Raw genomic sequence first — 57,671 nt, forward strand, 5'->3', positions numbered from 1 at the left:
CACCCAGAGCAGCGTCGCGCTGTCCGTGGAGCCCGGATTGACCGGCAGCGCGAGCAGCTTGCCTCCAAACGTCGCGGAGTCCAGGCCGACCCCGCCGTCCTTCGCGAGCAGCTCCTTCGTCCGATCGGAGCCGTACTGCTCGAGCGGCTGCGTCAGATCTTCGAGCTGGCCGGCGTCGACCAGCTGCTGCAGCTGAATGCCGCTAACCGGCATAATGTCGGGCAGCTTGCCGGACGCCATCGTGACGTTGAACTTTTGCGCGTACTGGGAAGGGTCGGTCACCCACATGTACTTGAGCTTAATGCCGAATTCCTGCTCGTAAAGCTTCGTCCAGGCATTCTGCTCGATCGTGTCGCCGTTCTCGTACTTGACCGTCGGATCGATCGACCGGACGGCCGTCAGTTCGACGGGCGGGTCGATTTTGCCGAACGGATCCGCTTTTTCCGCGCCGCTTGCCGAGCTGGTTGACGTACCCGAAGCCGAAGCCGTACTCTCCGCCGTCGACCCCGCCGTCTGACCGCTCTCTTCCTTGTTCGTTCCGCTGCACGCCGATACGAGCACCATGGCGCCTGCCAGAACGGACATGAGTCCGACCTTTGCCGTCCGTCTTTTCATTGCCGATTCCTCCCGTTTCTATGTTTCTGTCGTCTTCTGCTTCAGTATAGAAGCAAGCCCGGCAGGCGGCTATTTGCCGATGTTGACTTCCTTGACATCTGTTGCGGTGTTCGGATCGCAGGCGTAAGGCCTGCGTTATTCGCCGTACAGCAGGCGGTCCCTGTACTCCTGCGGCGTCATTTTGTATCGTTTCTTGAACGACCGGTTGAACTGCGGCGCCGCCTCGTATCCGATCCGCGATGCGACGTCCTGGATACGAAGCGCAGGCTCGGCCAGCAGCGACCGGGCCCGCTCCATCCGCTCGTCCGTAATATAGTCCGAGAGCATCCGGCCGGTCATTCGCTTGTAGAGGCGGGACAGATAGGTCGGACTATGATGCACGACCTCGGACAGCCGGGTCAGCGACAGATCGCCGTGCAGATGGTCCTGAATATAGCCGTTCAGCCGGACGACCAGCCGATGCTGCTGCGCCTCCTCGGACTGATCCTGGCAAATTGTTGTCCCCGTACCCTGTTCCTGCCCTAGCCTCGCATCGGACGCCAATTTAGCCGTACCTTGTTGTCCCGGCACTTCCCTGGTCGCGGTCGAGTCCGACGGCGCAGCCTGCGGCCGTATGGTGTCGCTGTCCTGAATGAGCAGCGACCGTGCGCCTTCGGTGTCCTCGCCGAGCAGCGCGTTCAGATGGCGGAACGGCGCGGACATTCCGTTCCAGGGGACGGGCGCGCGTCCGATCGCGAAGGAGACGGACAGACGCAGCATGCGGCGGCACGTATCCTGCACGACCTCCATGACGCCGTACAGTCTGGACCTGAGATTGGCCCAAACTTCCTCCTCGGGGCGATCCGCCGCGGACCAGGGCGTCTCGCCGCCCTCGCCGCCCGGCTGGATGAACCATAGCAGCCGGTTCGCGTCGAACACAAGCGACACAAAATCGGCCGACGGCCGCAGATATTCCTCCGCGACGTTCTGGCAGGCATAGAGCAGCAGCGAACGGTCGGCCTCGTCCGTCCCATCCTTCCATTCGTCGATGCGGGCGACGACGAGCAGCGCCGGCTTGTCCGCCGTGAGCGCGATGCCGGCTCCCGTAAAAAGGTCCGACCTGTCCCCGCCTGCGACCAGCGGATCGAGCATCTGGTTGAGCAGGACGGCCGACCGCAGGGAGGATTGCTGAACGTACAGCTCGCTTTTTAATTCAGCCATGTATTTTTCGCGGCTCTCTACCTGCTCCAGCTGCTCGAGCGCCTTGCGGACGGCATCGATCAGCACCTGATCGTCCTCGTTTTTTAACACGTAGTCGACGATGCCGCCGGACCGAATCGCTTGCCGGGCATAATCAAAGTCGTTGTATCCGGTCAGGAAGATCACTTTGCAGCGCGGCCAGGACCGCACGATACGATCCTGCAGCTCGATGCCCGTCACGCCCGGCATGCGGATGTCCGAGATGACGATATCGATGCGCATCCGCTGCAGGCAATCGAGCGCCTCGTATACGTTGTAGGCGCGATGCAGGGTGAGATCCATCCGCTCCGTCTCCGAGAGCAGCTGATGGATGCTGTTGACGATGATCGGTTCGTCGTCGACGATCAGGACTTGCGTCATGGCTTTGCGCCTCCTTCGCAGGGGATATAGATCCGGATCCGGGCGCCGCCGCTGTCGCCGTTGGAAGCTTCGATGCCGCCGGCGCTGCCGAACTTGAGCTTGAGCCGTCTCTGAATATTGACCAGGCCCGTCGTCTCGCCCTCTTCCTTGTCTTTGAAAAGCTTGCGATGCAGCTCGGCCTCCGCTTCGGCCGTAAAGCCCTTGCCGTTGTCCTCGACGGTGAAGTACAAGCGGTCTTCCTCGGTTTCGAACGAAATCCGGAGCCGTCCCTCGGTCACGACATCGCCCAAGCCATGCTCGTAAGCGTTCTCGATCAGCGGCTGCAGGATCAGGCGCGGCACTTTAATTCGTTCATACGGCTCGGGGAGCGGGTCGATATCGACGCGGATGCGGTTCGAGAAACGAATATTCTGAATCTCAATGTATGAGCTGATGTGACGGACCTCGCTGATCAGATCGACCTCCTCGAGGCCGTTGCGGGTGATGTACTGGAAGTACTCGCCCAGATTTTTGGACATCAGCTCGGCCGTGTCGTTATCCCCGTTGCGGATGAGCCGGTGAAGAATGTAGAAGCTGTTGTAGAGGAAATGAGGCGCGATCTGCATCTGCAGCTGCTTGAGCTCGGACTGCTGCAGCCGGATCTTCTGCACGTACAGCTGGTCGATCAACGTCCTCAGCCGGTCCATCGTACGGTCGAATCGCTGGTACAAATAGCCGAACTCGTCCTTGCGAAGCGACTTGAAGGCGGCCTCGAAATTGCCCCGTTCAAGGTTGACGAACCGCCCGATCAGCTGCTTGAACGGCCGGTGGACGAGCAGATAGATGCTGTAGGACATGAGAATGATGACGATCAGCGAGGCGCAGATGAGCAGCCAGGACCACGTGCCGTACGTTTTCAGCTGGCCGACGATGACATCCTTGGGGAAGTAAACGATCAAGGACGTGTCCAACACCATCGACTTTTCGTACATGGCCATGTAGGTATCGCCGCCGATGCGCAAGGTCCGGGCGAACGCCGTCTCGCGCTCCCTGTCCGCGGCCGTCTGCCGCATTACTTCGGGCAGCAGCTCGCGAAGCGGATCGCGTGCGGCTTGCCAGCTGTCGCCGAACAGCACTGCGCCTCCCTGGATCGGCAGGGCGTCCAATGCGCGGCGCAGCGCAGGCATCGAGAGCTCGATATTTTGCACGAACTGCGGAGGCTTGACGGATGCGTCCGGTTTGACGGGAAAATAGGGATATGTCAGGTTGAGATAAAGCCCCTCGTTCCAGTAGGTCAACGGAATCCCCCCGTCATAGATCGCCTGGGAGATCTTCATCATGTCGGATGCCACGCTCTCCGAATAGTCCACCCCCTCCTTGGTCGAGAAGGTCACGCGGTTGGAAGGCACATAGACGCTGATATTGGCGATGTACGCGCTCGAATCCTTGAACGCCTTCAGCCTGGCCAGCAGCGCGTTCGTCGTGGACGTACGGTCGTAGTCGGTCAATATCGCGTATTGGTTGCTCAGCTCGAGCAGACTTTCGTCGTTGATGAATTCCTGCTGAGTGCGGATGACGCGGCCCAGCTCCTGCTCGAGCGTCATGAAGTAGTAATGCATGGCGGTCGTGATCGAGTCCGCGATCTGACGCTGGACCTCCCGTTTGCCTTTTTCGTTCAAGGTGACGCTGAGCGCGAAAAGGGGGATCATGATGGCCAGCAGCGTGAGGAGAAGCTTGGGAAAAAGGGGGAATCTGCTGTTCTTGATCGCTCTCCAGATAGGGCATCCCTCCTCGGTGTGACCTCATCGTAACATGAAAAGGAACAGCGCGAATACGACATCATTCGACTGTTCCTATCTATTATGGAAAGCATGGTTTTAGTAGAAATCGGCCTCGATCGCGACCATGCCGCGGCCCGGCACGGACAATCGCACTTGATGTCCCTCAGGCAGCACCGGCACGCCCGGAAAGTCGGTCAGCGTCTCGATCCGCCGGATCGGCCGCCGCAGATCAAGCTGCGCGATCTTGTAGTTCATGGCGAGATTGCGGATTAGAATGCGCCAGCGGGAATCGGACATCCGAAGCGCGATCAGACGGATGTCCGACGCGTTCTTCGTCGGCCTTGGCGCGCCGGTCGCGTCCAGCAGCGCCTGCGCGGCGCGATCGAGGAAGCGCTCTTCGACCGGTGCGTAATATAGCGGCACGAGCCAGTTATGGCGATCGTTGATCGCTTCGTCCCGCTCTGGCTCAGCGCTATGCGCGGGCTCCTCAAGTATGGTCTCGAGCCAGCTGCCATCGGCCGACCGGACTGCGCAGAAGCGCGCTTGCCGGTTTTCCGGCAGCGTCAGTCCCGTCGCTCCCAGCCCTTCAGCCAATGCATCCGTCCGGCGTCCGGCGAGCAGGACGGCGCCGCCGCGGTAGCCGAGCACGGCGGACAGCTCCGCCTCCGGCAGCAGATGCGCATGCGTCGCGACGATTACGCCCTCGTGCGCGCCCAGATCCCGGACGTTCACGACGCTGTGCAGCGGCGCTCCGCGCTCCAGCCACTCGTGGACGAACTTGTGCGCCGGCCATTCGCGTCTGTCCGCGTAGTCGGCAAGCGAACGATGAAGCGCCGCATCGGACCAGACGAAGCTGGCGCCCAGCGTCCGCTCCGGCAGGCCGTCGTAGCCCGCCGCCCACAGCTTCGCGATCCGGGCCCAGCCGTGGGCGGCGACATCGTCGCCGAGACAGGCGACGAAGCCCTCCGTGCAGCGCCGAATGCCGTTTTGATCATACAAGTACAAATTGGAAAAACACAGGATGTCCCTGTCCAGCAGCGTCGGCGCGTGGTTCAGCACGTCCCACTGCTCGTACGTATCGTGAACGGCGTTCAGGCAGACGAGCCGCACGTCCGGCATGTAGGCCTTGAGCGACAGAATCGTCGCCATGAACTCCGTGCACGGCTCGTAGTCCCAATCCTCGCCGCCCGAGGAGAGCGCGGCGGCGCCCGCCTCCACGACAAAGCCGTCGATGCCGCAGGCGGCCAGCCGCTTGTAGTCTACGCCGTAGCGGTACATCGCCTCGAAGGGGTCGCGCGTCCAGGCGGTGTTGAGCACCGCCTTTTTGCCGTCCGCCTTCAGCGCCGTCATGATCTTGCTCCACAGCTCCTTCCAACGGCCCGCGTGAAAGTCGATCCAAGCCAGCCTGTGCCCCGACCAGATTTGCGCCGCTCGCGCCTCCATCGCCTCGGGATTGCCTTCGCATGCCGTCTCGAAGTCGAGAGCCAGTCCCCTTTTTTGCATATAAGCGGCGAACTGGCCCGTCATGTCGTCCGAATAGTCCGCCTCGGCCAGACAGAGCCTCGGACTCGTATAGCCGTCCGCGCCGTGATAACCGTCGAAGCCGTAATCGCGCATGACCGCCGTCAAGTCGCGGACGAACAGATCCTCGTAATACGTGCCGTCTGAGAGCCGGCGGAGCGGGTTGATCACCCTGAACGCTTCGCCCGATCTGCGCATCTCGTACAGCTCCGGATGGGCGGCGCACCATTCCGTCGGCCGGAGCCGCTCCGGGTTATGCGTCTGGAACATATCGAAAAAGCTGCAATACACCTGCGTTCCGGCCCGCTGCAGCTCGCGCACGAGCCCCCGCAACTGTAGATTCGTCCACGATTGCAGCATCCGCGATTTGCCGTAGGGTCTGGCCCCGTAGGAACAAACCTCCGGAGGAAGCGGCTTCTCTACCCCCATGCCTTCATGCGTATGGATGAAGTCGGACGTAAACAGCAGCAAGGACATGGCGTCCGGGACGAAGCCCGCGTTTTCCATGTAGGCGCCGACCCCATAGTCGGACAACGTATTGTCGAAGCCGATCAGCTCGATCCAGATCCATTTTTCGTAATAAGCGTGCATCTTCTTCGCTTCCCTTCTTGTCGGATCAAGCCTTGACGCTGCCGAGCACGATGCCTTTGACGAAAAACCGCTGCAGCATCGGATAGACGATCAGGATCGGCAGCGCCCCCAGCAGAATCTGGGCGGCTCGCGTCGTCCGCTCCGAGATCTCGAGCGCGGCGCTCAGGTTGGTCGGATCGAGCTTCATCGGATTGCTGTTGATGACCATTAGCTGCAAATAAGTGGACAGCGGATATTTCTCCGGAAAATTCATATAGATCAGCCCGTCGAACCAGCTGTTCCAGTGCCCGACAAGCGTCAGCAGCGAGACGGTCGCGATGACGGGCAGCGACATCGGCACGATCATGGACCAGAGCGTGCGCCAGTGTCCGGCGCCGTCGATGAATGCGGACTCCTCCACCTCGCGGGGCAAGCCACGGAAAAAGTTGAGCATCAGGATGATATTGAACACGGGAACCGCGACCGGCAGCACCAGCGCCCAGACGGAGTCTAGCAGATACGTTTTGCTGACGGCGATATAAGTCGGAATGAGGCCCCCGCTGAACAGAATCGTCACGATAAAAAACCAGGCGTAGCGGGTACGCGACCGAAAATCCTTCGTTTCCTTGGAGAGCGGATACGCGCAAAGAATCGACATCAGCATGTTGACGGTAAAGCCGAGCGCGACCCGCTCCAGCGTGACGATAAAGGAAGCGATAAACTCCTTTTTCTGAAGAATATACTTGTAAGAATCGAAGGTCGCGTCGACCGGCCAGAACCGGACGAGGCCGCCGGAGGCCGCCGCGCTGGAGCTGAGCGAAACGGCCAACACATGCAGCAGCGGGAATAGGCACAGGAGAGACAAAGCGATCAGGAATACATAGTTAAGCGTTAAAAAGATTCTTCTGCCGACGGTGGCTGTAGCGTACATTTTCCGCCCCCCTTTACTAGAAAATCCTGTAGTTGGCATAGCGGTAGGCCATCGCGTAAGAGACGGAGATCAGCACAAGCGATACGACGGATTTGAACAGGCCGATCGCCGTCGCGACGCCGAACTGCGCATCGACGAGACCGATCCGGTAGATCAGCGTATCGAGAATGTCGCCGCTCTCGTAAACGATCGGGCTATACAGGTTGAACACCTGGTCGAAGCCTGCATTGAGCACGTTGCCCAAGCTAAGCGTAGCCATCAGCACGATGATCGGCAGCATGCCGGGGATCGTTACGTACCACATCTGCTTCCAGTGGCCCGCGCCGTCCACCGTCGCCGCCTCGTACAAGGCCGGATTGATTCCGGTAATCGCGGCGAGATACACGATGGTCGAGAAACCGAATTCCTTCCAGACGTCGGAGAACACCAGCACGAACCGGAACCAGCCGTTGCTCCCCAGGAAGTAGATCGGCTTGAAGCCCAGCCATACGAGCAGCTCGTTCACGAGGCCGGTGGACGGCGAGAGAATCTCGACCAGAATGCCGCCAAGGATAACCCACGAGAGGAAGTGCGGGAGGTAAATGAGCGTCTGCACGCCTCTTTTGACCAGGACCGAACGGATCTCGTTAAGCAATATCGCGATGGCGAGCGGCACGATCAGGCCGGCTGCCATCTTCATCAGCGCGATGCTCACCGTGTTGCGCATCACCTGCCAGATATCGGGCATATCGAGCACGTACCGGAAGTTGTCCAGGCCGACCCACTTGGAGTTAAATAAACCGTTGATGGGGACGAACTTCTGAAAGGCGATGACCGCGCCGGCCATCGGAAAATAGCTGTAGACCAGCAGGAGAATGACCCCGGGCAAGAGCATCAGATGCAGCGGCAGCTCCCGTTTGCGATAGTTTGTTTTCATGTTCTCCTACCTTCCTGACGGTGTGGCGTATCTAGTTCAAATTATAAGAGAGCGCCCGCGCCCCTTCTATTTGCCGTTGTTGCCTTCCTTGACATCTGTTGCTGCATTGCCAAGACAGACGGCAAACGCCCCTCCTGCAGCCGGTTGGCAGCGGGAAGGGCGTTAAAGATTCGATGCTATTTAGAGTAATGGATCGGGGCTTTCAGATCATGGTCATGCAGGTCATGAGGGTCATGCGAATCATGTGTCATGCTGGGCCGTGCGGCCGTTCAGCGGCGAGCCTGCACCGTACGCGCGTATTCCGACGGAGACATCCCCGTCTCGTGACGGAAGTGGCGCGAGAAGTTGTGCACGGTCTGGTAGTGCAGCATGGCGGCGATCTCCGTAAACGTATGCAGCTGCTCGCGAATGAGCGCCTTGGCGCGTTCGATCTTGAGCTGCCGGTAGTACCTCATGATGCTGAGCCCCTTGCACTTCTTGAATAACGCGAGCGCATGCGTCTTGCTCATATGAAACTGACGGCAGATCAGCTCGAGCCGCACCTGGCCTTCGACGTTCGCTTCCAGATAGGCGACCATCCGCGACGCGAGATCCGCCTCGCTGCGAATCGTGACGGCGCTGGACAACCGCTGTTCGCGCGCCGGCTCGCAGCCGGCTTGGTACAGGTCGATCAGCAGCAGCTCCAGATAGAGCTTGATCGACTGCTCCGCTCCGAAGGGCGCATCGGGTCTGCGCAGCAGCGTATGGTCGAGCGGATCGTCGTACGGCGGCAGAAAGGCCGCGAACCCGCTGCGGATCAGTTGTGCGAGCAGCTCCTTCTGCCGGTCGTTCAGCGATAAAATCCGATTATTAAAATGAGCGATAGAGGGAGACGGACACTCGAACGAAACGATGATCACGTTGGGAGACCGGATGCCGTTCGCCCAAACGCCGTGGAACTCGCCCGGCTTGTGAAAGATGACATCGCCCTGTCTTAGCAAAAAGCCTTCCGTATCCGCGAATACTTCAAGCTCCCCTTTGTCCACGTAAACGAATTCCCAGAAATCGTGCTTCTCGCCCTCGAACTTGAAGTCCGGCGCGAATTCGAAGTAATGGAAGGACACGAGTCTGCGGACGGAAAATCCGATCTGCAGCTTGGTCCGCGGATAGGCGATGCTGAGCGCATGCTTCTCTGCCGCGTCGCTATCGTTAGACCCGCCGGTTCCGTGCAGGGAGTCCTGGGCATCGGCCGCGGACGCGATCCGTCCGGCTGCCGGCTTGGCTCGGCCCTTCCGCTTTGCTGCAAACGGTGCGCCTTCCATCTTTTTCACCTCGCGCTCTGTAATCCCTTTCATCTGTCCCCCATTATAGCATCCCGCCAAAGAGGATGACGCGAAGATCCGGCACAATTGCTACAAGCCGCGCTCTTTTTGATAAATCGCCTGGCGTAACACGCCGCTACAATAAAAGCAGATGGGATTGCGATCTCCCCATAAGCCGACAGGAGCTGATATCACATGAACGTACTGGCCGTAGGCTGCCACCCCGACGATCTGGAGATCGGATGCGGCGGGACGCTTGCCAAGCTTGCCAAACAAGGGCACAACGTGACGATGGCGCATGTCGCCAACGGGAACAAAGGCCACCGTACGATACCGCCGGAAACGCTTCGCGATATTCGCAAAGAGGAAGCGCGTCAAGCCGGCGCGTTGATCGGAGCGGAGGTCGTAAGCCTCGACATCCCCGACTTGTCGGTGAAGGCGGACCAGGACGAATTGATCGAGGCGCTCGTGAGCCTCATCCGCCGCGTGCGCCCGGATTATATCATCACGCATCCGCCCGAGGATTATATGAAGGATCATATGGAGGTTTCGCGCGCCGTATTCGATGCCAGCTTCGCCGCTTCCATCTCGCACTATGCGCCCGACTCCGCGTTTCCTTTTCACGACAAAGTGCCGCCGATCTACTACATGGACACGCTCGCGGGCGTCGGCTTCCTGCCCACGGAGTACGTTGACGTCACCGACGAGATCGAGGTCAAGATCGCCATGAACGACAGCCATCAGAGCCAGATCAAATGGCTGTATGAGCATGACGGGATCGATTTTCTCGACTTCGTGAGGACCGTCTCCAAGTTCCGCGGCCTGCAGTGCGGCGCCGGTTATGCGGAGGGCTTCAAAGCTTGCCAGGCATGGCCGCGCATTCCGACGCAGCGATTGCTGCCTTGAAGAAGTCAAGAAGATGTCAAAAACGATGACTTATAACCTAACACTTATGGCCACTTAAAAGGAGCTGCTCGAATGGATCTTATGACGACTATAAAAGGCTCGCTGCTGGAAAATTTCTATCCCGAAGGCTGGGATCTGGCCCGGATCGACGCCTGCTGCGCCCAAGCCCCCGAGACGATCGGCGAGCGCCAGCCGTTCTGGCACCCGGCCTTCGCGCCGGTAGGCTGCGCCGATGTCGGGGAGCTCGACGTCAAGCTGGGACATGCCATCGCGCTGGAGATTCGCACGGCCAAGGAGCGAGGACGGCAGCTGGCGATGATTTTGCCGGCCGGTCCGATGGGCATGTACAAGTGGACCGCCTACTTCCTGCGGCAATGGGGCACGGACTGCGGGCACCTCCATACGTTTAACATGGACGAATGGAGCGACGCGGAAGGCCGGACGCTGCCGTCCGACAACCCCGGCTCGTTCCAGTACGCGATGGAGCAGGCGCTCTTCCTCCCGCTCGGCGAGCTCGCCGTGCCGGAGAGCCAGCGGAACTTTGCCACGGCCGACAACCTGCCGACCTATGCCGGCAAGATCGCGGCGCTCAAGGCGGGAGGCGCGGAGCTCATTACGGTCTTCGGCATCGGCCGCGCGATGCACATCGCCTTTTGGGAGCCGCACTTCGGCGGCGAATTCGCGGACGACGCGGCCTGGTCGGCGGCGACGCACCGCATCGCCGCCCAGCTGCACCCGCTGACGATCGAGCAGAACGCCATCACCAGCTTCAAAAGCCGCACGACGCTCGTTCCGTGCCGCGCCAACACGATCGGTCCCGGCCTGTTCCTGCAGTCCGACCGCATCCTCGGCGGCTGCGACGGCGCCCTCGGCCGCGGCATGCAGTGGCAGGGCCTCTCGCTGTGGACCACGCTCCGCCACGGCCCCGACCGCTGGCTGCCGTCCACCTTTATGCCGACGCTGCCGGGCACGCTGTTCTATCTGGAGGAGCTGGCGGGACCGCTAGGCGCGGAGATTAACTGAATCGGCCTCGTTAAAAAAAAGGGAGGAAGCAGCGCTTTGCGCTGTCTCCTCCCTTTTTTTTGCCGGGCTCGTGCTGGGGCTCGTGCTGGTTTCGTGCTGGGTTTCGTGCTGCGGCTCGGTGCGCCGGTTAAAATTCATGCCAACATTTGCCTGACATATTCGCCTCTTATATTGAATGCAGCACCCCACTACAGCTCAATATTGAGAGGAGATCGATCCCATGAACAAGAAAACGAAAAAAATCGCCGTTACGCTCGTCGCCCTGGCCGCATTCGGCTTCGGCTCCATCCAGCTTGCCCTAGCCGCTGTGGACAGCGGCACAAGCAACCAGACGAAAGTTTCCGCAGCAACGGCGACGCCGACGCCGACGAATGCTGCAGGATCGAGTTCGGCCAAGTCTTCCGCATCCGGACAGAAAAACTCGGCTCAAGCAGATCAAGGACAAGCGGATGCGGGTCAGAAAAAACCGCGGCCGGCTCCGCGCGAACGCGGTCCGGGTCAAGGCGACGGTAAACAAGGCGGCGGTCGGCAAGGCTCGAATTGCGACCGGCAAGCCGGCGCAGCGCCGGCAGGAGCAACCGCAACGAAAGCAACGAGCGTTGTCGATGCCAATGGTTATACGATCACGATCACGGGCGGTTACGAGACCGACCAGGTCGATCATGGCCGCCCTGTCGCGCTCATCGCGGCCGCGCTCGGCGTGCCGACCGAGACGTTCCGCGAAGCGTTCAGCGGCGTAACGCCTGCAGGTGCCGACAGCGGCGGACCGACCGAAGCGGAAGCCAAGGCAAACAAGGCAGCTCTCCTGAAGGTGCTCGCTCCATACGGCATCACGAACGACAAGCTCGATGAAGTGTCCAACTACTACCGCTACAGCGGCAGCAAAGGCGAGGTATGGAAGCGGACGCCCGCCGTCCTCGAAACGATCGTCGAAAACGGCGTCGTTAAAGGCGTTAAAATCGTAAAGGCAGGCGCGGGCTATTCGTCGACGCCGACCGTGACGATTGAAGGCAAGAGCGGCAAACTGACGGCCAAGGTCGAAATCGCCTACACGACAGACTTCTCGACAAACGGCAGCATCAAAGCCGTCACGCTGAAGTAACGATTATTTCCCGCAGTAAAAAAACCGCACCGGCGCGCATCGGCTGGCTTTCCTATGCCGCTGCTGCGCCGATGCGGTTTGCTCGCTCCATCATACCCGTCCAGTAAATCGATCCGGTCTCTCTTGGCTCGCAACCCGCCGGATCGTGCCAAAGCAGCTCTATCCAGAGCTTCTTCGCCCGCAGCGCGCTCGTTTCCTCGCCAAGCAGCTCTATCCAGCGTTTCTTCGCCCCCATCACGCTCGTTTCTCGCCGAAGAAGCTCTAACCGGAATCTCTTCGCCTTGAGCCTACTCGTTTTCACGACTATTACGGCCGCATCGCCGCTAAGGAAGGCGCCGGCTTTTATACGTCGCTGCGATGGGTTGCGAACCACGACAGCGCATCCTGAAGCATTGTCTCCGTGAACGCATGGCCGACCCCTTCGTACTCGGTTATGACAAAGCGCTCCGGGCAAGACGCGTATGCATCCGCCAGTGCCGCCTGGAATCGTCGGGCGCCGTCTGGCGGCACGTGGCCGTCCTCCGCGCCATTGAGGAAACGGATCGCCGGCGCATGAGCGTACAGTGCCGCGTTCGTCAGCGGATTGTACCTTCGATAGCAATTCCAGGCATACGTATCGGGTTCGCTTGGCGCCTCGTCCGTGCCCGGACGCAGCCAGTCCGGCGTAGATATGCAGGCCGCCACCGCCCGGATGCGGCGGTCAAGGCCCGCCGCCGCCACCGCGATGTCGCCGCCCATCGAGATCCCGCCCGCCAGGACGGCGCCGTCCAGGCCGAACCGACCGAAAGCCCAGTCGATGACGCGCGGGTATTCTTCGGCCGTGTGAGCGATCATCGGCCAAAAGTATCGCCGTTTGTTCGCGCTAAGCTTTTGCCGGAACGCCTCCGGCGTCTCGCGCATACGGTCTCCGTGCTCGTAAGGGTCGTAGGATACGGCCGTGAAGCCCGCGTTCGCGAACAGACGCAGATGTTCGCGCAGCTTGTCCTTGCTCCCCGACAGTCCAGGCAGCCAAACGACCAGATCCTGGCTTGCGCCGGACTTCGGACGCTCCCAGATCAACGGAATGTGATCCACTGTCTCAATGCCGCTTGCGGTGCCCCGCTCCTCTGGCTTATCACTGTTCATGCAGCCTGCTCCCCCGACTCACATTTGATTTAACCATTCATGCGGCATTCATGCGGCTACGCCCGTTTTGCGGCGAATCGCCTGCCCGCGTAATTCTCTTTGCCGACAATAAACAGTTCCATCTTCAAACAGTTCCATCTTCGCCGCGTATATCCTCCTTTACGTCTCGTCAACCTGCTCCTTCATATTAAAAGCATTTACGGGGAGCGACGGCCTGCGGCCTGCCGACTCTCCCGCGCGGCGGCCGGCTCGACATAAACCTGTGTCACGGCGCCGTCCACGATCTCCAGCGCGTTCAGCTGATAGCCGTACGAGCATCCGCCGTCGATGCCGATCTTGTCGCCGCCGAACCATACGTCCGGCTTGTTATGCAGCTCGATCGCCTTGGTGTGGCCGAAGACGACCGTCTTGCCGGCCCTTACCGGATGCTTGTAGAACGCCTCGCGGATAAACAGATAATCCATCACGCTCTGCTGCCTCCAATTCCGGATATCCGGATTCAGGCCTGCATGCACATAAATGAATCGGTCGTCCTCGTAGTAATACTGCAAATGCTCCAGGAACCGGATATGCTCCTCGCAACAGGACAGGATACGCGCGCGATACTCAGCGACTCTCTCGGGCACGATCTTCGACTTATAGCCAGGGCCCAGATAACTGCCGATCGCCTCGGCGCCTCCCTTTTCAAAAAACTTGCGAAGCTCCTCCGGATGCGCCCGGCCCTGTATCACCCGGACGAACCGCCGGTCGTGATTGCCCTGGAGCGCGATCGCGCCGGACTCTCTGACCAGACGCCGGACGAGGGCGACGGCCTGCCTGCTCCGTGGGCCGCGGTCCACGTAATCGCCGAGCAGGACGAGCTGGTCGCGGTGCGGGTCGAAGCCGCACCTTGCCAGCAGCCGCTTCAGCTGCTCCGCACAGCCGTGGATATCGCTGATCGCCAGTGTACGCGTCTTGTTCATGACGCCTGCACCTCCTATGGCTGAATCCGCCCTCGTCTTCGCAGGCTGCGCGCCGGCGGGGCGAATCGCCCGATTGTAGTTCCGCTTGTCCTTCTTTACCCGGTACGGCGCGATCCGCACGCATGGCCGCCTACAGCATCATTCGCCGTTCGTCAAAGGACGCCAGGAACCGAGGCAGGCAGACATAACATGACATAACAAAGCGGCCGCACGCGCACATGCGCGGCGGCCGCCTTGGCTGTCGATGGACCCTGTGTCTAATACGCTCCTATTTCAAATAAGGACCGTCCGTTCCGATCTTGCCCGGCGCCGGATTGCCCGGCAGATCCAGTACGTACACCCGCAGGTTGCCCTTGCCGGACAGCGATACGGACAGCGTGCCGTTCGTTACGGTCTTGACGTCGCCCGTAATCGCATCCTTGTAGGTGCCGTTCGGGATGCCCGAATAGCTCGCGGAGCCGCTGATGGTCACGAGCGCGAAGCTGTCGACGCCCTTCGCGCTATCCGTGAACCGGCGCTTGAACGCCATGCCGCCCGAGATGCCGTCGGTCGAGTACTGTCCCTTCTGCAGCGCCGGAATCTGGCGGCGGATCATGTTGAGCCGCTGCAGATGCTTGACGAGCGGCTGCTGCAGCGTCGTCGCGACTTGCCCGGTCGCGGAAGCGACCTGGCCGAAGCCGGACGCGACGACCGTACCCGCGAGATGATCGCCGAAGTAGGCGCGGCGCGTCGTCGCGAGCGGGCAGGAAGAGCCGCAATCGATCGTCTTGCCGGCCTGGAACTCGATCTCGTCGCCGTACATGATCGTCGGGATGCCGCGGAACGTCCACATCAGGCTCATATTTTCCGCCCATGCGTCCGTGCCGCCGTTGTACGCCGTGCTCGACTTGTTCGGCCCGTAGTCGTGACTGCTCACGTAAACGACGTTGTAGGTCGCGTCGTTGTACGAATCGTCTGAATCCTTGCCGTTGGTAAACGCATTGTACGCGTCGCTGAAGTTCATGTGCATGCGCATGTCGATGACATTCATGCCCGATGCCTGGCTGTGGTCCGGCGTATGATAGTTGTTGCCCTGCAGGAACGCGTTGTTCGAGGTCGGCTGGTTCGCCGTGCCCTGCTGCTGCTCGTAGTTGTACATCTCGAGCGACGCTGCCGCGTCGTCCGCGCTGTACGTCTGGCGCTCCTTCCACGTATAGAACTGTGCTGAATGGTTCACCGAGCCGCGGTTCCATTTGTCGTTGACGAACGCGGCTACCTCGCCGAACATGAAGAAGTTCTGGCCGTTCGCGCCGAACTTCGTCGCCGAATGGCTTTGCGCCGCCGGCAGGAAGCGACGATTCCACGTCGTGCGCGGGATGTGCACCGCCGTATCGAGCCGGAAGCCGTCGACGCCCATGTCGATAAAGTTGTTGTAGGCGCCGATCAGGTAATTCTGCACCTGCGCGTTCTCGGTATTGAAGTCCGCCAGGTCCTCGTGCAGCCAGCAGCTGCGCGCGTCTTCGCCCTCCCAGTTGCCGATCCAGCACTGGTGATAGAGCGTGGACGGGAACATGCCGGACGTCGGACTCGGCCATTGGCAATTGTAGATGCGGTAGCCTTCCGAGCTGTAATTGTTCGTAGGCGTGCCCCAGTTGCGGCACGTATTGCCCGCCGGCTCGGCCGTCGACCACAGGTCGCCGTTGTAGGTCTTGGCGGAAACGCCCGTCGGATACAAGCCGTCATATTCCTGTCCCGGAATTTTCTCGTCGTAATACCAGCTCCATTGCGTGTCGCGGATGCCGAAGACGGTCGGGGTGAACAAGCCCTTGGCGCCCCAGCGGCTGGAGTGGTTATAGACGACGTCCTGGAAAATCTTGATGCCCTTGTTATGCGCGGCGTTGATCAAATCCTGGTAGCTCGCGCCCGACGATTCCAGACGCGGATCGACGCGGTAGAAGTCGTAGCCGTGATAGCCGTGGAAATCGTAGTCCGAACGGTTAAGCACGACCGGCGTAATCCAGATCGCGGAGAAGCCGAGCGCCTTGATGTACTCGAGCTTCTCCATCAGGCCCTTGAAGTCGCCGCGGAACATCGGATCGTTGTTGGCCGCGTTGCCCGACTTGACGTTGAGCTGGCCGCCGCGATTGTTCGACGTGTCGCCGTCGTTGAAACGGGCGGTCACCACGAAGTAGATCGAGTCCTCGCGGGCATCTCCTCCGAGCGGCGTGCCTCCGGCGGGCGGCAACGGCGCGTCGCCCGTCTTGGCCGTAGCGGCCGCGCTGGCAGCCGACTTATTGGCAGGCACGGCCTTATCGTAAGCTTTGACCGTATAGGTGTACGTCGTCTGCGCTTCCAGATTGGACTCCGAGAAGCTCGTCTGCGTCGTCGTATACGTCTTCTGTCCCAGCGTGCCGCCGGTGCGCGTGATCTCGTATCCGTCCACGCCCCTGCCGCCCGCATTGTCCGTCGAGGCGGTCCAGCTAAGCGAGATCGTCAGGTTGGTCGCCGAGGCGGTCACGCCGGCCGGCACCGAAGGCGGCGTCGTGTCCGGCGGGAGCGGCTGGCAAGGCGCGGCCGCATTCGCGGTCACGACGCCGTCTCTCACGGTCGTGATGCCGGTCCCGATCGTATAGTTGTTGCCGTTGTTGTTGTCCCAGGCCGTGCCGTTGTTGAACGCAGCCTTCATGGAAGTGGCACTGCCAAGGTTGACCGTGAGCTTGGTCCAGTCCGTGCACGCTTCCTCGCTCATCGCGACGCCAGGCGACGTCGTCCAGGTACTGCCCGTCGGCATGTAATGAAGGTTGACCTGCGACCAGCCGCGGGTCGTCTTGTAATAATAGACCGTGGCCTGATTGCCCGTGCCCGCCGCCGAAGTCGTCACGGACAGCGCCGCCGACTGCGCCGACTTGTTGCCTGCAACGTCCTTGGCCAGCACGGTGAGCGAATAGGCCGTGGATGCGGTCAATCCGGTGAACGTGTAGGCTGTCGCCGTCACGTTGGCATCGACGAGCACACCGCCTTTGTACACTTCGTATCCCGCTATCCCGCTGCCTCCCGCGTTGTCCGCGCTCGCCGTCCAGGAGACGGATACCGTCGTATCCGTCTTCGTCGTCATGGCGAGCCCGGCAGGGACCGAGGGCGCCGTGGTGTCGGGCGCCGTACCCGCTGGCGCGCCTGCCGTGATGACGCCCGCATTGTACGTCCACGTACCGACGCCGAACAAATAGTTGCTGCCGTTGTTGCTGTCCCATTGGCCGAGGCCGTTGTTGAAGCAGGCCTCAAGCTGCGTCGCCGAGCCGATGTCGATCGTCTTCTTCGCGTAACCCGTCACCTCGGCCGCGTCCATCACGACGCCGGGCGTCGTCGTCCACGTCCCGCCGGCCGGGCGATAATGGATGTAAGGCGTCGTATAGCCTTTTTTGTAGTAAACCGTTACCTTGTTCGTCGTGCCGGGCGCGTTGGTCGTCACCGCAATCGCGGCGCTGTCGGCCGACCAGTTGCCGGCGTTGTCCTTGGCCCGCACCGTGTAGGAATAAGCCGTCGAGGCGGTCAGTCCGGTGTCGGTGAAGGACGTCCCCGTAACAGCAGTGCTTACGGCCGTGCCGTTGCGGTATACCCCGTAACCTGCCAGGCCGCTGCCCCCGGCGTTGTCCGCGCTGGCCGACCACGAGAGGGATACCGTCGTGTCCGTCTTGGCCGTGCTGGCCAGGTTGGCGGGTACGGACGGCGCCGTCGTATCGGGCGCGTCGGGATTCGTATCCGTCCACGTCGAGCCGGTATACCAGCCTTCCTTGTCGCGCAGCAGTCCCGCCTGCCCGGAAGCCGGCGTCTGATGATTGCTGCTATCCTTGAAAATAACCCGCGCGCTCGTCGCGCCCGTAATCGTGTAACCATACCAGCCGCCCGTCTCCGCCGTCATCGCGGGCGAAGATGCCCAGACAGGCTCGGAGACCGCCGGACTCGTCTGGTAATAATACAGCTGCGGCGCGCTCCATCCGCTCGGCGGCTTGAAGTGTACCTTCAGATCGGTGCCCGCCGCCTCCGCCGGCCGGTCCGACGCGACCGGACTCAGGATCGACAGCACGAGCATGACCGCCGCCACGAGCCCCAGCCATTTTTGCCTGCTACCTCTTCTCATTCCTTCATTCCCCTCTCTATGATCATGCCGCTCAAAATAATGCGCTTACATTTGTTGTGAAGCCGGTTATTGTCTGCGCACCTCCATCTCTCATTTTCGTTTGCGAAAACGTTTGCACAAATAACAAAACGTCGACTTTGAAACGGTTAAGCTGGGCCCAATCGAATCGTAGCATCCCGCTTGCAAGCGCGTCAACAACTTTTTGAAACCGGTTTCCCTAAGGGGCGCGACAAGAACGAAAAAACGGGATAATGCGGCATCCAGCGCCGCTTCATCCCGCCTGACTCATCGTTCCCTTGCTTTTGAAAGCATCGGACGCATGCGCTCGGCCAGCCGCTCGCCGATGCGGATCATGCCGTGCGTACCCGGATGCAGCAGGTCGTGCGAAAGTCCGCGCCAGTCGTCCAGCAGCTCGCTGCCGTCCGCATAACCCAGATTCGCGAAGCCCCTGTCCTCTACGATCGACCGCAGCGCCTGCCTGTACGCCTCGCTCGTCGCGCGGACTTCGCGGCCCGGCCAGGTCCAGCCCAAGTCCGGAAATCCGGTAAACAATCCGATGCACAGCACCGGCTTGTCCGGATTCGCGGACACGATCGTCGAGACCATGGCCCCTGCGCGCGCGGCGAATTCATCCGCGGTCGCGCCTTGGTTGAGCATGTTTACGGACAGGCACAGCGTCGCGATATCCCAATCGCGGCGGCCCGCGATATGCGCGGCGATGGCCGGCTCGCAATGCGCGGCTCCGGGGACGCCGAGGTTCAGCGGATCGAGGCCGAGCCGCCAGGCGGCCTGCGCGACATAGGTGGCGTCCGGCGATGACACCGAGCCGCCGTAGGTAATCGAGGTGCCGTATGCGAGATAGCGCAGCGCCGGCTTTTCGTCCGCGCGCGGCGGCCGGAGCGACGCCCCCCTCAGCTCGAGGAGATGGACCTCGCCGCCGTGGACGAGGATTCGCCATACCGGGCCAAACGACGATCGCGGCACGCCTTCCCGCCAAGGCGAATCGAACTGGAAGCGCGGGTCGCGCGCCCCCAGCGTCAACGTCTCCGGCTGCTCGCCGATTCTTCGGTCCTCCACCCAGTAGTCGCCGTAATAGATTTGTACGGCGCTCGGCTCGCCGTAGCTGGCGAGCGTCACCTGCGCCTCGCCCCCTTCCGCGACGAACCGGATTTCGGTCAGCGCGGCCCTGCGGATTTGCTGCCGCCCCCCCTCGGTTAATCCCTCGCGCACGGCCTCCGGCACGCGCTGCAGCAGATAACCCGGCCTGCCCTGAATTTCGACCATCGCTTCCACGTTATGCAATTCTGCCTGCCATGCGATCATGCGCTTTCCTCCTCTTAGTTCGCTTTAAACCGCCTGCGCCGCTTAAGCTCCACCAGCGCACCCATTCGCCGAACAGGCAAAAGGACTGCCGTCTGGGACGGCAATCCTGGCTTCGCGCTTACTTGGACTTCTTCAAAAATTCATTGTGCCGGCTCACCATGGCGGCGATCGTCGCATCGAGGTTCTGCGAGCCGAGGAAATACTTCTCGTATTCCTGCGAGCGCAGGTCCATGACCTCCTGCGGCACGGAGCGGACGAAGGTCGGCGTCTTGTTGTCGAAAATGACGTACATGAGCGATTCCTTGTCGTACGTGTCGGCCTTGTCGCCAAGCATGCTGGTCAATGCGGCGTCCTGATCGGCGTCCTTGGAAGCCGGCAGACGTCCGCCTGCGGCCATCGGCGCCATGCCGCCGTCCGCGTACCACTTCAGGAACTCCCAGGCGGCCGCCTGGTTTTTGGACCTGGCGTTGATCGAGATGTAATCGCCGAGACCGCCGCGCGTCATGAAGCCTTCGGCCTCGTCCTGGAGACGGGGCACCGGCGCGAACGCGATCTTGAAGTCGCGCGGATAGTCGGTGAAATTGTTGGAGCTGCGGAGCAGCCATGCCCCGATGTTCAGCATCGGCACCTCGCCGCTCAGGAACATCTGCTCGACCGGCATCTTGCTCGTCAGCTGCTCGCCGAGCGGCGGCGTCGTCTTGTCGTCCTTCATCATGCCGTTGAGCGATTCAAGCCACTTGCGGACGAGCGGATGATCCAGGTTCGAGGTGCCGTCCGCCTTCGTGTAGCCGTCCTTGGACAGCACCGCGTCGAGCGGATCGACGTACGGCTCGGTATTTTGGATAAAGCCGTAGCCGTCGCCCTTCTTGAGCTTTTTGGCATACTCGCGCATCTCGTCCCAGGTCCAGTCCTTCGGGACGGGAAGGCCCGCCGCGTCCAGCGCGTCCTTGTTCAGCGCCACGAAGTACGAGCTCTTCGTCGTCGGCATGCCGTAATACTTGCCGTCGATCTTCCAGCCCGCTGCGGCGGCCCCCATCTTTTCGTCGATGTTGTAGTCCGAAAAGGGGCTCAGGTCCGCCGCGAATCCGGATTCGACCCGCTTGGCCGTCTGCGAGAGCGTGTAGTTAACGTAAAGATCGACGTCCTGCCCGGTCATCATCGCCGTGTCGAGCTTGAGGTTGCCTTCGTCGTCGTTGACGTAGCGCACGTATTCGACCTGGATGTCCGGATGCGTCTTGTTCCAGCTGTCCATGACCTCCTGCGGTCCCGACTCCGGCGGCACCCCGCCCCACATCTTCAGCTTCACCGTGCCCCCGCTTGCCTTCGATCCGGCCGCTGCCGATGAAGACGCTTCCGATTTGCCGCTTGCCGAGGGATTCGCATTCCCTCCGTTATTGTTGCCGCAGCCTGCCAATGCGCCCGTTACGAGCGCCAGCGAAGCGATGCCTGCCAGCCAGCCTTTTTTTCTCACCAGAGACGCCCTCCCCGAATGTACCGATGTTGTTGTGTGCAAATCAAGGATAACAGGACGGCAAGGCGGTCCATAAGTAACAGAATCATGATCTCGATGGAACAGATATACACAATGCGCCGGCCGCGCGGAGCGATCGATACGATCAAATCGTTCTATGGTTCCGGTACTGGCTCGGCGTCATTCCCGTCATGCGCTTGAAGATCTTGATGAAGTAGTTGTCGTTCATAAAGCCGACGCGCTGGCCGATCCGGTTGACCGGCTGGTCGGTGTTGAGCAGCAGCTCGATCGCCTTGTCCACGCGCGTGCGGTGCAGATAGTGGATCAGCGTCTCGCCCGTCTTCTTTTTGAAAAGCGCGCTGACATAGTTCTCCCCCATCATGACATACCGGGACAGCGTTCCGAGCGTGATGTCCTGATCGTAATGCTGCTCGATGTACTGAATGATCTTGTTCACTTCCGGATGCGTGATCCGCTCTTTGACCGCGACCGGCGGACGGGAAACGGAAGGCTGATGCGCAGCGCCGGGCCGGGCCGCGGCGGCAGCCGCAGATCCGCCGGACAGCTCCCGCCCCACCTTGGCCAGCGTTTCCCGCAGATCCTTTACGCTCATCGAGAGCTTGAGTATATAATTGGACGCGCCGTATTCCATCGCCTGGCGCATCGCCTCGAAATCGCCGATACAGGTCAGCATGACGAACTTGGAGCCGATGCCGGCGTTTCTCGTCTCTTTGAGCAGCGCCAGGCCGTCCATCTGCGGCATGACGATGTCGCACAGGACGAGATCGGGCGGATCGCGCTTGATGAGCGCCAGCGCTTCGACGCCGTTGCTCGCTTCGCCGGCCAGCGTGAAGCCCATCTCCTCCCAGCGGATGATCTCCTTGACCGACTCCCTGACGAACGTCTCGTCCTCGACCAGCAGCACCTTGTACATCGCTTACGCCTCTATTTCGTCTTGGCGAGTCAATTCGTGAAGTCCGCTCTCGTACGGCTGGGACAGCAGCAGCGGCAGACGCATCCGGCATAACGTGCCGCGCGGCAGCGGAACGATGTCGAGCGTTCCCTTGTCCTTGAAAAGCAGCCGCAGCCGCTCCCGCACGTTGTCCAGCCCGATGCCCGGCCGCTTGCGCCCTTCCTCGCGGATGCGTCTGGACTGCTCGAGCCCGACGCCGTTGTCCTCGACCTCCAGCGCCAGCCTGTCCGGGTATTGGGCGTCCCTGTCCATGCGAATGAGGATGCGCCCGCCCTCCTGCATGTCGGCGATGCCGTGCCGGATCGCATTGTCGACGAGCGGCTGAAGGCTCAGCTTGGGGACGAGCGCGTATACGAGCTCCTCGTCGTAGCTGAATTCGATCTCGAAGCGGTTGCCGTACCGTATCTGCTGAATGTACAGAAAGGCGCGCGTCAGCTCGATCTCGTCCTTTAAGTAGATGAGATCCACGTCGGAATTGAGGCTCGTCTCCAGCAGCTTGCCGAGGGACAGGCAGATCTCGACCGTCTCTTCGCTGCCGCCGCGCAGTCCGATCCACTTGAGCGTATTAAGCGTATTGAGCAGAAAATGCGGGTTCATCTGGGCGAGCAGCATCTGGAAATGCACGGCGTCCTTCTGCCGCTCCTCCGCCCGCAAGCGCTGAATCAGCCCGTTCATGTCGACCATCATCGTATTGAAGGTGCGGGTCAGCTCGAGAATTTCGCCCTTGTAGTTTTTTTCGGGCAGCCGGATCCGCAGATCCTTGCGCACGGCTTCTCTCATTTTCATCTGCATGCGGGAGAGGGGCCGCGTGAACGTGTAGGCAAGCATAAAGGCGACGGCGACGAAAACCGCGGTGATAATATAAAAAGTGACAAAGTATTGCTGCTTCAGGCTCTCGATCTCGTTAAACAGCACCCGCAGCGGAATCCGGTCCACCAGGTACCAGTCCAGCGAAGACAGATAGCTGTAGTTGACCAGCGCGTCCCCGCTTTTGTCGGTCCAAAATCCATTGTCCGGCGCGCGCGCGACGGCTTCGGCCGCCGCAGGCGACAGCTCCGAGCCCGGGATGGACCTCGCGATCGTATCTCCTTTTCTTGTCATGATGAAGTAGGCCTGGTCGCTTTCCGATTTTTGGAGCATGGACTGGAACCAGAAGGAGAAATCGATGCTGATTCTTGCAAGTCCGTACGTCCGGTTGCTGCGGTCCCGCAGTTCGGCGTAAAGCGACAGCAGCATCGGGCTCTTGGAAATGTCGCGCGACACATAGTTCTCGTCGTCGGGCACCCACAGATAAGACGCCTTCGTCTCCTTCATGGCGGCGAACGAAGCGTTCGAGGCGATCGCGTCGTAATCGAGCGGCCTTCTTGGCTGGTAGGACGTATACACATGGCCGTGATCGTCGAGCAGCGTGAAGTACACGGACGGATTGTACAGGAAAAAGCTGTTGTTCAAGCCTTTGAATTTGTCCTCCATCAGGTCCTTGTTGTCCAGGACGGAGTGCCGGCCCGGCTCCTGAAGAATCTGGCGCACCTCGGAGTCCTGCTCGAGGAAAATGAGCGTCTTGAACGCGATGCTCAGCTGATCCTCGAGGGAACGATGCAGATTGTCGAGCTGCTCATGGCTCTGTTCGCTCACTTTTTTCTGAACGAGCGACTCGATTTTCTGGTAATTGTATATGTTCAAAATGCTGAACGGGAGCAAGATGACGAGCACGAACGCCGCGAACAGCCGGTATTTGAGCTTGTGGGGAACGAGATGGGACAATATGCCACGCATGTTAAGCGACTCCTTTGCGCGAGTGGTGAACTCATTATAGCATTGGAGGTATGATCGCTTCGGCTCGCGCGCGCATAATCACCAAATCGTAGGATCGTTGCGCCAAAATCATCAAATCGTTCTATCCGGACATGCGAAAAACGCGAAAAAGCCCGCCTCGTCGAGGGAGGCGGACTTCGGGCGCGAAAAGCGGACTTCGGGCGTAGAGGCGAACTTCGGGCGTAGAGGCGAACTTCGGGCGTAGAGGCGGACTTCGGGCGTAGAGGCGGACTTCGGGCGTAGAGGCGAACTTCGGGCTTAGAGACAGGTTTCAGACGCTTAAGACGGACTTTAGGCGCGAAGGGCGGATTTAAAGCGCAGCAAGGCGGGCGCTTATTTGACCTTCACGCGAAGCTGCGGCGAAGATGACGTTCCGGCAGCGATCCGCGGCGGCGCCGTAGAGATGCCAGCGGCCTTTTTCACCGAGTCGGTCACCGTCTGGATGACTTCCCCGACGTCGTGCGCGGATTCGAACAGCGGATCGATCGTCTGCATCTTCCCTTTGACGTCGCGGGTCACCTGATTGGCGTTCCGGATGAGCTGGGAAGCTTCCTGCGTCAAGCCATGGACGGCGTTCCGCACCTCGGCGAGCGTCTTGTTCGTCTCCCCGAGCGTCGTCATACTCTTGCGGAGCGTTAAGATCAGATACACGGCTAGTCCGGCAAAAGCGATCGCGGCGACCGCGACGCTGATTTGAATGACCATATGCAGCACCCCCTCTCCTCCTTCACTGTATGTCCGAAGGGGGCGGGACATTCCTTCGACCTCGACTGGCGGCGCAGTCCCGGTCCCGCCATGTTGCGCCATATGGAGCTTCTTCGCCTCAGCTTATTAACCTGCGAGCAGAGTTACACGGAAAAACCGTGTAACTCCGCCGAAACCGCCGCCTGCGAGCAGAGTTACACGGAAAAACCGTGCAACTCTGCCGAAACCGCCGCCTGCGAGCAGAGTTACACGGAAAAACCGTGCAACTCCGCCGAAACCGCCGCCTGCGAGCAGAGTTACACGGAAAAACCGCGTAACTCCGCCGAAACCGCCACCGACGGAGCAGAGTTACACGGAAAAACCGTGTAACTCCGCCGAAACCGCCGCCTACGGAGCAGAGTTACACGGAAAAACCGTGCAACTCCGCCGAAACCGCCGCCTGCGAGCAGAGTTACACGGAAAAACCGCGTAACTCCGCCGAAACCGCCGCCTGCGAGCAGAGTTACACGGAAAAACCGCGTAACTTTATGCCGATAAGCGTCCGGAAGGGTTGCTCGTTTCCGCAGCCGATTCGCGCTCGATCGCGACCCTAATCCTGCCCCTGCGCCAAATACATCCGCGCCTCGTACGGACGCAGCGTTCCGCGCTGCGGTTCGTCCGCATAGTTGGCGATCAGCAGACGCATGTCGCGAGGCAAAGTCTCGGGCAGCTCGAACGTGACGTCCGCGCCGTAAAAGTTGCACAGCACGAGCAGCGTCTCGCCGTCCAGCTTGCGCGTATACGCGAATACGTCGCGATGCTCGGGCAGCAGCAGCTCGTAATCGCCGTAGACGAACACCTTGTGCGTCTTCCGAAGCGAGATCAGCTGCCGATAATGGTGGAAGATCGAGTCCGGATCGTCCCGCTGCGCGTCCGCGTTAATGTCCGCATAGTTCGGATTCACTCTGATCCAAGGTTCCCCCGCAGTAAAGCCCGCCTGCGGCGTCGCATCCCACTGCATCGGCGTTCGCGCGTTGTCCCGCCCTTTCGCGTGGATCGAAGCCATGACCTCGTCACGAGGGTAGCCTCGCTCGGTACGCTCCTTGTAAAGATTGAGCAGCTCGATGTCTCTGTAGTCTTCGATCGGATACCGCACGTTGGTCATGCCGAGCTCCTCGCCCTGGTACACGTACGGCGTCCCTTGCATGCCATGAAGCAGCGTGGCCAGCATCTTTGCAGACTGCACCCGATATGCCCCGTCGTTGCCCCATCGGGAGACGATGCGCGGCAGGTCGTGGTTGTTCCAGAACAGGCTGTTCCAGGCTTCGCCCTTCAGCTCCGTCTGCCACTTGGACAGCACCGCCTTGAGCCGCAGAAAATCGAGCGGCGCGAGGTCCCACTTGCTCCAGCCTTCCTTTTCGTCGAGACTAATATGCTCGAACTGGAACACCATCGACAGCTCGCTGCCGTCCGGATTGCTGTACAGCTTCGCGATGTCCGGCGTCGCTCCCCACGTCTCGCCGACGGTGAGCAGGTCCGCGCGCCTGAACGTCCGCTCGCTCAGCTCGCGGATGTAATCGTGCAGCTTGGGCCCGTTGCCGGTGATCATGCGATCCGGCTCCTTGGCGATGAGGTCGATGACGTCCAGGCGGAAGCCGCCGACGCCTTTGTCGATCCACCAATTGATCATGTCGTAGATTTCTTCTCGAACGCGGGGATTTTCCCAGTTCAGATCCGGCTGCTTGACGGAAAACAAGTGCAGGTAATATTGGCCGAGCTCCGGCACCCATTGCCAGGCCGAGCCCCCGAAGATGCTGCCCAGGCCGTTCGGCGGCGCCCCAGGCTCGCCGTCGCGCCATACGTAGTAGTCGTGATAGGGGTTGTCCCTGCCCTTCTTCGCTTCGACGAACCAGGGATGCTCGTCGGAGGAATGGTTGAGCACGAGGTCCATGACGATCTTGATCCCGCGCCGGCCGGCCTCCTCGATCAGCCGCTCCATGTCGTCGAGCGTACCGAACATCGGATCGATGTCCCGGTAGTCCGAGATGTCGTACCCGTTGTCGTCCTGCGGGGACTTGCACACCGGGGACAGCCAGATCGCGCCGATGCCGAGCTCCGCCAGATAATCGAGCCGCGAGATGATCCCCGGGAGATCTCCGATGCCGTCGCCGTCGCTGTCCTGGAAGCTTCTCGGATAAATCTGGTACACGACGGTTTCCTTCCACCACTTGTGCTGCTGCACGCCGAATCCCCTCGATTCCTATAAGCTGCATCGCTTCTCTTCGCAACCTATTTTACCCTTTTCCGTACGTCCCGTCTAAACCAGCCGCTCCCTGCGCTGCATCGATCGTTTTCCGAAATCGTTCGCGGAGGAGCTTGCTTAACCTTTCTCTGCGCCTTGCGTCAAGCCTTCGACAATGAAGCGCTGGGCAAAGGCAAACATAATAATCGTCGGGATTACGGAAATGACGGCGCCTGCCGACAGGGATCCCCAATCGATATCGAACTTCAATACGAATGAATTCATCCCGACGGGGAGCGTTTTAAGCGCGTTTGTGTCGATAAACATGACGGCCTGGAACAACTCGTTCCAGTTCTGAACGAAGGCGAAAATAAACGTTGAAGCGATCCCCGGCATCATGACCGGGATAATGATGCGGAACAGCGAGCTGATCCGCGAACAACCGTCGATCATCGCGGCTTCCTCGAGACTGGCCGGTACGCGCTGGAAGAAGCCTCTGAGCATAATGGTCGAGAAGGCGATAGAACCGGTCGTGTACAGCAGGATGAGCGACAAGCGGGTGTTCGTCAGCCCCATATTGGACATCATCAGGTACAGCGGCGCCAGCGACACGAAGCCCGGCAGCATCTGGGTGAGGAAAAATGCGAGCATGATCTGCTTGTGGCCGCGGAACGCGAACCGCGCCATGACGTACGCGCACAAAATCGAGATGATGATGACGGCGACTGCGGACACGATCGACACGTACAAGCTGTTCATGATATAGATATGAAACCTGGAAACCGTAAAGATGCGATCAAAGTTACCGAGAGAAAAGGTTTTCGGCCAATAGGAAATCGGCAGCTTGAAGATCTCGCCTTTCGGCTTGAAAGACGTGATTACGATCCAGTAAAGCGGAAACACCATCACGATCAGGTGAAGCGCCATATAGACCATTTTTAAGCCTTTGAGCGTCCCTTTGGCAGCCACTAGAAGTCACCTACTTTCTCGGACTTCGTCACGAACAGATAGAAGATCGTGTACAGCATCAGGATGACGAGCATGATGACCCCGATCGAGGAAGCCGCGCCATAATTGCCTGCGAGCAGCCGCTCCATCAGGAGAGAGGACAGGACGTGCGTGCTTCCGGCAGGACCGCCGTTGGTCATGCCATAGACGAGCGACGGATCGTTGAAAATCCAGATGACCCGCAGCAGCGTCGTCGCGATGATGGTCGGCATAACGTAGGGCAAGGTGACGTTGAAAAATTTGCGGAACGCATTCGCGCCATCGATATCGGCCGCTTCATACAATTCGCCGGGCACGGACTGAAGTGCGGCCAGCAGCATGATGGCGAAGAATGCGATGCCGTACCACACGTTTGCCACAATCACCGAAAACATCGCCCAGCCCGGATCGGACAGAAAGCCGATTCGATCGTGGATGAGACCTATTCTGAGCAACAAGTCGTTGATTACCCCGTATTGAGAGTTAAACAACCACTTCCAGATCAGACCGATCAGGAACCCCGACAGCGCCCAGGAGTAGAATACGAAGCCCTGATAAACGCCTCTTCCGCGAAACTGCTTTTTCAGCATGAGTGCGAGCGCAAGCCCGAATACAAATTGAAAAACCAGCGAGAAAAATACCCAATAAACGCTGTGCTCAAGCGCGGAAAGGAATTTGCCGTCCTTGAACGCAGCCTCGAAGTTATCCAAACCTACGAAATCGGTGTTATTGAGGTTGAACAATTCATAATGCTGGAAGGCCATGACCACACCGCGCAAAAACGGATAGAACGTGAAGACTGCGAGCAGCAGAAAAGCGGGGAACAGGCTAAACCATATAAATGTACGCTGTTTCAACGGAAGTCACCGCCTTTAGATGCAGGGAACATGGCAGACAGCCTGAGCTGTCCGCCATACTCGCTTATGATTAAGCTATTAGTTGCCGCGTATTACTTGGACGCATCAAGTTCGGCTTTGGCATCGACCCAAAACTGGGCCCACGCCGCAAGCGTTTCTTCGACAGTCGCCTGGCCCAGCAGCATTCGCTGGCCGGTCTCCATGGACAACGTGCCGAACTTGCTGTAAGCCGGGTAAATGAACGGAGGCTTGAAGTTGACGAACGTATTGGAATCGGCCGTCATATCCAGCAGCGTCTTGTACGGCCCTTCATTGAAGAACGGATCTTCGGTCGCTGTGCTGTGGATCGGAATCGTACCGTAGCTCTTGGACCATTCGACATTTTGTTCGTTGTCGCTCAGGAATTCAATCAGCTTCCAAGCCGCTTCCTTCTTAGCGGAGAAGGACGTAATGCCCCAGCCTGCGCCGCCGGCGCTGATCAGCGCTATGCCGCTCGGACCGGTCGGCATCGGTGCGGTTGCCCAGGTTCCTTCTTCCATGCCATCCTTCAGCGAGTTGATCACGTCGGGATCCTGGAGCAGGAAGGCCGTCACGCCGGAAGTGAACGCTTGTACTTGCTCGGAGAAGCCCCAGCCGACCGAATCGGCAGGCGAACCTTCCTTGAAGAGCTTCAGGTACAGATCGAGCGCTTGCTTGGCCTCGGGGGAAGCATAGATCGACTTGCCGTCCTTCAGGAACATCGAATCGTCCGTATTGACGTTCGCGCCGTTGTAAGTCAGCACCATCGATTCCGGTACGGAGTTTGAGCCGGAGCCGCCGCGGAACGAGAAGCCGTAGCGGTTCTTGGACTTGTCGGTCAGCTTGATCGAGGCATCGACCAGCTCTTCATAAGTCTTCGGAACTGCGATTCCCGCTTCTTGCAGCCAGTCGGCCCGGTAGAACAGTTGACGCTGATACAGACCGTTGGAGATGAAGTACAGTTTGTCGCCAAGGCTGCCGACGTCGAGGGCTGTTTTCGTTACGGTGGCGTATTCGCTCCAATTTTTGGCGTAATCGTTGAGCGGCTCCAGGTATCCGTTATTGACGAATTCCGATATGTTCACGTCGCGCGCCTCGACGATGTCGATATCTTCCTTGGCGGAAAGCATCGTACGGATTTTATTGTCTGCTTGGTCGAACGGAGGCGAGATCAATTCAACATCGACATTGGAATTGGCTTTCTCGAATGCGTCTATCATCTTTTGAAGCTCGGCCGTGCGGGTATCGGAGGTCAAGCTTTCGATCATTCTAAGTTTTACTTTTTTTTCGCCGCCTCCGCCGCCGTTGGAAGCGCCGGACGAATTCGCGTTTTCATTATCCCCGCAAGCAGCTAGAACCATGGCAAGTACGGCAGAAGAGATCGTCAGTTTAGAAACCGTTTTCATTCCTTTTTGCAAAAACATTTAAATCCCCCTTTAGAATGGTTTTCCTGTCGGCGATCCTATCAACCTGTATGATAGGTATCATCGTTTGTGTAAGGAATTTTGTATCTTCTTCATGAACTTTTTTATTGAGCCGCTTAATTGCATTTATGGCAGATCGCAAGAGAAATGAAGTTTTTCCCCGCCTTGATGAACATGTACGGATTGATCCGGAAGAACAACCTCCAGCTGCGCAACGGCGTTAGTGGATACGGTCATTTTGAACTGCTTTCCATCGCTCAATTCCCATGCGACATTTACGACTCCCTGCGGTGTCGCGACATCTCCGGACGCGTATGTCAGCTTGCCCGGCTGCGGTGCGACTTTAATCGTGGTATAGCCTGGAGTGGCAGGCGATACGCCCAATATTTTGGCGCTGAATTCATAGATAGGCACAGCGCCCCAGGCATGACAATCGCTGCGCTGACTGACGGGATCCTCCACCCACGACGTGAGTCCGAGCGCAGCCAGGTCTCTCCAGGTGTCCCAAAGTGAGAAGGATAGATCGTAGGAATCGATCTCCTCAAGCGCGCGGAATAAGAAAAATGACATGGCGTAGGACACTTTTGACAACTTTTGGTTGGCAAGCATACGCTCGATCAACTGCTTGGCAGCTTCTCCTTGGACGGCGCCGGCCAGTACGGCCCAGATCTGTGCATGCTGGCTGTACAGCTCCACCTGCGGGGCATCCTGATAAAGCCCGGCAGCTTCCGAATAGCTGGTTGTGTTGACGGCTTCAATTAGCGCCGCGGCCCGAGACCTGTAATCGTCGCCGGTTCCGGTTCTGCCTAACGAGTCCTGAAGCTCGGCGGCCAGCTTTAACGATGCGGCATACATCAGATTATAGATGACCATGCTGCCTTCCTTTGATGCCGTCGGTACGCCCCTTAGTTCGCTCCACTCGTCTACCCAATCCACGTAGGACCAATATTCCGGCGGCATTTGATCTAGCAGTCCATCGGAAGCTATTCGTTGATGGAACCATTCCAGAATCCCGTCAATCGTGGGCAGATAAGTTCTCACCAGCTTAAGGTCTCCAAAATAACGGTAATGATCGTGGACCATCATTATCCAATACAGTGAAAAGCCTGGAATCACTTGTTGCAGCATCGACGGATACCTGCTCTGGAGCATCCCGTTAGGCAGCCGAGAGCAATGAAAATCATAGATTGCCTTCCGGGCCAGACGGTCATCGCCGCTTAGCTGGTAAGTAAACAGAGCCTGCAACCGCGTATCCATCGCGTACTGCAGCTGCTCGAAATAAGGACAGTCTTCGTACGTCTCGTGCATGCAGCGCTTAAGCGTGTTGATGCTGATGTTCCAGAGCGGCTGCAAGCTGACGTCGGAGCTGGCGAAGCTCGCTTTGACCTCCAGCGGATAGCCTGTTTCTCTATAATGAAAAGATTCGATGGTCAGTGCTTCCCCGGCCGTCTCCACCTCAAGCGAAATATACCGGAATGTCCGAAATAAGAAAGGTTCGTAACATTCGGGTTGATCCGCGAAACCATATCCGCCGACTGTATAGAGATCAAAATTGCCGATCAGTACGCCGGTCCGATCGTCTCGGATTCCTTTAACGTATCCACCCGTTGCCGGATCGGTTTGTTGATAGCATTCCGCGTATAAAAGCTTTATGCTTGCGTTTTTTCCGCTGCTTAGCCAAAGTACGGGATAACCGGTTGTCATTTCGCCCGCATCAAGTTCGAGTTTAAAGTTTTGATTGGGGCCGATCGTGACGGGCTTCCCGATATCGTCCGGGCCGAAGGACGGAACGAACGCGCGATTCGTCTCATACAGCGGCGGAATCGGACGCGGAGCAAGATACCATGGCGAGAAATGGCCGATTACGGGATTTTCATGTTCGCTGATTTTGACGGCAAAATGCCAGGCGGAATCGTCGTATTCCACCGTATACCAGTTGTGCGCGAGATCGCGGCCGTCCACGCGTTCCGTACCGCCTACAAACGCCGTATCCTCATCCGAGGCATCATAGGCAATCGCCGTTTCCTGCAGACAGCGCCAACGCTCGTCCGTATGCAGCGTCAAAATGGAATTGCCCTTCTGGTCCAACACCTCGCCGGAAAGTAAAAAGCCTCCGCGATTCGCTCTCCAGACGGAGACCGGACCTTCTCGACCGTCATAGTGCACGACATGGGCGGCGATTACATTACGGCCTTCGCGCAAGAAGGAGGTGCAGTCGACTTCTTCGTAATAATAGGTTTGGTGGTCGCCTTTGGCGGGTCCGCGAGATACCGGGATGCCATTGACATACAGACGATATCTGCTGTCTGCAGAAACCTTCAACTGCAACGTTGCCTCTTCAATTCGGTCCAGAACAAAGCTTCTGCGGAAATAGATTTGCTCGTGCACCTGCTCGTTCCGGACGACCTGCCGTTCTTCCATCCAGATCCAAACCGCTTCGATCGATTCGTGATCGCTCAACGTTTACTGCCTCCCTCCGATTGCAAATTTCATTAATTACTATACACTAGAGGTTAATTGAAATATGAGGCTTAATCGGACGAAATATAAGGTGCAATCGGACGTTAGACACCAGGAAAAAGGGTGAGCGCATGAGCATCAAACCTTTCGTCTTTACGACGACCTCGGCCGAATTTCTGTCGCCGGAATATCCTGTTTTTATCAATCGGGTGCAAGAGTCGTTCGGAATGTGGCATCACGATCACGAGTTTGTAGAGATCAACTATGTGAGCGAAGGAACGGGATTTCAGTATATCGAGGAACAGTTCTTGCCTGTGGCGAAAGGAGATCTTTTCTTTTTGCCCATCGGGGTGTCGCACGTGTTCCGACCCTCGCATGCCGGGCCGGACTCCGGTCAGTTGATCGTGTACAATTGCTTGTTCGACGGCTCGCACAGTCAATCGCTAAAAAGTTTTTTTGCGAAAGATGCAGAGATGCTCCGGTTCATTTTCGCCCGTTATCCGGAGCAGGCTTGGCTGCATTGCAAGGATAAGGACGGTTCGTTTCAGCGGATTTTTAATACGCTGTTCGAAGAAAACAGGGTAAAACGTCCGGACTCGAATGATGTGATGCAGGCCGAGTTGGTGAAGCTGTTGCTTCTTATCCGGCGCTCCAAAGAAAATGACCTGGCCGTGGACGGAGGGACATCAAGGTTCGGTGAAGATGCGCTTGAATCGGTGCTGAACCTGCTTCGTCGTGAGCCGGTTAATTCGGTCCGCATGCGGGATTTGGCCGCGATGGCGGGGTTTAGCGAGAGGCAGTTCCGGCGACGGTTTGCAGCTCGTACAGGGATGAGCTATACCGATTATGTGAACAAATTGCGTGTCGAGATCTGCTGCGACCTGCTGCTCGCGACGAACGAGAAGATCGCAGCCATTGCAAGGCTGGCGGGTTACGAAGATATTAAGCATTTCAACCGGCTGTTCAAGCGTATAACCGGGCAAACGCCCAGGCAATTTCGGAGCATGCATGCAGCGAGAGACGGCGTGCGAGGGCAGAAGGAAACGAGGGGAAATAGCGTTCAAAAGGAGAACTAAAGCCGAGCAGCAGCCTGGCTTCGCCGAAACGCATGGCGGGGGCAAGGTTCGCAGCGTGTCTAGGTCTAGGTGTCATAAGATTGTTTTTTAAATCGGACGCTTTACAAATGAATGTCGGCGTGTTACCTTATTTCTATAATTTTAGAAATTACGATGAATAAGGCGGTGAGCGCCAGGTGATCCCGGACAACGAGGAAGTCAAGCAAGCGGTGAAGGTATACAAGGCACTCGGCGAACCGACCCGCATCAAGATCGCGATGCTGCTCACGGAAGAGCAAACGCTCTGCTGCTCCGATATCAACGCCAAGCTCGAATCGGTCGCAGGCTCCACGCTGTCCCATCATCTGAAGCAGTTGACGGAGAGCGGGCTGCTCCAGCTCCGCAAGGACGGCACCTACATCTACTACAGCGTCAACAAGGACATTGCGCGCAAATACGCGCCCTACCTGCTGGGTTAGCCGGCTTGCCGGCACATGCAGCAGGTCGTCTTTTGTCTTTTATTTCGATAAATTTAGAAATATAAAATTTAAGGGAGCTGGGAATTATGAGTAACGCCTGGAAAATCTATATGCTGGCCATCGTCAGTTTTCTCGTCGGCACGTCCGAATTCATCATCGCGGGTATTCTGGACCAGGTCGCCGCCGATATCGGCGTCTCGCTGGCGGCTGCGGGGCAATTAATCACCGTGTATTCGCTGGCTTACGCCTTCGGAACGCCCTTCTTGATGGCCGCGACGGCCAAGGTCGATCGCAAACGGCTCATGATCTACTCGCTCGCCGTCTTCGTCGTCGGCAACTTTGCAGCCCTCGCTTTTTCCGGCTACGGCTTCCTCATCGTGTCACGCGTCATTCTCGCGCTCAGCAGCGGCGTATTCGTCGTGACGTCGCTCACCGTCGCCGCCAAGCTCGCCCCGCCCGAAAAGCAGGGCAGCGCGATCGCCACGCTCGTCATGGGCTTCAGCACCGCGCTGATCGTCGGCGTGCCGCTGGGAAGGCTCATTTCCTCTCTGTATAATTGGCAGCTCGTATTCGGCGCCATCGGACTGCTCGGCGTGCTCGGCATCGCGCTTGTCGCCTATACGGTGCCGCGGACGGAAAACGAGCGCCCGATTCCGCTTCGCGAGCAGGTCCGGCTGCTGGCAAATCCGAAGATCGCCGTCGCGCTGCTCATTACGCTGTTCTGGATCGGCGGCTACTCGATCACGTATACGTACATCTCTCCGTTTCTGCTCGACATTACCGGCCTGAGCGAACGGGGCGTCAGCATCGGCCTGTTCGCGCTCGGCGTCGCGAGCCTCGTCGGCTCCAAGCTCGGCGGCTTCAGCACCGACAAGTGGGGCTACCGCCGCACGCTCGTAGGCGGCATGACGCTTCACGCGACCATCCTCGTCCTTATCTCGCTGCTGGCCCATTCGCCCGCTTTCGTCATCCCGCTGCTTATGCTTTGGGCGTTCGCAGCCTGGTCCTCGGGTCCGACGCAGCAGTATCATCTCATCACGCTCGCGCCTGAAGCCTCCAGCATCATGCTGAGCCTGAACAGCTCCGTGCTGCAATTGGCGATGGCAGCCGGCGCGGGCATCGGCGGCGTCATCGTCGAGCAGTCCTCGCTCGCCGCGGTCAGCTGGATCGGCGCGGCCGGCGTCGCCGTCGCGGCACTCGTCGCAGCAGCGGCGTTCGGATACTTCAGACCGGCATCGGCAGCCCTCCGCCGGAAAGAAGCGGAGCTGGCGGCGAAGCTGGGTGCGCAGGATCTGAGCTAAAATACGTAGAAGCCGCGGCCATGGCCGCGGCTTCTTGCTATTTCCATTCCGTTACCCTGAAGCGCGTCAGCAGTCCGACGGCCCGCTCGACAGCAAAGCCGATGCGCTCTCCCCCTGCAGTGTGCACGACCTTCGACGTCTCCGCCGGTTTGCCGTTCGCCCATACCTGCAGCTTGCTTTCCGCCTGCCGGACATAAACGGAGAGCGTGCGCCCCGCAGTTCGGTCGACCGAAATCTCCCGCCCAAGCCCCGGAATCGCGACATCCAGCCTGCCGCCCGCGCCGTCCTGTTCGAACGAGATGTCCAGCTCCGCTATATAGGCATCCGGAAGCTGTGCCGTATAGGTCGCTACCGCGCGGCCGCCGAGCGCGGCGAGGCGCAATCCGCGCGCAGGATCGACCGAACCGCCGCTGTCTGAACAAGCGAACCTGCCGACAAGCGAATCCGCCGAACGGAAGTCGGTCTCGTAATGCCGCGTGATTGCGAGACCAGCGAACTCCGCGCCTGTAAAATGAGTGATCATCGCGATTCGCCCGGCTTTTGCGTCCAGCACGCCATCGAATATCGGCAAATCGTCGAGCCTGACGGACCATTGGCCGCCGCTCTTCCTGACGTTCCAGCGGTGAAAGGCGGCCGGTTCGAATCCTGCGGCCAGTTTAACCTTCGCGCATACGCTCCGAATACCGTCACGCTCGGCGGACACCACCGCTTCCCTGCGACCTGCATCAACTAGCACATCCACCCCTGAACGCCCGTCCTGGACGCTCGCGAAACGAAATCCGAATCGGCCGCCAGGCATTTGATCGAGCCACCGCGCCGAGCCTTCGAACAAAAAATCATCCCAGCTGCCGCGAATCCTTGCCTCCGTCGTACCGCGCGCGTCCGTCTGTCTGCCGAATCCGGCATGGGATGTCCATTGCCCGCTCGTAACCTCCCATCCTCCGGTATCGGCCAATTCGCCTTCCCCGGCGAACAGCTCGCGGAAGGCAGGCATCCCCGGTGCGTCCTGTACGTCATCGGTCGGCCCCGGCACCCACAAGCGCTCGCCTTGCCAGAGCAGCGGGTCGATCCGCAGCTGCCGCCGCTCGCCTTCGCCCGCCTCGTTTTGAACAATGTCGCGCCCGTGGTACACGATCCAGCTGTCTGCGAGATTGGGCGCGGTCGCGACCGAGTGATGGCCCGTGCCCTCGACGGCGTCGCTTTTGCGCAGCAGCGGCTCATATATGTCGTTCGCCGGCCATTTGGACCAGGCGAGCGACCCGATCGATCCGTCGCCGCGCGAAGTGGCATAGCCAACGAAGTAATGCTCGCGCTCGAAGCTGTTGCCGCTGTACATCAAGTAGCGCGCGTCTCCGCGTCTAAGATAATAAGCGCCTTCGATCGTATGCCAGTCCCGTCCGTCGCCGAACCGGTCCGGTCCGGAGATCTCCTCGTTCAGCGTCGCGGCCACGACTAGCGCGGGCTGCCCGGCAGGCGTCGTCATATCGAGCAGCCGGTCGACCAGGATGACGGTTCCCGGGCGTTCGTCGTCGGCGCCCGCATAATCGTCTACCGAATAAAACAGGTACCATGAACCATCCTCGTCTTGCACGACATGCGCATCGATGGAGAAGCGCTCGAACAGCGTTCCGGCAGGCTCGAACGGGCCGAGGGGATGCTTGGAGACGGCGACCTTCATCCACTGAAAATGCGCAGGCGACATGCCGGACGAATAATACATGTAAAAGAGACCGTGGCGGTAGACGACGCACGGCGCCCAATATCCTTCTTCCGGCTGAGACAGCGCGAGACCTTTGCTCTCCCAACGGACAAGGTCCGTCGAGTAAAAGACGGGTACGCCGTCATGGCCGGTCGGATAACAATAATACGCGCCGTTATACTTCAGGACGTAAGGGTCCGGATTAGGCGGAACGGCTGATCCGACGGCAGCGTCCACGTGCGTAATCTGCAGCGGATTGCGATAAATTCTCGATCCTAGGGCGGACAAGTGATTCGAATGCACGGCGCTCATACCCCTTTGCGTTCAACTCCAGGCGCTAGCTATGCGCGTATATTTCCCTATCCGCTGCTCGTTTTCCTGCTTAACGATGATCGCCCTGCCGAGTTCGTTAGTTACAGCCACGCACTACGATCTTGCATCCCTGGTATTCTTACTATTCTTACGTTGGCAGAAAAGGAAGCTCGTGTTATCATGATACATATCGTATCATTTGTGAGGAGCGTCCGGCATGTCCGTGAAGATCAGCGTAGCCGTGCCTACGCATAAACGCGCGCATTATTTGAAAGAGACGCTGCTGTCCATCTGCGCGCAAACCCGCATGCCCGACGAAATCGTCGTCAGCGAGGACGGCAGGGACGTGCCCACCTTAGAGACCGTCAAGGAGATTCGGGCGATGTACCCGACGATCGCGATCAAGCATATCGCCAGCATTTCCGACGACGTGCGGATCGGCCAGCTCCAAAACCGGCAGCAGGCGTTCCGAGCTACTACCGGCGACTTCGTCGCAATGCTCGACGACGATGACGTGTGGGAGCCGGCGTTTCTTGAACTCGCCGAGGCGGCGCTGCTCTCGCATCCGGAATGCGGGTTCGTGTCGAGCAATCATTACTTCATGGACGACTCGGGGAGCAGGCACGCCCAGCAGAGCCGCGACTTTGCCGCTTATTGCGGGAGAACCGCGATGAGCAGCCAGCCGTACGCTGATGTGCTCTCTCATACGCTTCGCAACAATGCTTGCGTATTTTCGCTGCAGTTCAGCCTGTTCAGAAAAGGCGCGCTCGAGCGGGTCGGATTTTTTCAGCCCAGCGGCGGTCTGGTACCTGACTATATGCTGATGCTCGCGCTTGGCGCACGAGGAATCAGCGGATATTTTCTGACCGAGTATTTGGGTTCGTGCCGGGTCCATCCGGGGCAGCAGACCGCGAAGCGGCTGGAAAACGTCAAGAGCAAGTTCGAAGGGCTCGCCTATATGATTCACGTATTCGGCGAGCGGCTGACGCGGGGGCAGCGGCGCTTGCTCGTAAAAAAGTATCAGCAGACCGTAATGGAATACGCGATCGCGCTGGCACATGCCAAGCAACGGTCGGAGGCCTTGCAGCTGATGGCCCGGCCGTTCAACCGCTTCGGCTCGGCGCTGCCGTCCCCGAAGCGGTTGGCCGTCCTCTTCGCGCTGCTGCTCGGCGTCCGAAGGCTTCGGCACTGAGCCTTTACTACGCAAAAAAGTCCGGGGAACCCAGTCCCCGGACTTTTTTGATGCATTCGCGATGTCGCGTCTGCTGGTCAACGACGAGAATTCGTCGAGCTGAACAAGTCTTCATTCTCTACGGCAGGATCGCCGGAGCGATCGAGCTCCGCTCTTTCCTTGCGAACGGTCTCGGATACGTGCTCGGTATCCTGGACGACCCGCTTGCCGATCGAGATCTCCTCGGTCGCAACCGGCCGCTTGGTCACTTCTACGCGCTCTTCGCTCACCGGAATACGAATCGTCTCGTCTTTTCCGATAACCGCGCCGTCCGTCGCTTCATCCTGAATCGCATGGCGTTCAATGACGACTTCTTCGCGCTGGACGGGAACCTCGATCGTCTGCCGTTCCTCGATGACGTCCTTATGGACGGACACCTCGCCGGTCCGGACGCGCTCCTTGTCCACGTTAAGCCGTTCCTCGTGCAGTCTGAGCGTATCGGCATCCTTCACATCTGCGGCAGACGAAGCCGATGCGCCCGAAGCGGCGCTGACCAGATCGTCGCGCGGCTCGCCTTCAAGATTGGCATAGGTATCCGCATTGAGCGAACCGTAGCGGCGGAAAATATCGTATACGCGACCTTGGCGAGGCGTGTCTGCGTCGACGATGACAAGCAGCTTGTGATCGTTGACATACTCGTTATAGCGCTCCGCTTCCTCCTTCGGAATGCCGAGGCCGATCAAGCCGCCCACGAGACCGCCCGCTCCGGCGCCGACCGCCGCGCCGGAGAGCGTCGCCGCGATCGGACCGGCCGCCAGCAGCGGGCCGATCCCCGGCACGGCCAGCAGGCCCAGCCCCGCGAGCAGACCCGTGACGCCGCCGATCACGCCCCCCGTTGCAGCGCCGGTCGCGATGCCTTGAGGCGCCTTGGTGCCCGTCTCCTCATGGATGTCTTTCAGTTCCTTCTTATTTTTACTGACGACCGAGATCTGATCCGAGCTGTAGCCGATCGTTTTCAAGTCCTCGATCGCAGAGATCACCGCTTGCTCCGAATCAAAAACGCCTACGACATGCCGATTTTCATTGTGGTTCAGATTGTGGTTCAGATGGTTAGCCATTATCCTCAGCCTCCTGATCGGTAAAGTTGTGTTTGATTCGTTCACAACCTCTATTTAACCGAATTGAGACGTTATAAAATTAAAAATGGCCTGTTTAAAATGAGAAAAAAATGAATGTTTCCTAACGCGAATTCGGTTTCAGACAGACATCCTTATTTCCGTCAATTAAACGTCACTTCGTCTTCCTCCCCTCATTTGACGCTATTAAGGAAGTCTTTAATCGTCCTCCTAATCTTCTTTCGACGCGGGACGGTCGTCCTGACTTTTAAAAAAGCGCATCGATCGGAGAATGCACGCTTTTAAAACTTCAAGATCCATGTCGGCCAATTTATTGACGTATACGCAGCCCTTCCCTGCCGTGTGCTTGCCCAACTGGTTTAACAGTATGACTCGATCGTTTTCGTTCATCGAAAGATATAGACTGATCTTCGCTTTTCTAGGCGAAAAACCGGCGAGCGGTGCGTCTCCTTCGTGTCCGGATGCATACTTATAATGATAGGAACCAAACCCGATTATGCTAGGTCCCCACATTTTCGCCTCATAACCGGTCGTTTCCGTATAAATATCCAGCAGCCTGTAGGCATCTTCCCGCTTTTTGGGATTATCTATGCTTTCAATGAACGCGCTGACGCTTGCATCTGTTTCTTTCGTTTTAAGTTCGTACATGGATAGGTACACCTCTACGTCGAAAATAGGATTAGCTTTTGAATCCTTTTATACATTCAACCCGGTTTCCAAAAGGATCCCTGAACTCAAAGCGCTCAAACCCTTCAATCGGCACCGACTCTAAAATCTTGATTCCGTTTTCCTTTAATATCACTTCGATGGCGCTTAAGTCCTCTACTTCATAGGCGAGATGCGCTTTGGTCAAAAGACGGTCAACGCCGTCCTCCGTACCGATGTGCAGCTGCTGATCGCCGACCTCGACCCAGAAACCGCCTCTGCCGAGCAGCGATTCGGGTTTTGGAGTTTCCTTCAGCTTTAACACGCCGCAATAAAATGCTTTGGCCTGGTCTTCTTGACCTTTAGGAATTGTGATTTGCGCATGGTGAAAACGTGTAATCATGAAGTTTTTCCCTCCTTTTCATTGCAGCGGTTTCCTCATATTGGTGTAATAAGATTTGAATCCGATCTTTTCCCAAAAGCGCCTACCTTCCGGATTTGTCTCTAGCACGTCGATAATCATCGTATTCGCTTTACCGAATCTGTCTTTCTTTAACAGGTTTATTCCTTCACGGCCGTAGCCTTTGCTTCTATCATCCCGGTTAATAAAGAACTGCCGGATGTACACTTCCGTTTCAGTTTCATCATAGGGTGCGGCCTGAAGCTTATATACCGCATATCCAATCTCTTTTTCTCCCCTAAAAAACAAATCAATGCTCCATCCGCTCTCTAGCCAATCCAGTACTCGCGCTCGCAGCTGAACGAGGTTCATCGGATTGCTGCTGCCTTCGTCCTGAATTAATTGAAGATTCATTGCAGCAATCACATCCGCGTCGCGTTCGGTAGCCGAGCCTAAAGATAAGACCATCAGGTTAATCCCCTAATCTTATGGTTTTGAACGTACGTAATGCCGAATAACATCATCATTACAAACTTGCACATTCATCTCAAGCCGCTTCTTATTTAACGATCCGCCCCTAATCCTCATCCTGAAGCGGGGATACCCGCCAAGGAAAACTTGAAATTATTTCGGTTTCTTTTTGATCAAATTCTGCATGATAATAATGCCTATGCTGAGTCGGCAAATAAATCGATTCAAATTGCTCTGAGAAATTCAATGAGTTCAACAACTGCTCGAATTTCTCTTCGGCCCCATACAGGTAAATGAGATTATCTCTGTCATAAACGATCGTTACGTTATCCTGAGGCGAGTGAAGCCAAATGTCATGTCTACTATCGTTCTGAATGTAGTCTCCGAACCGATCCAAAAAATTTAAAGTGTCGACGCGCTTCAGTTCCATGCTTTGATATCGCGCGGACTCCTGTTTTCTGCCGACATGAAGGACATACAAAATAAAAATGGGCTCCGTTATTGTCATAATTAATTGGGACAACGTTCTGATAATGCCGGTCGACCAAACTTCAATACGATCAAATTGGTCATCGCTGTACTTATAATAAACATCTGAAGACGAGAATTTCTCAAACCTGCCGTAACCTTCTACATCTTTGTTGAATGCTAACTTATTAAGCATCGCTATCCCCTTGTTCACTTTTTCTTTTTCCTCAAATAATTTCCAATGTCTTTCATTTCAATAAATAAGTCCCTGGTTGACCTCGATCCCCATTGCCTCACAAAAGTCCATATACAATTAACCAGCAGATGGCTCTTCCTTGTAGTGCTTAATGTCGCCGTGCAATATAATTTCTGCGATATTGTTTTCAATTACGATTTTGCATAGAGAAGCGGGATGAATGTAGGGCGGATTCCACAATTCCTTTAAAGGGAGTTTTTCAAAATAAGCCATAATTAACTTTACGACAACGGTATGCGTTACGATTAAGATCGAACGTCCTTCATTGCTTTGAACAATCTCATTTAATTTTTGAATCGCGCGGTGCTGAACATCTTCAAATCTTTCGCTTCCGGGAACATAAAATTGCGCAGGATCGTTCCAGAAATAATAGAGTTGTTCGGAATCGTTAGCTTCCAGTTCAGACTGAGTTTTACCCTCCCAATCTCCCAAACTGATTTCTTTGAAAACATCGCAATCGGTAATTTGCAACTCTCTTTTTCCCTTTATAATCTCAGCCGTTCTGCGAGCCCGCATGCTGGAGCTTGAATAGGCAACATCGATTGGTTCTTGTCGAAGAGCTTCCTCCAACCATTCAGCTTGGCTGATTCCTAATTTCGTTAAAGGGGAGTCCTGATGCCCCTGCAACCTCTGTTCCACATTCCACTCAGTCTGTCCGTGTCTCACTAGATAAATGATGGTTTTAGATGGCATCTGGATGCTCCTCCAAATCATGCAAATTACTTAACCACAGTACCAAATGAAATTTTCATATTCGGCGCATAGGTTAGCCAAGAGCTTATGCTGAACTCATTTGATAGCAGCAGCTCAGCTTCATATTGTCTCTTAGCTTCGTCAGCCGTTAAACCTCGTTGCATGAGCTGGTCTAATGTTTTCTCCCGATCTCCCGGCGGATGTCCGATTCCTTCAGCTCTTAAAGCGTTAAAAAGTTCTTCATTTATAGCCTGATCGGCCGTCGGGTCCAAAAAATTCACTTTGTCGCTCACTCTGCATTCAATGTTTTTTAATCCCAATTGGCTTAATAATGCCGGAACACGAATTCCGATATTCCCGTCCTTGCCATGCTGCTCACAGTCTTTCTCGTATAGCTTCTGCAATATTCCTAATGGAATCACGCTCGATTGTTCCAGCCCTTCAAATCGATAGTTAGCCATGTTGGCACTCCAATGGGGTTCAAAGCATATAACCTTTCCGTGGTGGACGACGCTTCTTATCATCTTCTTAAGCGTAGTCTCCGGGTTTTTCATATGTAATAGAAAAGCGTGGCAAATCGCGACGTCATACGCTTCCGCCAAATCGAGTTCCTCGACGTCTTCTCGTATAAATTCAGTTGGATAAGGAAGCTTGGCAAGAATCTGTCTTGCCTTTTCGATCAACGCTTCGCCTTTATCTACGCCCGTGTAACTCGAGCCCTTCGGGAGCATGGGTAGCAGTTTGAGGCCGAGATATCCGTATCCACATCCGTAATCAACCATTTTAACGGGCTCATGAATTTTCCAAACCTTTTGAATCAAAAATTCAAGGTAGTCATCGTTGTAATACAGCCCGCGCGTTTGTGTCAGATATTCGATCTGATTATCCCATTCATATTCGGACATGATCGCACTTCACTCCTTGATTCCTACGCGAGATAACCACCGGTGACATGTTGGCCGCCTTTCTGATCATTTGATTTTAAATTTCTAAATCTCCATTATGTAATATCCAAATGCATTCACGATCTTTGTATAATTATAGTGATGGATTCTTTCATTTCTCCCGTAGTTTAAGTGCTGGTGTCCATGCAATAGTAGCTTGGGACGATACGCATCCATAAATTCTCTAAAACAGGCGAAGCCTTTATGGCACAAGTCCTCCCCATCTCCAAGTTTGTACGCCGGGGCGTGCGTAATCAAAATATCGATGCCTTTATGAAGCCACAGCCGGGGTTTTAATTTGGAGAGTCTCCACTTCATTTGTCTTTCGGAATATTGATGGTCGCCGGCACTGTATCTATGACTTCCTCCGAGACCAAGGAATCGCAAACCTTTGTAAGTAACGATCTTATCTTCAATGCACTGACAGCCCTCAGGAGGATTCACTTTATAATCCGAATCGTGATTGCCATGAACGTAAAATAGTGGAGCATGGATCACACTCACAAGGAACGATAAATATTCCGCCTTCAAATCGCCGCATGAAATAACTAATTCAATATCTTTAAATTTTGTCGCATCGAAATAATCCCATAAATATTTCGATTCTTCGTCGGAGACAACTAATATTTTCATTAAATCTCCTCCAGAAGCTTTATCGCGCATAAAATAAATATACCACTGCACCTAAATATTGGTAGTGGTATTGTTGCTTCAAATATTATTTTCATCCGTAAATTCAATACAAAAGGGGTGGGCTGCAGGATTCAGACAAAGCTCAATTCTTTCCCTGAAATTTTTCCACGTCACCATTTCCAACGCATCCTCGACCGGAAAAAAGCCGGAATCCAGACTTTCAACCGTCCGAATCAGATCTCCGCCAACAGGTTTGGCTAGAAATAAAGTATTACAAATCGAGTTTCCTACATTCTGAAATATCCCGCAAAATTTTATAATCTCGATGTCTATTCCTGACTCTTCCTTCGTTTCCCGAATGGCAGCCTGACTTAACGATTCGCCAACTTCAACTTGTCCCCCAGGCATTTCCCAACCTCTTCTTGGTCCTTTGATGAGCAACAATTCGTTTTTATCATTGATTACAATGGAAGCTGCAGAAACGATATGCTTTGGCGGATTCATCATAGCACCCCCGCTTAATTAGCTCTAACCCTTAATTTCATTATCTTTAAAATGCGGTCTACCGGGTAAATATTCAAGGACAACGCTGTCATCTTCATTATAAAAAACGGTCACTTCATCCATGGCGTCGGTACTCGATGATAGCACATAAACGTTTCTTTTCTTTTTACTTCGATCAACGTATGAATAAACTAAATAGACTAAATTATTTTCATTGTATGTGATATACGATTTCTTCCATTCTTTATAGGTTCCTTTTGCCATATAGCCTGTCTGTATTAAAATCAATTTCTTGTTCGCTCGAACGATACTTATATAGACTAACGCTCCTCCGGTTAACAACAATGCCACCGCAGTTGTCAATGAGCTCAAGTCGTTATCTAAAGAAAGGAACAATACGACAACTCCTACCGCCACGATCAGCAAGCTCATTTTCGTAAATCTGGTTCCTAACCGTATTTTGAATTTGAGGGTAGTTGATAAGGGTCTCAATTTATCATCCTTCTAAGCTAAATACCATTCGGTATTATTTTGCGACAAATTCTCTTAGGATCTTAATTCTGGAAATATCAATTCGCCCGGTAACAGCTTGCAGCATATCTGTACCTTCCCAGGTTTCAAATTGTCTTAATTTTTCATATTCGAAAATTCTAGTCCAGCTTTGTTCCTTTGTTATTCTCGATTTTCCGGAATCGTATTGTTCATCCTCTGCTTCAGTAAAGGCGAGAAATTGATCATTGAGCACAACATGCCAAGCCATAAAGTCGGATATTAAAACTTCATCAGGCTCTAGTTCAACTTCGAGCAAGACTCCAGGGCGACCTCTTTCTAATTTGCCCCCTAATCTTAAATCAGGCCTTGCGGTCCATAACCAAACTGGAAGCTCATTTTTATACTCGGCAAGTTTAAGCCTCATTTGTCCCATCATCCAAGCATAGCTATCTTCAAATCCCAAAATAGCATGTTCAGGATTACCGGTTAAATATCCTAACGATTGAGCCATCCTCCACGCTTCAATATGCTGGATTGTCCAAAGCTTCATGAATCACTCCCTAAAGCAAGCATTCAAATCCAAAAAATCCCGTTCTCATCCACCGCTTTTAGTTGCGTTTCAAAGTTCGTATCGGGCTCAATGTCATCGATAAAATGCCATTTACCTCTACTGTCCTGCCAGTAAACTTTCCAAAGGCTATCCTCAAGTCTGAATTGAGCAATCGGAAATTCGACACGTTCGCCCGGCATATAAGAAGGTTTCTCTTGCGATAAGGTAACCGTATGTCCTCTGAATTTATATTTTATTTGAATTTCATGCTTCAAATGGTTAGGAATCTTCTTATCCATATAACTGATAAGAATTTTTTCGATCCGTTTTTTAGTAAATGAATCCAACATGTGCGTGCTCCTTATCTTCATATGCTAGCGTTGAAATCTCATATGTATTGTAATAAATTTATTTGCTCCGACGCTACATGAATTGCTTCATGATCCCCTTCGCTTCTTTCCGCGTCTTTACAATAATGATTTTCTTATTATCTTTAAAATGCATGATTTGGTCCAGTACGCTTGCCCTGCTTCGTTTCTTATAGTTCCAAACCCACTTGAAGAACACCCGGTCAAGCTTTTCGGGGCATCCTTCATTGAGATCGGGTCTCGTTTTTCCGTGAAATCTGATTCTTCGTTTGATAATTCGATATACACACAACCATGTGGGCATATCTAAAAAAATAACCGTATCGGCGCGTTTTAATCTCAAATTCAAAGTTCTCGAATAATTGCCGTCCATAATCCACTGCTCTTGGTTGGTCGCCTCTATAACGAACTGATCCCATTCTTCATTCGGAGTTGGAATCCAGCCAGGCTTCCAGTAGTGCCGGTCCAAATGAATGATGGGCAAATTTAATTGTTCGCCGAGTCGTTGAGCAAGGGTGGACTTACCCGAACCGGCGGACCCGATAATTAAGATTCTTTCCATAAGCTTCTCCTGTTTTAAATATTGACGAGGGCTACTGAGCGTCGTTAAGCCTATCGAACTCTTCCTTAACGCCTTGCATTTGAACGAGATTATGATCAGCTGTTATAAGCTGTTCTCTTGCCAGGAGTAGCCAAGAATGCACTAACTTCAATTTCGATCTTTGTTCCCAGATAGAATCCAGATATATAAGTACGCCTTTATCGAGTTTTTGATTATAAACCTCATCTCTAATTTCTAACAAGTACGCATGGTCACCTGGCAGCTCCCATGAAATTTTATCCGAAATAAATAACACCTTATCCAACAAAGCGGCATCGGGCTTTAACGTCGTATGACATTCGATTGCTGATAAGATATCTTCATCCGTAATATTAAAGATGGATTCTGCCATCGCTCTCGAAAGTTTCTGATGCAAAATTCGCTCGTACTTCAGCTCTTCCTCTAAAATGTCGATTGAAAGCTGCTTCGCGGCCTCGAGCATGTTACTTACCGGGATTACGTTGCTTATATCGTGCAATAAACCTGCTTGCTCAGCCTTTACAGGATCGACATCATAAAGTCCTGCAACATTTCGAGCTTCCGCTGCGACTTTTAATGTATGTTGAAGGGTCTCACTATCATTATTCAGCTTAAAAAACACTTCAATGTCCCTCATCAAATCTCCGGACAACGGGATCTCATAGGCTTTAAGCGCTTGATTCATTATTTTCACCTCTGCGATTAGCTTCAATCTCCATTAATTTAATTAACAACTCAGCCTAGCAACTGGCAGCCCCGCAAAGACTTTTAAAAAACTGATATAGCAAATAACCCCCGAATAACAATGCAAGAACGATGAAAAATAAAAATACGAAGATTATGATAACGAACGTTCTATTAATATATGAGCGCCCTCTCATCAGTTAACTTTAGCATTGAAGACAGACATGCACCTTCGGCTCCACGTTAATGCTAATGCCCTCTCATATCAAACCCGGCGTCGTAACCACCATCGTAGATCAAAACAAAATAATAATTTTCATAATGTTCGAGGTCTGATAATGACTTAAACTTCAGCGCAGTCCGTTCAACATGCTCTGTAGCTATGCGATCTCTTGTAACTGGTAAAACATCGACGAAGACCGGGAATGCCCCGCTTTTCTTAGCCGTTTTAAACGTTGCTGCTCCATAGTAACTTTCTAAATCAGACATGGACAAGCTTGAATGAACGAGTATGCTCGAAAAGAAGTCGATTCCGTTGCCGTTCCCGTTTAGCTTGCCTACAATGGACTTCGATTCCAGATATTCCGTCTTTTGAGGAAGTGGATAGGACACCAGCTGCTTCTCAAATTTATATAGATGAAAACTGTTGATGACCGGACTAATAAAAAACAGTGAAATGAAGCCCAGGAAGGCAATTATTGGCGTTAAGACAATAATAACTATGATTTTTTTAATCAGTATGGTTCACCGCCATCGTTTTCGCCTGTATATTTTCCAAACGTAGATCCCCGCCGCGGCGACGAGCACGATGGCTGATGCGTATAAGAAGAGATTCAAGGACGGATCTCCCTCGCCATTGCCGTCAGCCAGAGCTGCGCCTTCGATCTCCGCTTTGCCAAGCTGAGCGATCGCATCGTCCGCCTTGGTTAGCGGGATATTGCCGCTGCAAAGACTGGTCCGAAGCTGCTTGTGCTCATCCTGATAGGCGAATACGAGATAAGTATGATTTCTTTTAAAGCCGGTACCGCATGACGAAGCATCGCCGTCGATGCTCTGAATCGTGACTCTTTTGGTCGCTACGCCCTTCCACGCTCGCTCGACTTTAAAGGCGTATTGTCTCGTTTCCCTGGCGGTAAAAAAGCTCGAGAACCCTTTATGGGCCACTTTGCCCACAAAAACGGCAGAAGCGTCTTGAAGCTTCTGCGGAATGCTCGAATCTACGCAGCTGCATGCGAAGGCTCTGGATGGCGGAAAGGTAACGAGTCCTGCAAAAACGACTATCGCCAGCATGAAAACGGTAACGAAACGGTGCATCTTAAACCTCCATTCGCGGCAGCCCGCCCGAGTATCCGATACGTTCGTATCCAGCCGCCGTGTTGTGATGTTACCTCCGTTATATCATAAATAACAGATTCAGGAAAATTAAAAGAGACGGTCGGGCAGCCTCGCGTTCGATAGGTTGAAGAAAGGATATGCGCATGCCAAGAAATCGTCAGGGAAGATTGCCTTGACGGTCTTTTGAGGCTTGGCGGTCTTTTGAGGCTTGGCGGATATCCGAAACTCTAGTCGCGCAGAATGGCTAACAATCGCTCATCCGACAGCCGTTCCGATGGGCAAACGTATCGTCGCCCGCGTCGTTCTTTCGCAGAAATGCCTGCAAATATACAGGTATTTTCGCCGAGATCGCTCCTTTTGGTCAGAAAAGATGCATATGCGCAGGTATTTTCCTCCATTAGCCCGATTTCCGGCTTGTGTTTTGAATTTACCTGCACATTTGCAGGCATTTTATCGAGTGTGGCGTGTCGCTAGAAAATACATGTACATATGCAGGCTTTTTCGCCCCGCCAAACTTCCGAAAAACCTCCGACCGGTACGCCGATCGCGCGCTTACCAGTTCCGGTACGCCGATCGCGCGCTTACCAGTTCACGAATCGCCGCCCCCTGAATCAGGAAGGTGAGCAACGGCAAAAAGAGCGACCCGCACCAGGCGGATCGCTCATATTTAAAACATTAAGAGAATTCATCGGCGAACGCTTCGCCACCGGCGATAGAGCGCGGACATTCCAAAACAGAAGGCGAGGCTTATCGCGCCGCCTGCCAGATCGACGAGCACGTCTTGATAGGTGGGCGTGCGGGCCGAGGAATAGCGTTGGTTCCACTCATCCAGGATGGCCACCAGCCCGACGATTGCCAACGACATGGCGGCCGCGGCAGCCGGGCGCCATCGGAACAAGCGCAGTACAAGCGCGGTCACTGCCGCAAGCACGCCGTAGACGAACAGGTGAGCGCCCTTGCGAAACGCGAATTCGATCATGCCGTACGGATTGACGTCACGGCGGTACTCTTTGCCGTCGTAATGGATGTCCAGGCCCGGCAGCAATCTTTCTGCCTTGTCAAAAGACAACGTTCGAAATAGAAGCGGTTGAATCGTCTGCTTGCTGTATGGCTGCGAAGATAGCTTAAATATGACCACGACGACGCAGCACAAGAGGATAAGCGCCGCAATACGCCTCCAACTGATTTTGTAGGTCATGATGTTTTCCCCTTTCTGTCGCTAGAGCCGCCCCGCTTCCGCCAGCCTGCCGAGCAGCTCGCCGCGCGCTTCCAGATATTCGATCAGCGCAGCGACGGATTCGTCCGCGGATTCTAACTGCGTATCGATCGTGAGCTCAGGCCGCTCGGGGACGTCATATGGCGCGCCGATGCCCGTGAAGCTCGGAATTTGGCCGCTCCGCGCTTTTTTGTAAAGTCCTTTCGGATCTCTGCGCTCGCACTCTTCGAGCGAACAACGAACGTAGATTTCCGCAAAATCGCCTTCCTCGAACAAATCCCTGACCATCTGCCGGTCCTCGCCGCTTGGCGAGACGAGCGCCGCCAGTACGACGATTCCCGCATCGACGAACAGCTTGGATACCTCGCCGACTCTGCGCAGGTTCTCCCGCCGGTCGGCCTCGGAGAACCCCAGATCGCGGCACAGACCGTGACGGACGTTGTCGCCGTCCAATACATAGCAGACGATCCCTCGGGCATGCAGCTCCCGTTCCAACGAGAAGGCGAGCGTCGACTTGCCGGATCCCGGCAGTCCCGTGAACCAAAGCACGCGCCCGGGATATCCGCTTCTGCGCTCCCGCTCCGCGCGTGCGACGCCGGAGCTCTGCCAGGTGACTTGCCCCACTGGCGCCTCTCTTCGACCCGATGTCGTGTCGGCCGAACCGTTTTGTCCATCCGTCTCGTCTACCCGCACTCTAATCCCTCCCGTAGTTGCCCGCGCGGCTCTTTCGCGAGGCGTTTATCTGACGCCTGCCGGCCATTCGACGACGCCTTCGGCGTGGTGGCCGTCCTGTGTCCCTATCCGGCCGTCTTCCCGCACGATAGCTTCGCCCTGTTCCATGACAACAACCTGATCCGCGCCACGGATCGTCGACAGCCGGTGCGCGATGACGATGATCGTCATCTTTCCCTTGAGTCGATCGATCGCCTCCTGGATCCGCGCCTCATTGTCGGTATCCAGCGCGCTGGTCGCTTCGTCCAGCACGAGAATCGACGGCTTCCTGAGGATCGCCCGCGCCAGCACGAGCCGCTGTCGTTCGCCGCCCGACAGCCGGACGCCGCGGTCGCCGACGACCGTGCCCAGCCCTTCGGGCAAACGCCGCACAAAATCTTCCGAAGCCGAGAAGCGCAGCGCTTCCCACAGCTCCGGTTCGCTTGCGTCCGGCCGCACGGCCAGTAGATTATCCCTGATGCTCTCATGGAACAAAAACGGCTCCTGCGCGACATAGCTCACCGCATGGCGCAAGTCCAGCCGCCGCTCTCCCGCCACGGGGAGGCCGTCGATGAGCACCGAGCCGCGCTCGGGCTCGAGCAGGCCCATCAAAAGGTCGACGAGCGTGCTCTTGCCCGCACCCGACTTGCCGACGATCGCAGTCATCTTCCCGGCGGGTATGCTGAGGCACACGTCCTTCAGCGCATATTCGGCGTTCGGATCGCCGCCGTACTTGAAGTAGACATGGCGGCACTCGATCCCTGTCTTGACCTCCAGCCCTTCCGCGCGCTCGACGGTTCCGCCGCTGCCCGCCTCGCGGGCTTCGGCGCATTCGCGCTCGAGCTCGCGCAGACTGCGGAACGCGGGAATCGCGGAGCCGATCTGTTCCGCGTTCGATTGAATCTGGGCAAAGCGGGGCCACAGCCGCGCGAACAGCACGACGATGAGCAAGAGCTCGCCCGCGCCGACGTGCAGCGCCTCGACGGCCAGATACACGAACAAGGCGATCAGCGCTGCCGAAGAAATCTTGTACAAGCTCGACGTCGTCGCCTGCAGCCGCGCGAAGGCGATAAAGTTAGCCTCCATCCGCCCTGTCAGACCGCGGAACCAGCCGAGATAAGAGTCCTCCAGACGGTTGCTCTTAATGTCCTTGATGCCGTTGAAATGGTCGGTCAGTCCCGCGTAATATTGCTGCGAGAGCTCGCTTGTCCGGTTGCCGACTTCCTTGGCCCGCCGGATCTTGCGGCGCATGACGATCGCGATCGCGGCGCCGCTAACGAGCACGACCGCCGTCAGCTTGGCCGACAGCCAGAAGGCGATCCCGATCTGGATGACCGTAAACGCCATCGAGGAAGCGAGCTGCAAAAACAGGTAAGTCGCCTGGCTGACCCGCGCCAGCTCGGACGTGAGCAGGTGATGGAAGTCGGATCGCCGGCGACGCAGGAAAAAGATCCAGTCGGACCGCATCAGCGACGCATACAGCGTGAGGCGCAGATGCCTGATAAAGCCTTGCTGCAGCCGGGTGCCGCGAATGCTCTGCGCCCGTTGCAGCAGCGACTGCAGCGTCACGATAAGGACGTAAGCGGCCAGCAGGACGGGCAGCGCCAGGTTCGCTGGCAGTTCGCGCAGCGCGCTCAGCGCCTCGCCCGCAAAAGGAAGACTTCCGGTGCCGCCCGCGCCGGTGCCGAGCAAGCCGAGAAGTCCGAGCATCGGCGCGAGCATGTAAATGCCGATGCCGTCGAACAAGCCGAGCGCGACCATCGCGAGCAGTTGGGCGTACAGGCGCATTCCCGCGTAGCTGCGCAGCCGGCTCAAGTAAAACCGCAGTTCGTTCATCGCCTCACTCCGTCCTCAAGTCTGCTGGCGTACCTGCCTCCACAGCCAGACGAACGGCCGCAGCGGAAAATATAGAAAATACAAGGAACGCGGCAGCGGCAGCGCTTTGGTGTCCCGGAAGCTGGGATACAGCCGGCTGATCGCGTAACCCCATTTTTGGCGCGTCGTCTTCAGCTCGAATAAGTATCGCTTGTAAATCCGCGACACTTCGCCGGCGCTCGGGTCGGTCGTCAATACGACGGTATCGCGGATAAAGCCGAGCGCGCGATCCGCCAGCGCGGGACCGCGGCCGCCGGCGAGCACGCGGCTCATCTCGCGGGGAACCGGCGTGTGCAGAAGTCCCGAGGCCAGCACGAGCGCTTGCCCAGCCTGATCGAGCGCGCGGTAGCGCCGCAGCAGCGGGATAATCGCGCTCCAGTCCAGCTCGCGCCCGACCATGCGGTCGATGTCCGCAAGCCACCGCAGCCGGAACCAGCCATGGCGTGCGCCGTGCGTCACCAGGTACATGAACAGGTGCGCGTCGCCCGGCATATAGACCGCATCGGACAGCGCGCACGCTTGCCGATCCCGCCATAGCGCTTCGAACGACGGCTCCTTGCCGTTTTCGCCGTTCAGGCGCCAGTGCACCTCCACCTGGATCCCGGACTGCGGATTCGTGAAGGAGACGTGATGGATTTTCCACTTCCAGTCCCCGAGTCCGCGCGGTATCGGCTCGTCCGCCCGATAGCCGAGCTCCAGCAGCAGACGCTCCGCGTGCTCCAGGTCGCCGACGGGGATGAGAATATCCAGGTCTTTGGACGTACGCAGCGAGATGTCTCCGTACAGCTGCCGGGCGAGGGCAGGACCTTTAAGGGCCAGCGAACGCACGCCCCGTTCGCCCAGCGATCTGCACAGCCGGTCCAATTCGCCGCTCAGCCGGAGCATCCGCCATGTGTTCTGCCGGTAGTCGCCGCCCAGGGCTTGCAGGACATCGGACGGAATCAAGCCGGTGCCGTCCCGATCTCCTCGGATCTGCGGATAGACCCGGTGATGACGGACCAGCTTCACGAATTGATTCCAATCGATGTTCGGCAACGGAGGCGCCTGCTGCGCCTTTTCCTCCTGCGCTGCATCGCTGCGCATCGCCGCCAGCATCGCGGTCAGTTCCCTGGGAAAAGCGGTCGTATCAAGCTCGAATGTTTGATTCATGCCTCGCACCTTCTATCTTTTCAGTCGAATAGTCCGTGCCGAATACAGCCACCGTCGTGAACAATCGCCGCTCCCCGGCGCCCGTCAGATAGACCGGGCCGCTGCGGAGCCATGCATGCGCGATGAGGTTCCCTTGCTTGTCCTTGGCCGTGCCGAGATACAGCGTGCTGTCCATGCTCCGCCGTTCCAGCATTTTTTTGGCCGCAAGCGCCTGGACGAGACACTGGCTCTCCCAGAACGTGTGGCGGCTCATCGTCCGCACCGCTTCCGAGATGCTGCGCACGACGCGCTCGGCGCTCAGATCGTGCACGTGCGGCGTCTCCGTCATCGGCCGGCCCAGCTTCGGCGCGAGCCGGCTGAACGGCATCGCCTTCAGGATTCGCGCCCATGCCAGATAGACGAACGCCTCCAGCATGAGCCGCCGGCGCGCGGCGGGCCAAGCCATGAACTTTCTAAAGGCCCGCATCAGGACGAACGCACCTCGATCAGCGACTCCCGGTACATCTGGCGCAGAAAAGCGAATGCCTCACGTTCGCACGTCGCCCGCTCAACCTCGTATTCCGCGGCCAGCGTATCGATCAGCCGGCCGATATCGATGGGCTCTTCGATCAGATCCCAGATCCGTCCGCCGACGGCGCCGAGATTGTAATACTTGCCCGTGCGCGTGCTGAACATCACTTTTTCGCCGTTCATGTCGCTTGCCATATTGCCCTCTGCCCGCACGACGATCTGCTCGGTATCGTGCGTATCCTTCAAGCCTGCTTCGATCATACCGGTAGGCCTCCCTTGTCGAATCGAATCATGATCTCTGCGAGTTCTCTCGCCGTGAACCTGTCTGACGGTCTGGACAATCTGCCGACCGTGATGCCGGACGCAATGCCCGATGCCGCGCGGAAATGCCAGTCGACGAGACCGAGCCGGGGAATCAGCGCCTGTCGGTACGTATGCTGCAGCATGACGCGCAGCCGCTCGAGCACCGGTATTCGGGAGACGCCGATCCGCGTCCCCTCCGCCCGCCCCAGTTCGAACACGCCTGCCAGCGGCACGGGGTCCAAGCCGAAGCGCTCGGCGACCGGCACGGCGAACTTCTCGGTCTCCCTGTAAATGGTGCGGTACGGGGCGGCATGCATCCCGAGGCCGTCCAGGCTCTCCCGCCACAGCTTCTGCTGCGGATAGGCGGGCATCACGTACGGCTTGCCGTCCACGCCGGCCATGACAGCTACGACATCGTCGCTGAGCAGGCGATGTCCCATGCCGACGAGCGCCGCGGCGAGCGTCGACTTGCCCGCGCCCGAATCGCCGACGAAGGCGTACGCCTTGCCGCCGATGACGACCGCGCTGCCGTGCAGCGGCAGCAGCCCGCGGATCAGGAGCAGCGCGCCGAAGCAAGTGCCGAGCAGGTACACGCGCACCTTCTCCGGATCAGCGCCAGGCAGCGGCGCGACCGCGATATGGCGGCCTTCGTCGATACAATAGACGGCCGTATCGGGGATCAGGAAGAGAAAGCGGCTGCCTTCGCGCGTCAGCGAAAAGTTGCTGCCGCTCGCTTCAAGCTCCTCCCGGAGCGGAACCGGATCGGCCGTATCGATCGTCACGTCCGGAGATCCTGCCGTTCGCCCTGCGCCTGCCGGCGGCAATTCGGGCAGCGGGATCGTGCTCGCCATGTCGAGACCGAAGGCCCTGTAGACCGTCGTCGTCGCCGTTCGTTCGGCCAAAGCCGCATCGATCATCGTAATCGCTCCTTTTTTCGTAGAATGGGATGACTATTTCGACCGCTAACGCGGATATGGCCAAAGGTAAAGATTTGCCGGTTTCCTTGCGCCGTAGCCAGCGGGACAACCGCAAACCGAGGATTTCGTGCATCCTTTTCCATTAACAGCGGATGCGAATTTAAACCGTATATCTACATGCTTACTCGTGCCTCTATCTGCGATCAAGCCGTTGCGAACGGATAAAGAAGTAGAAGTCCTTATACAGCCCGCTTTCGGACTGTATAAGGACAATTTAGAATTTGAAGCAGAATCAGCTCGGCGTGTAGATGTCCATGTCTTCGACCGTGACGAAGTCGATGTTCGTCATGCCCTTGCCGTACATCGTCTCGCTGACGTTCAGCGTTTCGAGCTCGGGCGTTTGCCATTGTTGCTTTGCCATTGTGCGTTCACCTCCTTTCAAAGGCTGGGATCGCGCCCGCAGGCGCAGCTTGCTTTCCCGATCGTCAGGCGTGCTTTTTAATGAATCTGTACAAGATCACGCTGCGCAAGAGCAGCCTCATCTCCGGGTGAAAAGCGAGCTCGGGACGGGGCTCCCGCCCGATCCCGGCCGCGGCTGCGCGGATCCGGTCGACGTGCAGGTAGCCGGCGACGGCCGAGTCGCTGCAGAGCCGCCGCAGCTCGTCCTGCAAATGCGGCCACATCGGCGCCGCCCGGTGGATCCAATCCGCGCCCTGGACGCCCCGAATCCGCTGATTGAGCCGGACCTCGTCCGGCAGCACGGACTTCGTCGCGCGGCGGATCAGGGCGCGGTCCATGCCGTCCCGCACGTACTGCTCGACCGGCACCGAGAGGCAGAACCTTACGACCCGCAGGTCGCAGGTCGGATCCCGCTCCCATACGCCGTACCGCAGGGACAGCTTGGTCGCGGTCGCGCCGTTTTTGTTCGCGGCCGACAGGCTGGCGAGCTTGTCCCTGCGCAGCGCGAAGGGATCCGCCGCCGAGGAGCCGCCCCCTCCGCCGCGCAGCTTGGCGAATACGCCCGTGCGCTGCGCGAAGTCGGGGTGGATAAGCATCGCCGGCAGATCCGGCTCTTCGCCGCCGCGCCGCCCGCCCGAGAGCGCCGGAAAGGCCAGCTTCCCCAAGGTCGACAGCAGACGCCGCCGGCCGATGCCTTTGTTCGCGCCGAACATGCGCAGCTCGCGCGACAGCCGCATCCACTTCATGCGCTTCAACAGCTGCGCATAGTAGTCGAGCGCCGGCCCCCACGAGACGGTAAAGTTGCCCCGCGCGCCGGTGAGCAGGACGCCCGCGCCCCGGCTGCCCGCGCGCTCGTGAATGCCTTTGAGCCAATGCGAGTTTTCAAAAAACTTGTAGGGCGACTCCAGCAGGTCGATCCAATCGTCCACTTCGCTCAGCGGGCTGATCCCCTCGAAGTCCATGTACGACGAATCGATATTGCCGACATGCCTTACCGTTGCCGAGATGTGCGGACGCTCGTCGGCCGCCGCATGCCCCGGCGTCCAATCGGCGAAGCCGCTGGACGGCACGCTGCTGTAAGCCTGGAGCGTCTTGCCCTCCTGCAGCAGCGCTCTCGCCGCGAAGCCTGCGACCGCACCGGAGTCGAGGCCGCCGCTCAGCGTCGCCGCGACCTCGCGATGCGTGCGCAGCCTGGCGCGGACGGCTTCGCCGAAGACGTCGCGCATCGCTTCTTCGTACTCGCCGTCCGACCTGAGCAGCAGCGGCCCGGCCGGCTCGATCGAGCCGTAAGCTTCGAAACTTGCCCGGCCGTCCGCGAAGACGACCGAATGTCCCGGCGGCACCTGGCGAACGCCGATATACGGCGTTGCGCCGGCGTCGGTGGACTCGAACATCTCGGGAATCGCCATGAATTCGGCGAGCCACGTCTCGTCCAGCCTGCCGCCGATGTCCGGCAGCGCCAGCAGCGGCGCCATCGTCGTGGCGAAGGCGATACGCCCCGTGCCGATGTGGTAGTAGAGCGAGCGGCTGCCGAACAGATCGCGCGCGCCGAACAGCTCCTTGCGGGTCTCGTCCCAGATCATGAACGCGAAGTCGCCGATCAAGTGCGTTGGCGCGAGCCGTCCCCATCGGCGGTACGCGAGCAAGATCAAC

Annotated in this window: 54 protein-coding genes (2 of these 54 cut by a window edge); 7 read left to right on the forward strand and 47 right to left on the reverse strand. The window is 57.2% G+C overall.

Going from position 1 to position 57,671, the window contains the following annotated elements:
• The 7 genes from ACFOTD_RS19260 to ACFOTD_RS19290 form a co-directional block, all read right to left on the reverse strand.
• Positions 1-615, reverse strand: partial view of an extracellular solute-binding protein gene (locus tag ACFOTD_RS19260; protein ID WP_378121569.1) — the 5' portion only. Its footprint begins 1,113 nt before the window's first position; the window shows 615 of its 1,728 coding nt (coding positions 1-615); its start codon is at positions 613-615; its stop codon lies off the left edge, out of view.
• A 135-nt stretch (positions 616-750) separates the two neighbouring features.
• Positions 751-2,214, reverse strand: a complete 1,464-nt coding sequence (locus ACFOTD_RS19265) for a response regulator transcription factor (protein WP_378121570.1) — start codon at positions 2,212-2,214, stop codon at positions 751-753.
• Positions 2,211-3,902, reverse strand: a complete 1,692-nt coding sequence (locus ACFOTD_RS19270; RefSeq protein ID WP_378121571.1) for a sensor histidine kinase — start codon at positions 3,900-3,902, stop codon at positions 2,211-2,213. The genes ACFOTD_RS19265 and ACFOTD_RS19270 overlap by 4 nt, the downstream gene beginning before the upstream one ends.
• 168 nt (positions 3,903-4,070) lie before the next feature.
• Entirely contained in the window at positions 4,071-6,086 is a 2,016-nt protein-coding gene (locus ACFOTD_RS19275) for a hypothetical protein (RefSeq protein ID WP_378121572.1), read from the reverse strand.
• A gap of 25 nt (positions 6,087-6,111) precedes the next feature.
• Positions 6,112-6,996, reverse strand: coding sequence for a carbohydrate ABC transporter permease (locus tag ACFOTD_RS19280; RefSeq protein ID WP_378121573.1), 885 nt, complete (start codon positions 6,994-6,996; stop codon positions 6,112-6,114).
• Between the two features lie 16 nt (positions 6,997-7,012).
• Positions 7,013-7,912: an ABC transporter permease gene (locus tag ACFOTD_RS19285; protein WP_378121574.1), complete on the reverse strand. Its 900-nt coding sequence runs from the start codon at positions 7,910-7,912 to the stop codon at positions 7,013-7,015.
• A 269-nt stretch (positions 7,913-8,181) separates the two neighbouring features.
• Positions 8,182-9,246, reverse strand: a complete 1,065-nt coding sequence (locus ACFOTD_RS19290; protein WP_378121575.1) for a helix-turn-helix domain-containing protein — start codon at positions 9,244-9,246, stop codon at positions 8,182-8,184.
• Between the two features lie 162 nt (positions 9,247-9,408).
• On the opposite strand from ACFOTD_RS19290, the gene ACFOTD_RS19295 reads away from it, so the two are divergent.
• From ACFOTD_RS19295 to ACFOTD_RS19305, 3 genes are all read left to right on the forward strand, one after another.
• Positions 9,409-10,119, forward strand: a complete 711-nt coding sequence (locus tag ACFOTD_RS19295) for a PIG-L deacetylase family protein (RefSeq protein ID WP_378121576.1) — start codon at positions 9,409-9,411, stop codon at positions 10,117-10,119.
• A gap of 72 nt (positions 10,120-10,191) precedes the next feature.
• Positions 10,192-11,142 (forward strand): sugar phosphate isomerase family, encoded by a 951-nt coding sequence (locus ACFOTD_RS19300; RefSeq protein ID WP_378121577.1) that lies wholly within the window; start codon positions 10,192-10,194, stop codon positions 11,140-11,142.
• Positions 11,143-11,362: 220 nt separating this feature from the next.
• Positions 11,363-12,244, forward strand: coding sequence for a hypothetical protein (locus tag ACFOTD_RS19305; RefSeq protein WP_378121578.1), 882 nt, complete (start codon positions 11,363-11,365; stop codon positions 12,242-12,244).
• 52 nt (positions 12,245-12,296) lie between these two features.
• Here the strand turns inward: ACFOTD_RS19305 and ACFOTD_RS19310 are convergent, their stop codons facing one another.
• From ACFOTD_RS19310 to ACFOTD_RS19375, 14 genes are all read right to left on the reverse strand, one after another.
• Entirely contained in the window at positions 12,297-12,482 is a 186-nt protein-coding gene (locus tag ACFOTD_RS19310; protein WP_378121579.1) for a hypothetical protein, read from the reverse strand.
• Between the two features lie 104 nt (positions 12,483-12,586).
• Positions 12,587-13,369 carry a dienelactone hydrolase family protein gene (locus ACFOTD_RS19315; RefSeq protein ID WP_378121580.1) on the reverse strand — a complete coding sequence of 261 codons (783 nt, stop codon included), beginning with the start codon at positions 13,367-13,369 and terminating at the stop codon, positions 12,587-12,589.
• A 197-nt stretch (positions 13,370-13,566) separates the two neighbouring features.
• Positions 13,567-14,331 (reverse strand): metallophosphoesterase family protein, encoded by a 765-nt coding sequence (locus tag ACFOTD_RS19320; RefSeq protein WP_378121581.1) that lies wholly within the window; start codon positions 14,329-14,331, stop codon positions 13,567-13,569.
• Between the two features lie 268 nt (positions 14,332-14,599).
• Positions 14,600-18,448 (reverse strand): carbohydrate binding domain-containing protein, encoded by a 3,849-nt coding sequence (locus tag ACFOTD_RS19325; protein ID WP_378121582.1) that lies wholly within the window; start codon positions 18,446-18,448, stop codon positions 14,600-14,602.
• Between the two features lie 285 nt (positions 18,449-18,733).
• Positions 18,734-19,771: a GDSL-type esterase/lipase family protein gene (locus ACFOTD_RS19330; RefSeq protein ID WP_378121583.1), complete on the reverse strand. Its 1,038-nt coding sequence runs from the start codon at positions 19,769-19,771 to the stop codon at positions 18,734-18,736.
• A 118-nt stretch (positions 19,772-19,889) separates the two neighbouring features.
• Entirely contained in the window at positions 19,890-21,242 is a 1,353-nt protein-coding gene (locus tag ACFOTD_RS19335; protein ID WP_378121584.1) for an ABC transporter substrate-binding protein, read from the reverse strand.
• Between the two features lie 145 nt (positions 21,243-21,387).
• Positions 21,388-22,176, reverse strand: coding sequence for a response regulator (locus ACFOTD_RS19340; protein WP_378121585.1), 789 nt, complete (start codon positions 22,174-22,176; stop codon positions 21,388-21,390).
• Between the two features lie 3 nt (positions 22,177-22,179).
• Positions 22,180-23,991: a sensor histidine kinase gene (locus ACFOTD_RS19345; RefSeq protein ID WP_378121586.1), complete on the reverse strand. Its 1,812-nt coding sequence runs from the start codon at positions 23,989-23,991 to the stop codon at positions 22,180-22,182.
• Between the two features lie 372 nt (positions 23,992-24,363).
• Positions 24,364-24,735, reverse strand: a complete 372-nt coding sequence (locus ACFOTD_RS19350) for a DUF948 domain-containing protein (RefSeq protein WP_378121654.1) — start codon at positions 24,733-24,735, stop codon at positions 24,364-24,366.
• A 589-nt stretch (positions 24,736-25,324) separates the two neighbouring features.
• Positions 25,325-26,956, reverse strand: coding sequence for a glycoside hydrolase family 13 protein (locus ACFOTD_RS19355; protein ID WP_378121587.1), 1,632 nt, complete (start codon positions 26,954-26,956; stop codon positions 25,325-25,327).
• Positions 26,957-27,094: 138 nt separating this feature from the next.
• On the reverse strand, positions 27,095-27,925 hold the full coding sequence (locus tag ACFOTD_RS19360; RefSeq protein ID WP_378121588.1) for a carbohydrate ABC transporter permease: 831 nt from the start codon (positions 27,923-27,925) through the stop codon (positions 27,095-27,097).
• Positions 27,925-28,800 (reverse strand): carbohydrate ABC transporter permease, encoded by an 876-nt coding sequence (locus ACFOTD_RS19365; RefSeq protein ID WP_378121589.1) that lies wholly within the window; start codon positions 28,798-28,800, stop codon positions 27,925-27,927. Before ACFOTD_RS19365 ends, ACFOTD_RS19360 begins: the two co-directional genes overlap by 1 nt.
• Before the next feature lie 92 nt (positions 28,801-28,892).
• A complete protein-coding gene (locus tag ACFOTD_RS19370; RefSeq protein WP_378121590.1) occupies positions 28,893-30,242 on the reverse strand; it encodes an ABC transporter substrate-binding protein in 1,350 nt (449 codons plus the stop codon).
• A gap of 126 nt (positions 30,243-30,368) precedes the next feature.
• Positions 30,369-32,702, reverse strand: a complete 2,334-nt coding sequence (locus tag ACFOTD_RS19375) for an alpha-L-rhamnosidase-related protein (protein WP_378121591.1) — start codon at positions 32,700-32,702, stop codon at positions 30,369-30,371.
• Positions 32,703-32,929: 227 nt separating this feature from the next.
• On the opposite strand from ACFOTD_RS19375, the gene ACFOTD_RS19380 reads away from it, so the two are divergent.
• The 3 genes from ACFOTD_RS19380 to ACFOTD_RS19390 all read left to right on the forward strand — a co-directional run bounded on the left by ACFOTD_RS19380 (position 32,930) and on the right by ACFOTD_RS19390 (position 35,537).
• Entirely contained in the window at positions 32,930-33,778 is an 849-nt protein-coding gene (locus ACFOTD_RS19380) for a helix-turn-helix domain-containing protein (protein ID WP_378121592.1), read from the forward strand.
• A gap of 176 nt (positions 33,779-33,954) precedes the next feature.
• Entirely contained in the window at positions 33,955-34,236 is a 282-nt protein-coding gene (locus ACFOTD_RS19385; RefSeq protein WP_378121593.1) for an ArsR/SmtB family transcription factor, read from the forward strand.
• Between the two features lie 86 nt (positions 34,237-34,322).
• Entirely contained in the window at positions 34,323-35,537 is a 1,215-nt protein-coding gene (locus ACFOTD_RS19390; RefSeq protein WP_378121594.1) for an MFS transporter, read from the forward strand.
• A gap of 37 nt (positions 35,538-35,574) precedes the next feature.
• Here the strand turns inward: ACFOTD_RS19390 and ACFOTD_RS19395 are convergent, their stop codons facing one another.
• A complete protein-coding gene (locus ACFOTD_RS19395) occupies positions 35,575-37,539 on the reverse strand; it encodes a glycoside hydrolase family 43 protein (protein ID WP_378121595.1) in 1,965 nt (654 codons plus the stop codon).
• Between the two features lie 226 nt (positions 37,540-37,765).
• On the opposite strand from ACFOTD_RS19395, the gene ACFOTD_RS19400 reads away from it, so the two are divergent.
• Positions 37,766-38,740, forward strand: a complete 975-nt coding sequence (locus ACFOTD_RS19400; RefSeq protein ID WP_378121596.1) for a glycosyltransferase family 2 protein — start codon at positions 37,766-37,768, stop codon at positions 38,738-38,740.
• A 77-nt stretch (positions 38,741-38,817) separates the two neighbouring features.
• Here the strand turns inward: ACFOTD_RS19400 and ACFOTD_RS19405 are convergent, their stop codons facing one another.
• The 25 genes from ACFOTD_RS19405 to ACFOTD_RS19525 all read right to left on the reverse strand — a co-directional run.
• Positions 38,818-39,837 (reverse strand): YsnF/AvaK domain-containing protein, encoded by a 1,020-nt coding sequence (locus tag ACFOTD_RS19405; protein WP_378121597.1) that lies wholly within the window; start codon positions 39,835-39,837, stop codon positions 38,818-38,820.
• A gap of 228 nt (positions 39,838-40,065) precedes the next feature.
• Positions 40,066-40,503 (reverse strand): DUF1801 domain-containing protein, encoded by a 438-nt coding sequence (locus ACFOTD_RS19410; protein WP_378121598.1) that lies wholly within the window; start codon positions 40,501-40,503, stop codon positions 40,066-40,068.
• A gap of 31 nt (positions 40,504-40,534) precedes the next feature.
• Entirely contained in the window at positions 40,535-40,903 is a 369-nt protein-coding gene (locus ACFOTD_RS19415; protein ID WP_378121599.1) for a VOC family protein, read from the reverse strand.
• An 18-nt stretch (positions 40,904-40,921) separates the two neighbouring features.
• The gene (locus tag ACFOTD_RS19420) at positions 40,922-41,368 is read right to left on the reverse strand and encodes a GNAT family N-acetyltransferase (protein WP_378121600.1); all 447 of its coding nucleotides are present in this window, start codon (positions 41,366-41,368) and stop codon (positions 40,922-40,924) included.
• A gap of 109 nt (positions 41,369-41,477) precedes the next feature.
• Complete coding sequence (locus ACFOTD_RS19425) at positions 41,478-42,053, reverse strand: hypothetical protein (protein ID WP_378121601.1); 576 nt, start codon at positions 42,051-42,053, stop codon at positions 41,478-41,480.
• 99 nt (positions 42,054-42,152) lie between these two features.
• Positions 42,153-42,788, reverse strand: a complete 636-nt coding sequence (locus ACFOTD_RS19430; RefSeq protein WP_378121602.1) for a histidine phosphatase family protein — start codon at positions 42,786-42,788, stop codon at positions 42,153-42,155.
• A gap of 26 nt (positions 42,789-42,814) precedes the next feature.
• Positions 42,815-43,693 (reverse strand): class I SAM-dependent methyltransferase, encoded by an 879-nt coding sequence (locus ACFOTD_RS19435; RefSeq protein WP_378121603.1) that lies wholly within the window; start codon positions 43,691-43,693, stop codon positions 42,815-42,817.
• Positions 43,694-43,777: 84 nt separating this feature from the next.
• Positions 43,778-44,365 (reverse strand): metallophosphoesterase family protein, encoded by a 588-nt coding sequence (locus ACFOTD_RS19440; RefSeq protein ID WP_378121604.1) that lies wholly within the window; start codon positions 44,363-44,365, stop codon positions 43,778-43,780.
• Between the two features lie 78 nt (positions 44,366-44,443).
• On the reverse strand, positions 44,444-44,869 hold the full coding sequence (locus tag ACFOTD_RS19445) for an NUDIX hydrolase (protein WP_378121605.1): 426 nt from the start codon (positions 44,867-44,869) through the stop codon (positions 44,444-44,446).
• Positions 44,870-44,893: 24 nt separating this feature from the next.
• Complete coding sequence (locus ACFOTD_RS19450) at positions 44,894-45,301, reverse strand: hypothetical protein (RefSeq protein WP_378121606.1); 408 nt, start codon at positions 45,299-45,301, stop codon at positions 44,894-44,896.
• Between the two features lie 94 nt (positions 45,302-45,395).
• Positions 45,396-45,911, reverse strand: coding sequence for a DUF3841 domain-containing protein (locus tag ACFOTD_RS19455; RefSeq protein WP_378121607.1), 516 nt, complete (start codon positions 45,909-45,911; stop codon positions 45,396-45,398).
• Positions 45,912-45,934: 23 nt separating this feature from the next.
• Positions 45,935-46,261, reverse strand: a complete 327-nt coding sequence (locus ACFOTD_RS19460; RefSeq protein ID WP_378121608.1) for a DUF3024 domain-containing protein — start codon at positions 46,259-46,261, stop codon at positions 45,935-45,937.
• A 73-nt stretch (positions 46,262-46,334) separates the two neighbouring features.
• Positions 46,335-46,841: a DNA topology modulation protein gene (locus ACFOTD_RS19465; RefSeq protein WP_378121609.1), complete on the reverse strand. Its 507-nt coding sequence runs from the start codon at positions 46,839-46,841 to the stop codon at positions 46,335-46,337.
• Positions 46,842-46,872: 31 nt separating this feature from the next.
• On the reverse strand, positions 46,873-47,544 hold the full coding sequence (yqeK, locus tag ACFOTD_RS19470) for a bis(5'-nucleosyl)-tetraphosphatase (symmetrical) YqeK (protein ID WP_378121610.1): 672 nt from the start codon (positions 47,542-47,544) through the stop codon (positions 46,873-46,875).
• Positions 47,545-47,792: 248 nt separating this feature from the next.
• A complete protein-coding gene (locus ACFOTD_RS19475) occupies positions 47,793-48,155 on the reverse strand; it encodes a hypothetical protein (RefSeq protein WP_378121611.1) in 363 nt (120 codons plus the stop codon).
• 132 nt (positions 48,156-48,287) lie between these two features.
• A complete protein-coding gene (locus ACFOTD_RS19480) occupies positions 48,288-48,857 on the reverse strand; it encodes a hypothetical protein (RefSeq protein WP_378121612.1) in 570 nt (189 codons plus the stop codon).
• A 706-nt stretch (positions 48,858-49,563) separates the two neighbouring features.
• Entirely contained in the window at positions 49,564-50,076 is a 513-nt protein-coding gene (locus ACFOTD_RS19485; protein WP_378121613.1) for a VanZ family protein, read from the reverse strand.
• Positions 50,077-50,097: 21 nt separating this feature from the next.
• On the reverse strand, positions 50,098-50,718 hold the full coding sequence (gene cysC, locus ACFOTD_RS19490; RefSeq protein WP_378121655.1) for an adenylyl-sulfate kinase: 621 nt from the start codon (positions 50,716-50,718) through the stop codon (positions 50,098-50,100).
• A gap of 114 nt (positions 50,719-50,832) precedes the next feature.
• Positions 50,833-52,641: an ABC transporter ATP-binding protein gene (locus ACFOTD_RS19495; RefSeq protein ID WP_378121614.1), complete on the reverse strand. Its 1,809-nt coding sequence runs from the start codon at positions 52,639-52,641 to the stop codon at positions 50,833-50,835.
• Positions 52,642-52,656: 15 nt separating this feature from the next.
• The gene (locus ACFOTD_RS19500; protein WP_378121615.1) at positions 52,657-53,829 is read right to left on the reverse strand and encodes a nucleotidyltransferase domain-containing protein; all 1,173 of its coding nucleotides are present in this window, start codon (positions 53,827-53,829) and stop codon (positions 52,657-52,659) included.
• Positions 53,807-54,295: a lasso peptide biosynthesis B2 protein gene (locus ACFOTD_RS19505; protein WP_378121616.1), complete on the reverse strand. Its 489-nt coding sequence runs from the start codon at positions 54,293-54,295 to the stop codon at positions 53,807-53,809. The genes ACFOTD_RS19500 and ACFOTD_RS19505 overlap by 23 nt, the downstream gene beginning before the upstream one ends.
• Positions 54,295-54,600, reverse strand: coding sequence for a lasso peptide biosynthesis PqqD family chaperone (locus tag ACFOTD_RS19510; RefSeq protein WP_378121617.1), 306 nt, complete (start codon positions 54,598-54,600; stop codon positions 54,295-54,297). The genes ACFOTD_RS19505 and ACFOTD_RS19510 overlap by 1 nt, the downstream gene beginning before the upstream one ends.
• Positions 54,597-55,559 carry an aldolase gene (locus tag ACFOTD_RS19515; RefSeq protein WP_378121618.1) on the reverse strand — a complete coding sequence of 321 codons (963 nt, stop codon included), beginning with the start codon at positions 55,557-55,559 and terminating at the stop codon, positions 54,597-54,599. The genes ACFOTD_RS19510 and ACFOTD_RS19515 overlap by 4 nt, the downstream gene beginning before the upstream one ends.
• 292 nt (positions 55,560-55,851) lie before the next feature.
• Positions 55,852-55,980, reverse strand: a complete 129-nt coding sequence (locus tag ACFOTD_RS19520) for a paeninodin family lasso peptide (protein WP_282909749.1) — start codon at positions 55,978-55,980, stop codon at positions 55,852-55,854.
• A 64-nt stretch (positions 55,981-56,044) separates the two neighbouring features.
• Positions 56,045-57,671, reverse strand: partial view of an asparagine synthase-related protein gene (locus ACFOTD_RS19525; RefSeq protein WP_378121619.1) — the 3' portion only. Its footprint extends 317 nt past the window's final position; the window shows 1,627 of its 1,944 coding nt (coding positions 318-1,944); its start codon lies beyond the right edge, outside the window; its stop codon occupies positions 56,045-56,047.

Source organism: Cohnella sp. GCM10012308, from assembly GCF_042649185.1.
In the GTDB taxonomy this organism is placed as follows: Bacteria; Bacillota; Bacilli; order Paenibacillales; family Paenibacillaceae; genus Cohnella.

Excerpts from the sequence above, each read along its gene's own strand:
- ACFOTD_RS19285 (WP_378121574.1), bottom strand. The coding sequence starts at position 7,912 with ATGAAAACAAACTATCGCAAACGGGAGCTGCCGCTGCATCTGATGCTC.
- ACFOTD_RS19280 (WP_378121573.1), bottom strand. The coding sequence starts at position 6,996 with ATGTACGCTACAGCCACCGTCGGCAGAAGAATCTTTTTAACGCTTAAC.
- ACFOTD_RS19330 (WP_378121583.1), bottom strand. The coding sequence starts at position 19,771 with ATGATCGCATGGCAGGCAGAATTGCATAACGTGGAAGCGATGGTCGAA.
- ACFOTD_RS19440 (WP_378121604.1), bottom strand. The coding sequence starts at position 44,365 with ATGAAAATATTAGTTGTCTCCGACGAAGAATCGAAATATTTATGGGAT.
- ACFOTD_RS19480 (WP_378121612.1), bottom strand. The coding sequence starts at position 48,857 with ATGCACCGTTTCGTTACCGTTTTCATGCTGGCGATAGTCGTTTTTGCA.
- ACFOTD_RS19450 (WP_378121606.1), bottom strand. The coding sequence starts at position 45,301 with ATGAGCTTGCTGATCGTGGCGGTAGGAGTTGTCGTATTGTTCCTTTCT.
- ACFOTD_RS19300 (WP_378121577.1), top strand. The coding sequence starts at position 10,192 with ATGGATCTTATGACGACTATAAAAGGCTCGCTGCTGGAAAATTTCTAT.
- ACFOTD_RS19510 (WP_378121617.1), bottom strand. The coding sequence starts at position 54,600 with ATGATCGAAGCAGGCTTGAAGGATACGCACGATACCGAGCAGATCGTC.
- ACFOTD_RS19515 (WP_378121618.1), bottom strand. The coding sequence starts at position 55,559 with ATGATCGATGCGGCTTTGGCCGAACGAACGGCGACGACGACGGTCTAC.
- ACFOTD_RS19315 (WP_378121580.1), bottom strand. The coding sequence starts at position 13,369 with ATGAACAGTGATAAGCCAGAGGAGCGGGGCACCGCAAGCGGCATTGAG.
- ACFOTD_RS19505 (WP_378121616.1), bottom strand. The coding sequence starts at position 54,295 with ATGCGGGCCTTTAGAAAGTTCATGGCTTGGCCCGCCGCGCGCCGGCGG.
- ACFOTD_RS19485 (WP_378121613.1), bottom strand. The coding sequence starts at position 50,076 with ATGACCTACAAAATCAGTTGGAGGCGTATTGCGGCGCTTATCCTCTTG.
- ACFOTD_RS19415 (WP_378121599.1), bottom strand. The coding sequence starts at position 40,903 with ATGATTACACGTTTTCACCATGCGCAAATCACAATTCCTAAAGGTCAA.
- yqeK (WP_378121610.1), bottom strand. The coding sequence starts at position 47,544 with ATGAATCAAGCGCTTAAAGCCTATGAGATCCCGTTGTCCGGAGATTTG.
- ACFOTD_RS19455 (WP_378121607.1), bottom strand. The coding sequence starts at position 45,911 with ATGAAGCTTTGGACAATCCAGCATATTGAAGCGTGGAGGATGGCTCAA.
- ACFOTD_RS19430 (WP_378121602.1), bottom strand. The coding sequence starts at position 42,788 with ATGCCATCTAAAACCATCATTTATCTAGTGAGACACGGACAGACTGAG.
- ACFOTD_RS19400 (WP_378121596.1), top strand. The coding sequence starts at position 37,766 with ATGTCCGTGAAGATCAGCGTAGCCGTGCCTACGCATAAACGCGCGCAT.
- ACFOTD_RS19520 (WP_282909749.1), bottom strand. The coding sequence starts at position 55,980 with ATGGCAAAGCAACAATGGCAAACGCCCGAGCTCGAAACGCTGAACGTC.
- ACFOTD_RS19305 (WP_378121578.1), top strand. The coding sequence starts at position 11,363 with ATGAACAAGAAAACGAAAAAAATCGCCGTTACGCTCGTCGCCCTGGCC.
- ACFOTD_RS19435 (WP_378121603.1), bottom strand. The coding sequence starts at position 43,693 with ATGTCCGAATATGAATGGGATAATCAGATCGAATATCTGACACAAACG.
- ACFOTD_RS19460 (WP_378121608.1), bottom strand. The coding sequence starts at position 46,261 with ATGTTGGATTCATTTACTAAAAAACGGATCGAAAAAATTCTTATCAGT.
- ACFOTD_RS19405 (WP_378121597.1), bottom strand. The coding sequence starts at position 39,837 with ATGGCTAACCATCTGAACCACAATCTGAACCACAATGAAAATCGGCAT.
- ACFOTD_RS19380 (WP_378121592.1), top strand. The coding sequence starts at position 32,930 with ATGTGGCATCACGATCACGAGTTTGTAGAGATCAACTATGTGAGCGAA.
- ACFOTD_RS19390 (WP_378121594.1), top strand. The coding sequence starts at position 34,323 with ATGAGTAACGCCTGGAAAATCTATATGCTGGCCATCGTCAGTTTTCTC.
- ACFOTD_RS19320 (WP_378121581.1), bottom strand. The coding sequence starts at position 14,331 with ATGAACAAGACGCGTACACTGGCGATCAGCGATATCCACGGCTGTGCG.
- ACFOTD_RS19370 (WP_378121590.1), bottom strand. The coding sequence starts at position 30,242 with ATGTTTTTGCAAAAAGGAATGAAAACGGTTTCTAAACTGACGATCTCT.
- ACFOTD_RS19350 (WP_378121654.1), bottom strand. The coding sequence starts at position 24,735 with ATGGTCATTCAAATCAGCGTCGCGGTCGCCGCGATCGCTTTTGCCGGA.
- ACFOTD_RS19275 (WP_378121572.1), bottom strand. The coding sequence starts at position 6,086 with ATGCACGCTTATTACGAAAAATGGATCTGGATCGAGCTGATCGGCTTC.
- ACFOTD_RS19295 (WP_378121576.1), top strand. The coding sequence starts at position 9,409 with ATGAACGTACTGGCCGTAGGCTGCCACCCCGACGATCTGGAGATCGGA.
- ACFOTD_RS19325 (WP_378121582.1), bottom strand. The coding sequence starts at position 18,448 with ATGAGAAGAGGTAGCAGGCAAAAATGGCTGGGGCTCGTGGCGGCGGTC.
- ACFOTD_RS19265 (WP_378121570.1), bottom strand. The coding sequence starts at position 2,214 with ATGACGCAAGTCCTGATCGTCGACGACGAACCGATCATCGTCAACAGC.
- ACFOTD_RS19445 (WP_378121605.1), bottom strand. The coding sequence starts at position 44,869 with ATGAATCCGCCAAAGCATATCGTTTCTGCAGCTTCCATTGTAATCAAT.
- ACFOTD_RS19420 (WP_378121600.1), bottom strand. The coding sequence starts at position 41,368 with ATGGTCTTATCTTTAGGCTCGGCTACCGAACGCGACGCGGATGTGATT.
- ACFOTD_RS19500 (WP_378121615.1), bottom strand. The coding sequence starts at position 53,829 with ATGAATCAAACATTCGAGCTTGATACGACCGCTTTTCCCAGGGAACTG.
- ACFOTD_RS19410 (WP_378121598.1), bottom strand. The coding sequence starts at position 40,503 with ATGTACGAACTTAAAACGAAAGAAACAGATGCAAGCGTCAGCGCGTTC.
- ACFOTD_RS19270 (WP_378121571.1), bottom strand. The coding sequence starts at position 3,902 with ATGATCCCCCTTTTCGCGCTCAGCGTCACCTTGAACGAAAAAGGCAAA.
- ACFOTD_RS19290 (WP_378121575.1), bottom strand. The coding sequence starts at position 9,246 with ATGAAAGGGATTACAGAGCGCGAGGTGAAAAAGATGGAAGGCGCACCG.
- ACFOTD_RS19340 (WP_378121585.1), bottom strand. The coding sequence starts at position 22,176 with ATGTACAAGGTGCTGCTGGTCGAGGACGAGACGTTCGTCAGGGAGTCG.
- ACFOTD_RS19465 (WP_378121609.1), bottom strand. The coding sequence starts at position 46,841 with ATGGAAAGAATCTTAATTATCGGGTCCGCCGGTTCGGGTAAGTCCACC.
- ACFOTD_RS19495 (WP_378121614.1), bottom strand. The coding sequence starts at position 52,641 with ATGAACGAACTGCGGTTTTACTTGAGCCGGCTGCGCAGCTACGCGGGA.
- ACFOTD_RS19345 (WP_378121586.1), bottom strand. The coding sequence starts at position 23,991 with ATGCGTGGCATATTGTCCCATCTCGTTCCCCACAAGCTCAAATACCGG.